We start from the raw sequence: 52,003 nt of genomic DNA on the forward strand, positions 1-52,003 counted from the left end.
TTTTTTTTGTTTCTCCACGGTGAGTGAGAGGCTTTATACCTTTATTTTTCGGTAATTATAGTAAGTAATGAAGTCCGCAATTACGACTCATAAGATCAGGTAAAAGCGGAAACCTGTTATAGGTATTACGCAGGAAATACTGAAGACGCAAAATATAATTTTCCACTACCTTATATATATCCGAAAAGTGAGTAAAGTATTAATCTATCCAACCCTTTTTTTGTTGAGATTGTTTCAACCAATATTCGACCCAAGTTCTTAATTCATCAAGATTACTTAAAACAAATACCATTTCAGGGAATTAAGTCCGCAAAAGTAAAGCTAACATTAGGCAAATATAAATCAAAAACAATCCTCAAATTGTCTTGAGTAAATAAAAAATGGAATAAGTTAATGATTTTATACTACCAATACTTAGCAATTATGGTATATTCTAGACTAGAAAAAAAAACTTTTTTATTTTCCTTTAGTATCTGGCGAAATGAATAAATATTCTCCAAAAAACTACAACCCCCATTTACAAAACCTAATGCAAAACGCAAATATTTCCAGCTATAGGGAATTAAGTCAAAAAGCTGGAATTTCTGAGTTACAGCTTATGCGGTTGCAACGTGGCCTAGCATCACAAATGCGAGTAGATATTTTACTCAAAATTAGTCAAGCATTAGGAATAACTTTAACAGAACTATTAACTAATTTTGCACCTGAACTTATCAAAAAATCACCAGAAACTTCCACCTCAGCAGTAGAAAAAGAATATAACAATCTCCAGAAAGAATTAGAGCAACAAAAAAAATTGTTAATGCAAGAGTTTCAGCATTCTAGTTTACAAATTTTAGAATCTTGGCTACAACAATGGCCAACTGTTGTACATAAAGCTAAACAAAATCCTCGTCTAGGAGCAGTAAAAATATTGCCTTTGTTAAGTCCAGTAGAAAAATTGATGGAACACTGGAATGTGGAATCTATCGCTAATGTTGGAGCAGAAGTTCCTTTTGACCCCCAGTTCCATCAACTGATGGAGGGATCTGTGGAGAAAGGAGAAATGGTAAAAGTTCGTTATACTGGCTATAAGCAAGGGAATAAACTGCTATTCCGTGCTAAAGTTAGTCCTACAATTTAAATCAAAGAGCAGAGAAGCTCAAAATTAGGAATTGATTTGGACATACTTGGAGTTAATCTCAGTAATAAGCTATACTAGCCTAGGTTTCTTAATACTTAGAATTATAGCTTCTAGAAAATATGACCACTGTTGTTAAATATATTCAACCCTCTGGTATTTTAGACGGTACTAAAGCTACTTCATTTCGCCAAGAAATTAGTGAACAAGTAGATGCTGGAGCTGATATTGTTGTGATAGATTTTAAAGAAGTAACTTTTATGGATAGCTCCGGTTTAGGTGCTTTAGTATTAGCGCTTAAAACTGTTCGTGCTGCTGGATCTCAGTTAGTTGTATGTTCTATTAATGAACAAATTAGAATTCTGTTTGAACTAACAAGTATGGATCGAGTTTTTGAGATATTTACTAACCGAGAAGAGTTTCAAAAAGATCATTCTGAATCTAATAAAAATCTTCAAGCTCAAAGCAAATCGTAAAATTTATCAATCAGTATCTTAGATTTTCAAAAGTATGTAAGTAGTAGATTAAATCTTCCTCTATAAATCCGTCACTAATTCAAACAAAACCTGAAATATTTATGGGTAAAAAGGGGTGCATCTATGAAAAAGTGTACATCCCCAAAAAATTAATCAGGAAGAAATTTTTGATTTGAGATAAAATGCACTATCTAATTTGATGTATGGAAGAAAAAATCAAATCAAAACTTTGTAACTAACCTTCTACTTATCTGAAGTCTAAGATACTTTAGGTTAAATAATTTCTATGTTTGATTTGTAACTACTATCAAGATTAAAGCTATATAAGTTAAGTAATAACTTTGAGGCAATTCTAGCAAAGACTTAAATCTAGTCTAGATTAAGGTATTTAGCATTTAACTTGGATATAGTAGAAATTAAATTTTGGAATTAGTTAGGATAAATATAGCAACTAAAAATTACTATTATCTCAAGTTGCATTAATTAGCCATCAAACAAATTTTCTTTTCTCTCAAGATGAAATATTCTAAATTTGCCTTAAATATTTGGAGTAAAAGAAAAATTACCCATAGCTCTTAAATATAGAAGAGAAATAACAATTGTAGGAAAATAACTCTCATATTACTTAACTCAAACGTGTTCTGAAAATTGTTTTTACAGAATTGGGTTTAATATATTTAAACTTTCCTTTTTTAATTGTATATTTTATTTAATCTTAATCCTTAAATAACTTGAGGGTAAGCATTTCCTGCGGAATGCTGCGCAAACAGCTATTAGCGGTCAGCTAGCCTCCTGGATCATAACTGGGTTAATAGCAAATAATGGATAATTCTTTGCTATAAAGTTTAAGTTTTCCTCAGATCCAGGTCTTAGGCATTTTATAAATTTTTTTGCCTATCTACTTAAGTTAATAATTTATAGCTGACGGCTGAATACCGACACTTGAGGAGACATAAACAGCCTAACCAAAAACAACCTTTAGTAAAGAAAAATCATCACTAAAGACATTACTACCATTCAACTCTCTCACATAGTCTAAGACCTTATCTAGATGACAAAAACCATGTTGATTGTATTCTAAAATTAGATTAATAAAGTTATCTATACCCCAAATTCCACCTCCACGTTGAGGTATTTCATAAACACCATCACTAAATATGTAAAGGGAGTTAGACTTTTGAACTACACAAGAATCATCTATATAAGTAGCCTCTGGAAACATACCAATAGGCATTCCAGGAGTTTTCAATTTATTGGCCTGAGCGAGCTGACCATCACCTGAAATTAAAATAGCCGGGGGATGACCCGCACTTGCATAGACCAGTTGACCTTGAGAACGATTATAAACACCATACCAAATGGTAAAATATTTGTCATTTTGATAGGTCATCTGGTAAGTATTATTTAAAGCCCTAAGTACATCACTAGGTTGATGGTAATTTATATTAGGTATGGCCTTTGACCTTAACAAATTCAAAACTGAAACTGAAGGAAGTGCTGCCCGTAAACCATGGCCTGCGACATCCAACAAATATACAGCCAAGTAATTTTCATCTAACCAATAATAATCAAAGCAGTCTCCGCCTAACTTGCGAGAAGGAATAAATTGGGATTCAATTTTTACTGGTTCTATTAAAGATTCTGGTAAGAGAGAACACACATAGTCAGCAGCTTCAGCTAATTCTGCTTCTAGTAATTGCTTTTGAGTCTGTAAATCTTGAGAAAGCTGATGCAGTCGAAGTCCAGCTCGAACCCGAGCCTTCATTTCATTCATTTCTATGGGTTTAGAAATAAAGTCATCAGCACCAGCATCAAGACCTTTGACCCGATCTTGAACCGTTCCTAAAGAAGTTAACAAAATGAAGAAAGTAGTAGACAGATCGGGACTAGCTTTAACCCTACGGCATACTTCTATTCCCGTGAGTCGTGGCATGATCCAGTCACAGATAATCAAAGCAGGTTGCACGAGTTTTGCTTGTTCAAAACCTTCTTCACCATTACTTGCTACTGTCACCTCATAACCCTGTTTCCGCAGAACTCTTTTGAGTAATTCCTGAATGGCAGTATCATCATCAATAACCAAAACTTTATATATCATGGACTTAGTTAAACAATTCACCGTTTCGGCTAAATGCCGAGATAAAAGTGAGTAGACCATTAGGAGTTTTTGACTACTCCCCAGACTAAAGTCACAGGGATTAATTATTCTAGGGTTTTGGTGACCAAACTCCTACTAAATAAATGAATAGGGATAAATCAATGTTGGGACAGATATTCTAAGCTGACCACATAAATATTCTTTGAGGACAAGTCAAAATACCCATATGCAGTATGCTTAAGTATCAACCTAACTTTACTGATTATGTTGCCCCATTACAATCTGCATTTAGAGACCCATTATTACCTGTTATCATACAAACCAAGCTTTTAGGTAGTTTTAATTATTTATCATGAATTTTATACATATACTCCATAATATAACTTAAAATATACCTGAAATACTATACTAATTATTTAAGAAGCGAAGTGTGACTAACGTGAAAGGTTCTGATAAATTACCAAAATTTCGCAAAGCTTATTTGCAAGTTCATTCAGACCTGGCGGAAAATGACAAAGTTTTGTCATGGTTTGAGCAATTGCATCAAGCACCAATTCCAAAAACAATTTGGTTGCAGTGTGAGTTAGCTTTGGCTGAAGGTTTTACTAATGCAACTCGCCATGCCCATAAATACTTACCTACAGAAACACCTATAGACATTGAAGTTACAATGTATACTGACTGCCTAGAAATTAGAATTTGGGATTATGGTCAGCCCTTTGACTTTACAGAATGGTTAAAAGTACAACCAGAGCCAGATATGTTTGCTCCTGGTGGGCGAGGTATCAAACTGATGTATGCTATAGCAGACGATATTAGTTATACCCGTACATCTGATAATCGTAACTGTTTGTTAATTAAGAAAAATTATTGGTTGTATCCTCAAGTTCAAAATGACAATTCAGATTTTACCAAAATCTGAATTGTGATAGTGTTAAAGATATATATTTATATTTTTAGATATGAAGGTTTGGTTAGAAAATTTGCCTTATTGTGATTGACATATACTTTACAATATACCTGAAATATTATGTAATTACTTAAGAAGCTAAGTGTGACTAAAGTAAAAGATTCTGATAAATTACCAAAGTTTCATCAAGCTGATTTACAAGTTTGTTCAGACCTGGGAGAAAATGACAAAGTTTTATCATGGTTTGAGCAGTTGCACCAAGCACCAATTCCCAAAAAAGTTTGGTTAGAGTGTGAGCTTGCTTTAGCTGAAGCTTTTACTAATGCAACTCGTCATGCCCATAAATATTTACCTACAGAAACACTTATAGATATTGAAGTTAAAATCTATACTGACTACCTGGAAATTAGAATTTGGGATTATGGTCAGCCTTTTGACTTGCTCAAATGGCTAAAAGAGCAACCCACTCAAACAGATATCTTTGTTGGTGGTGGACGGGGTATAAAATTAATGTATGCTATAGCAGACAATATTAGTTATACCCGTACATCGGATAATCGTAACTGTTTGTTAATTGCTAAAAATTATTTGCCATATTCTCCAGAACAAAATAATACTTTTGATGCTAATATCTAAATCTGGAATTTATCAGGATGAGGCTATGATATTGGTGCTAGGGGGTTCAGCCAAAGTAGGATTTCACGTTTAAGTTTATTTAAGTCCCGATAAACCTCTTGTTTCAGCCATTGACCAACGGCGTCTACAGGGGTATATACTTTTCCTACAGACCAAGTTAAGTCCTGACCCAAAGGTGTTAAGTGGTTTCCGTTTAATCTCTGAACTGTAACCATACTGGGAAAACGCAGTCGTAATAGATCGCTCAAACGAAGGGTTTGATCTATATCATCATCATTAAATTTAATTAATAAATTGCGCCGAATTCGATAACGTTTTTGAATTAGGCTGTTTGTCATTTTTGGGGAGGGAGTAAACTCTACTTTCACTACAGAAGATATTTGTTCGACCAGGGGAATGGCATCACGAGCTGCAAAATTATTGAAAGATATCAGAATATTGCCAGCTCTTTCTATGGAAAATAAACTACCCATAAGTAAATGTAACTTACATCCCATACTATGTCCTATTCCATATATAGGTAAAGATTTTTTCCTGAGTCTTCTACTAGCATATAAATGATTAAGACAATTCTCAAAAGTGCTGAGAACATTTTTAGCCATTGCTAAATGGTCTAAAGTATTGACAAAAGGAGTAGCTATTACTGCATAGCCTTGATTTGCTAGAATCTCCAATAACCAACGATAAGTTACATGAGGTGCAGTTGCTACGAACGCTCCACCTAAAAAATGTATGACTGCTTTGGGGTGAGAAGGTATTAATACCCAATTACCAGAATTTTCTTGCCATTCCATAATTTAAAACTATAAAAGTTTTTTCTTGACAATTACAAGGTTTTGTGGTACTCAAGGAGTATTGTAAATTAAAATACAGTTTAAGAATTATTTTGTGTTTTAAAAAAGCCTAAATTTAGTCAATTAGTCACAAAAATCTAAAACAGTATTAGTTTTTAATAAAATTGTAATAGTCATAAATAAAATTTTAAGACATTTTTGTATATTTTGATAGATTTAATTGGTTGATAGACCACTTAATTTATATGAAGTCAGAAGTCGGAAGTCAGAAGTCGGAAGTCAAACTATTACTTTAATTATTTTGGTAGTCCGTCAAGACAGTGTGGGAAGTGTGGGAAGTGTGGGAAGTGTGGGAAGACTTCCGAAAGTAGGACTAATAATTGTACCTGTATCTTTTTTTGCTTGTCTGCCAGCCGTCCTAACTTTTTAGTCTTAAAGGCGGCTTTGTTGCATGAAAGTATATAGCTGCCAAACTTCCTTGTGGATATGTACTTCACTTCTGCGCTGAAACTCCTTTCAATAATGGATAATTGATAATGGATAATTGATAATTACCTCTCCCTAAAAACGGATAGGATTGAATAAAAGGAAGAATTTTTTTGTTTCTCCACGGGGAGTGAGAGGCTTTATACCTTTATTTTTCGGTAACTATTGGACAACAAATGAATAAAACATCAATATAAAACATGAAAAGGCTGAAACTTTTACCTATAAAGGTTTTGAGATTTAATCAGCCTACCCTAACTATTGGACAATAGATGAATAAAACATCAATAATTCCAAAAGAGAGCAATATAGCTGCCGCAGTTGTTCCGCATTTGATATGGGAACCAAAGCGGAATGGATGTTCTATCGGCTAACTAATTAAAAGTCGCGGTTGCGCGACCTAACTATTTTGGTAAATTTAGGAATAATACCAATTCCCATGCATTAACGCTATACTTGGATAACACTTCAGTTATTAAGTAATTACCTTAGTTTAATTACTTTTTTATTAGTTTTAGTTGATTTAGCATCAATTATTCCTTTGTTTTACTTCTCCCCTACTCCCTTACTCCCCTACTCCCCTACTTCAATCAAATGTATAAAAGTTTTTGAGAAATGGTATAATATTATGTCCGCTGGTATCGTTTGTTTAAAAGTTGGGGAAATATTTACCTTATGTAAGCTTTTTCTTCTTTCTTCTTCCTTCTTTCTTCTTCCTTCTTCCTTAGCTTCTCTATACAATACCGATGCTACCGGACATGATATAAAGAATAATTATTATTAATCCCAGTAGTTGCTAAATGCCTCAGATTCGATTTCCTAAGACTAAAAGCCAAATACTAATATTTAGTTGTATGGCTGTTTCTATATCACTGTTTGGCTGTACTTCCAACTCTTCAAAATCTTTACCTCTAGCAGAATTAAAACGGAGTCAAGAAGGTATAGTAGTTTCTGCTCATCCCCTAGCTAGTGAAGCAGGAAAGTTAATGCTAGAAAAAGGGGGTAATGCGGTAGATGCAGCGGTTGCTACGGCTTTTGCCATTTCAGTAGTAGAGCCATTTTCGGCAGGTATTGGAGGTGGAGGTTTTTTACTATTGGGAACTCCTCCAGAAAATTCTGAGACTCAACAGTATAAAATTCGAGCGCTAGACTTTCGGGAAAGAGCGCCTAAAGCAGCAACTCGAAATATGTACCTTAATGAAAAGGGAGAAGTAGATAAAAGAGCAAGTTTAGATGGACATTTAGCAGTGGGAGTTCCGGGAACTGTGGCAGGATTGTATAATGTTCATAAATACTATGGTAAGTTGTCCTGGTCAGAATTGCTCAAACCAGCTATTCGTTATGCTCGTGATGGGTTTGAGGTGAGCGATATCTTCGTTAGTAAACTGGAAGAGGAGTTAGAAGTAATTAATAGAAACCCGGCAGCTAGGGATATATTTACTAAAGATGGTCAAGCATATCAACCGGGAGATTTACTGATTCAAACTGATAAAGCTGAAACCTTGGAAACTATTGCTAAAAATCCTCAAAGCTTTTATACGGGTAAAATTGCTGAGGCGCTCGCTACTGATATGGCTCAAGAGGGAGGTCTAATTACTTTAGAAGATTTAAAAGATTATACACCAATATGGCGTGAACCTATTTGTGGCAAGTTTCGGCAAGCGAAAGTTTGTGCTATGCCGCCACCATCTTCTGGAGGAGTACATCTACTGCAAATATTAAATATTGTGGGAGAGACTAACTTACAAAAGTGGGGTAGAGAAAATCCTGATACTATTCATTTATTGACTGAAGCAATGCGGGTTGCTTATGCCGATCGCTCTAAATATTTGGGAGACCCAGATTTTGTGGAAGTGCCAGTTAAGGAATTGACTAGCTTGAGTTATGCGCAAAAACGACGTGAGGAAATTAATCTTGAAAAAGTCAGACGTTCGAGTGAAGTAAAACCAGCATCACCAGAAGTTTTAAGGAGTCATATTTGGGAATCTCCCGATACTACTCATTTGACTGTCGTGGATGCAGAACGAAATGTTATTAGTATGACATATACAATTAATGGTAGTTTTGGTGCTGGAGTGGTAACTGCTGGAACAGGAATATTGTTAAATAATGAGATGGATGATTTTGCTGTTGCTCCTGGGGTGCCAAATTTGTATGGTTTGGTGGGGGGTGAGGCGAATGCTATAGCTCCGAGAAAAACTCCTTTGTCTAGTATGACTCCTACTATTGTTACGGAGAATGGCAGGTTAATTATGGCGACTGGTGCTCCTGGAGGAAGTACAATTATTACGACGGTTTTGCAGGTTGTCTTGAATGTGTTGGAGTATCAAATGAATGCTGCGGAAGCTGTATCTGCTCCACGTTTTCATCATCAATGGTTGCCAGATAAATTGATGTTGGAAACAGGGGGGTTTAGTGAGGTAACTGTGAATGAGTTGAAACAGCGCGGACATGATGTGGTAATGCGACGTGGTTGGGGTAACGCAAATGTAATTGTGGTGGATGAGGATGGAATCTTGGAAGGAGCGGCAGATCCTCGTGGGGAAGGAAAAGCGATGGGGAGTGGAAAGTAGGAGACGGTTTTGATACAATCTGAAATAACTTTTATAGCTACTCAATAGAGTTGTTGGGAATTAAGCTAAAAAAATGGCTTAAACCCTTATCAGTCAAAGTTTATATTTTTTTAGGCTCTAAATTTCTTAAAGCTTACTATATAAAGCTTTTGAGTATTGTTCAATTTTTATTTTCCAACAACTCTAATATTAAACTTGTATCGATAAGCATCTCTCCGTGCTGGAGAGACGACAGACAACATTTACCTTTGGAAAACGTAAAACTTATTGGATGTATCAACCCCTAGAGACTTAAACCCAACTTCAGTAAATGAATTTATCATTTCTATTTCATCGAAAACGACTAACTTTACAAATTGACGTGCAAGTATTTTTTCCTCATTGGAAAATGTATACCACTTTGTCATATAGTCACCTGAATGGTTGATTTCTTGAGAGTAAGTAATATCTTCTGATATTGCTTTTGAATAATTCTTGTGTTCTCCCTGAATTGAAATAATTAGTAATCCATCGTCTTCTAAGAGATTGTAGAGTTTACGCAGTAGGCTAAGATGATCTAACTTATCATCGCAGTAACTATATAATCGATACTGCCCGCTATCTTGGTGTGAAATACAGATAGTACCACCACTAGAAATGATAGATTGGAAAGATTCATTTTCTGGATAGTCTCTAATGTCTAAATTTAATAACTTGACATTGTAATCTGATAACCTACGCCGAGCTTTGACAAGCATTTCTTCAGAAAAGTCTACCCCTACGATATCGTAATCCTGAACTTTCAGCATTTGTTCAGTAAGTAAACCAGTTCCGACACCCACATCCAGGATTTTTGTTCGGGTTTCTAAGATAAGTGCCAGTGAGTTAACAAAGGCTTGATAATCGTAATAGCCTGCTTCCATCAATAAATCATAAAATTGAGCAAGTTCTATGTACTCATTCTGCTTTCTAATAGTAGCTGAAGACGCTTGATCTATAATTGACATATTTTTGTTAGTCCTAGTTTGTCAGGTTTATTCTTCCGAGTAATTAGGGTGAGCATTGCTCACCCAATTGAGTCACTCAATCCGCCCCATCGAGACTAAATTCATTAACTACTTAGGCATTCGATCCGGCTGTTGGATGACCTGGGTTTTTCCTACCTCATGGGTAAGTCCTGTGAATAGCGATCGCTATTTGGTTGAATAACGTTTCTCAACCTGCTGAATGATTGTGTCCCAAAAATCTTCTTGAGCTACATCTTCAACAGCTTGGGCAGACAAAGCATCACCATCAGGACCTAACTTAGTCAAAGCGGGTGGTTCCCACCACTGTGACAACGCTGGGTATCCCGGTAAGTACAGACGCATGAACATCAAGAAATTGCCTTCAGGCGCGGGTAGCCAGTTGGGGCACTCGTCTCCACTGGGGTCTTCATCCTTACTGGGACACTTGCTTGGACGATCGTGCTGGATGGAAATGGTGAGACTGCCATCTTCAGCAGTATTCATGCCACTTCGGTCTCCCACTGAGAATCGATCGATTTCGTTACTCACTAGGTTGTATTGGGAGTTGTACATGGTGATCGACCAAAACTCATTGACTTCAGGTAGCTCACCCTCCTCAAACCGAAGCTGGTAAAGGTTTTCCCCTGACAGGCGATTGCCATCCCCATCCAACGATATATTCATATAGATTGCCTCGATCGGGTCATGGGCAACTAAACCAGTCTGAGCTTGGATTGCACGAACCAACCATTCGTGACTTGCTGAAGGGCGACCAATTTCCGGAGGCGGATAGTTCCACCCATTAACCTGTTTCTGGGCATACCCTGTAGCGAAGGCATCATCGATAATCCGAAGTCCATCAGTGCTGGCACGTTCAAGACCGCGCTTGATGCTATCGCTTTGCAGATCAACATCTAAATTTGGTCCAATACCGATCTCTGCAAACAATCTAAGTAAGCTGTTATCGTCAGGATCGGGTGGATTCTCGCCCATGGCGTGGTTAATATTCTTCCAATATGCAAGGGGATCGTCAGAGGGTGGATAATTGCCAGAGGCTTCATACAGGTAAGGTTTCCAAAGTTCAGGGCCTGATGGTATTACATCAAAATCGGGGAACTGGGATAGCGGTGTTAGCTTATAACCCTTCTGAATTTCGTATATCTCCTCTAGGTCTCCCGAGTCCCGCTCCGTGTCGGTCACCAAAGTTCGCCCTGCGATATATCCCCAAGGGGTACTGGAAGAGCCTTCAATCCTCTTCACACCTTCAGGCAGTTCACCTTCCCAATTGGGGCCAATCAGCGCATAGTTACCGGCTTCTAGCCCAGTAGCCCGCTTACCCACATAGGCAAAGTTGTCTCCCCTGTAATCAGTCAACTCCATTGAGTAGTAGCGATCCATCTCAGGTACTTTAAGGATAAGCGGCTCATCTCCAAGGTATATAACTGCGTGAGAATATATGGTGTCGTTGTTGGGGCCACCACCTGCGGTATGAGTATCGTCCCGGAGTTTCTTGTAGTGAAAAAACTTGTTAACTTCACCCTCTTCTCCTCTCTCCCCGTTTGTGTCTTTCAAGCGAGTCCAGTAAGCAACTGGCATATAAGCCCAAGGATACGCATAGATAAATGCTTGTACACCGAGGGTGTAGGCATATTCTTCTTCCCAATCAAAACCTGATTCGGCTGCCAGTACGGGGGGTGTCACAGCACTTAGCAAAAAGGCAATGGCGATCGCAAACGCCACAACTCCTTTCAAAGTCCGGTTCAAAAGACCGTTAAAAAACATTGATAAAACCTCATAAAAAGGGTTAACACGCATCTCAGGCTACATTCCAAAACACAATCTGGCCTTGGGATGTTATGTAGAGTCCCGATCGCTAGATTGGAACCCTATCACCTGGACTGAATTGGACTTCTTTGAATTTGTTAATCGAAAATCGAATTAGGATATCTCATACCCACTCTGTAGCACAACAGAGTAATCCAAAGACCTCAAAGTTACTTTAGTGGTAATCTATCTCTGTGGATAATCAAAAATTGAAACTTTCTCAGATATAGAAATTAAATAACTAAGCTTGAGTTTGCATTAACTTTACTTATATCTGGTTGGATTATTTTTTTGATGGAGTGGTGTAAAAGTAAGTTGATTGATGAATACAAACAATAGTAAAATTGCCCAAGCTCAAGATGCTCCTGGAATAGGCAATCCTAAGATTGTCTGCAAATCTTTTACAGATGTGGATTGTTTCAAAGAGTTTTTTGCTCATCACAAGGCCGAAGTCATACAACTCACTTCTGGTTATTTTCAAGCTGAGATTTTGTCAATTCAGTTTGGTGACATATATTTCGTATATAATCAGGCGAACCTAGGGCTTAAATTATGCGCCGGTCCTATAAACAACTATATAAATTTTTCGATAATTTGGTCTGAGAATGAAAAGGAATATTCCTCTTTCCGTTACCGTATTGAGCCTGAAAGGACTATTTTTAGTTTTAATGGTAGGGGAGGAGACTTCATAAGTTCTCACGGTGGAGCATTGACACAAATTTTAATACCTATTAAAACTTTTCATACTTATGCAGACCAACTACAACGCCACGATCTAGACGATAATTTCCGGAGTAAAAATCATGTGAATTTGCCTTTAACTGGGATGAAAGAAATTAAAGATTATCTGAAACAACTTTTTTGGTTAGCAGTACACAAACCGACTTGGTTTCAAAACCCTCACATTGAGAAACTGGTTGCTGATGATTTCGTTCCTTTGTTGATTAGTCAGATTCCCATTAAGTTAAATTCCAAGTCTTTCCTCAAACCTTCCCGAAGAGCAAAGTTGATTGCCCAAGCAGAGCAAAAAATGTTAGCACACTTGGAAAAACCTCTGACTTTAAAACAACTAGCTGAAAATTTAGGGTGTAGCAGTCGTGCGTTATCTTTTGGTTTTCAGGACTTATTTGGCGTGAGTCCGATGCGTTATCTCAAGGTGCAACGACTTAATGCAGTGCGACAACGCCTGAAAGCAAGGGAACCCGAAAATTGTACGATCGCCATCCTCGCTAGTGAATTTGGGTTTTACAGTCCATGTCATTTTACTAGCGATTACAAAGCTATGTTTGGGGAGTTGCCTTCAGAAACTTTGCGAAAGACTGCAAAAGCTCACGGGGAGAAAAGCTAGCTAGGGTTTGCTGAAAAAAGCAGGGTGTGGGAAGTGTGGGAAATGTGGGAAATGTGGGAAGAAAGATAAATTAAAATAGTTAGAAAATCATTGAATTTGTGTAAAATAAAATTCTCCTAATCTGTCAAATAAATATGTCATGTTAGAAGATTTTACATATTTAAAAAACAGGATATTTTGGCTTTTCTAAACTATGCTGCTGAACGGGAAAAATAAACTTTACAGCGTTTTTCAGATGGATAAACTACATCGTCATAACCAAAACCCCTTACGGGGCGATTCACTTGCTCGCCCCTACTGTGGTGTACTCAAATGAAAACCGCTGTAATAGTACCTAAATGAAACTTTTATTCCACCATAGTTGATGTTGGGTTTCGTTACCTCAACCCAACCTACTAATACTGTTGTAGTTTTCATTATTAATTATCCATTATTGAGTCGAGCTGCTGCTAAAATCAAACATTGTTCAGCACGAGCGAGCGATCGCTTTGAAGGAGTCACCCTCAAGAAAAAGAGAAATTAAAATAGTTAGAAAATCCTTGAATTTGTGTAAAATAAAATTCTCCTAATCTGTCAAATAAATATGTCATCTTAGAACAAAATATTATTACTATTGAACCAGGAAAACGTAGTGGAAAACCTTGTGTTAGAGCTATAATAATAACTGTTTATGATGTACTTCCCGATCTAGCTACAGGAAAGACTTATGAAGAATTATTAGCAGATTTTCCCTATTGAAACAACAGGATATTTTGGCTTATCTAAACTATGCTGCTGAACGATAAAAACAAATTTTAATAGTACCCAAATAAAACTATTATTCGACCATAGTTGATGTGGAATTTCGTTACCTCAACCCAATCTACGAATCCTGTTGTAGTTTTCATTATCCATTATCCATTATCCATTATCCATTATCCATTATTGAGTCGAGCTGCTTCTAATATTAAACGTTGTTCGGCACGAGCGATCGCTTGATAAGTCTGCTCAACAGCGTTCACATTAACAGAAATGGAAGTAATACCCCACCGAATTAAATCATCTATTATTTCTGGGTATAAAGCAGGAGCATCACCACAAATAGAACAAGGAATACCAGCAGTTTTAGCCTGAGAAATTAATTGGTTAATTGCTCTCATTACTGCTGGATGACGAGCATCAAAAGCATTTTTTATTTCTGCTTTTTCTCGGTCTATACCTAACAATAATTGTGTTAAATCATTAGTACCAATAGCAATACCTTGTACGCCTGCTTTCACATATTCAGGTAATAAGAATAAAACTGATGGTACTTCTGCCATAATCCAAATTTGAAAATTATTTGGTTGATCCTGCCATTTGCTTTCAATTCGACTCCAACAAAATTTAAATTCTTCTACAGAACGTACAAAAGGCAAGATTAAATGAACGTTACTATAACCTAATTTATGTACTTCAGATAAGATATTTATTTCTAAATCTAGTAAACTTGGTTCTAACATATAACTAAATGTGCCATGTTGTCCTAATATGGGATTATAATAATTAGTTTGAGAGGAAAAATTTAAGTCTTGAGCTAGATTTTGAGAATGAATATTTTGACTAGAATGATTGCTTTGATTGCTAGGATAATTTAGAGATAATTGTTCTGGTTTTTCAGTAAATTGTTTTTCTTGATAACTAGAATTAAATAATCCCAAATCAAGAGAACGATAAAAGACTGGTTTAGGAGCAAAAGCAGCAGCAAATTGAGTTAGATTCTGTAACATTAAATCTATTAATTCTGATTGACGACCTTGTTGTATCCACCATAAAGGATGACGATTTTCTAACAGTTCAATTGCCATTAATTCCGAGCGTAATAATCCTACTCCATCTATGGGTAAATCTTTAACTTTTTGAATAGAATTAATTTGACTGATATTTACAAATAATTTAGTGCCAATGGGAAAGAAGTTTTGAGAATGAAGAGAATTTTCTGTTACTTCTATATCCAGTGTTTGATGATTATTTTTCTGTTCTTTAACTAGATGTACTTCTCCATTGTTTCCATTAACTAATAAATAGTTACCTGTTTTAATTATCTGAGTACAATTGGTAGCTCCGACAATAGCAGGAATCCCAATTTCTCTAGCTAAAATTGCAGCATGGCTTGTGATACCACCTTGTTCAGAAATAATTCCAGCAGAATTTTTTAGTAATGGCAAATAACTAGGAATAACTGCCGATACAACTAAAATTGATCCTTCAGGAAATTCTTTTAATTGTGGAGTAAAACCCTGAATAACTATAGCTTTAGCTGTTACTTTTCCTGCTGATGCTGCTATACCTGTAATGATAGGAACATTGCTATTTTCAATAGATTGTTTTTTTTCTTCTGTTGTCGAACTAGATGAATTTTCTAAATCTTGATAGTCTTTTTGAAGTTTCTTAAAATCGGTGATTAATAGTTGAGGTTCAGCATCATCCCCACTTTTAAATAAACTCCATTTCAAACAAAAATAATTCGGGAAATTATTGGTTATTTCCTGAGTTAATTCCAGTAATAATTGTAGGTGGTTATCTGCTAAAGTAAATTCTTTTTGTACATCTTCTGGCAAGAAAAAAGCTTGCAGTGCTGGTAAAGTGTCAGGAATAGGCATTTGAGTATGATAAACTTCTTGCCATGTATTGGTATAGCTTACTTTTGTAGCTGAATCAAGGTTATAAGCTATAATTTTATTCCCTAATTTTTTATCTTGTATGGTGTAATTTTCAGGAGAAATTTGATAAGAGTCGGGAATAATTTGCCCCAGCTCAATAGATATTCCTAAACCATGAGTTGCTTGAATTTCCCAACTATCTGCAAAAGCTTGAATAGTTCCTGAAGCGATCGCTGACTGTAAAGGTTGTACTAAAACTACTGGTTGAAGTTGTTGAATATCAACTTGGTGACTATGCCAATATAATAAACTTTTAGCTTTAAATATTTCTGCCCATACTTGTTTAATTCCTTGGGTAAATTGTTCTGATTTAGCTTGACAAATTGTTGGTTCTAATATCCCAAAATTTTCCAGGTTAGGAGAAGCTAAATAAGGCTGAAAAATTAATGCTTCAGTATTAAGATTATTAATTGCAGATTCCAAATATGAGACTAACTCGGATGGTAAATCAGTATAGACGATATAGTAGTTGATTGATTGAGAAATCTGTTGTAATTGTTGATAGTCATTAATATTAAAATGTAAAGAAGAATGAGGGAAATCAGATAATAAAGGGTCTGACCAATCAATATATTGTAAAAATTGCCAAAAGCTATTTGCTGGAATGACAAAACCGGGGTTAATTGGATAACCTTTCTCCATGAGATTAGCTAAATAAAAAGCTTTTTCTCCCACTGTCTCCCGGTCTGATGATTCAAGTTGATTTAGCCAGTAAAACTTATACACGAAACTCTTACTTTGCTCACGTCATTTTAGTTATCAGTTAGCCTCCTGCGGAGGAACTTCCTTAACAGTACCTCTATTTGTACTCAGAGGCTTGAAATACTGAAGTTTACTTTTTCATCCCCTTTTAAGGGGATGCTTGAGACCTTATTTTTTGGCTTAACTCTGATTTTATCAGTAAATAGTCTCCTCATGCTATACTAATTTGATAAAATATTGCTAAAGTTATCGAATAGAGGAAAAAAATAGGGAAATATCAGTATATTAAAAAGCTGAATTTTTCAAATTTATATGTGTAATAAAGTTTGGGGTTATCCCATTTTCATAACATATTGCTACAGTGTTTTTCTCTGCTGGTAGGAATTTAGAGATGAAGACTGTAATGACCTTTTTTCAATTTGGTCGTAAAGGCAAAAATTACGAATTCATAAATAACTACTTTTTTAAATTTAGTTTTAAACAAAAAGCATTTTTTGATCAGATAAAAATAAGGTAATATTTAAGAATGAGAAACTGACAACTGTTAACTGATAACTGAAATGAAAATCATTAAATTTATCTGGAAAAAAATCCTTAAACCATTTCTAAATATATTTCTTAAGCCCAACTGTCCTCTTTGTCAGCGATCGGCAGACAGAGAGTTTTGTCAATATTGCGAAAAACAAGTTTGGCGCTGTCAGTTTCCTGGTGGGGGAGAAATATTTCCTGGAGAAGTACCTGTATTTATTTGGGGTCAATATAAAGATAGTCTCAAACGAGCGATCGCTGCCATGAAATATAAAGATAACCCACAAATAGCAAAACCTCTGGGGTATTGGTTGGCAGATGGGTGGTTAGCTTCACAAGTAGCAACCCTTGACAAAGTAGTGGTTGTACCCATTCCCATGCACAAAAAAAAGCAGAGGGAACGAGGTTTTAATCAGGCGGAACTATTGGCCAATAGTTTTTGTGAAGCAACAGGTTTGCAGATACGACGAAATGGTTTAGCAAGGGTGAAGCAAACCCAGGCGTTATATGGTTTGTCTCGTGGGGAGAGGTTGGAGACAGTTAAGGATGCTTTTGTTGTGGGGAAAGACTTGCGTAACCGTCGCCCCCGTGCTTCAGTTTTGTTGGTGGATGATATTTATACAACTGGTGCAACGGTGAATTCTGCCATAGAGGTTTTGCAGAAAGGAGGTATTAGGGTAGTGGGAGTATTGGCGATCGCGACTACGAAAAAACCTCGTGGGAAGAAACCACGGTTAAAAAGTCAGAAGCTGTTCAATAATTAATAATTAACAATTAATAATTAATAGACCTCTCCGATCATCAAAAATTCAATCAATTATCGCGTATAAATCATCAATTATTTCGCCCTACTCCCTACTCCCTCTTTTCCGGAGATTATTAATAATTTCCTCTTCTTTTTAAGAAGAGGATTTTTTTATCCTTGAAAGGATAAACTTTAAACCTTAATTTTTACGCAAAAAATCAAGTTTTCAACAGATAAATGAGACAAAAAAATGGGGTATGTTTATAATATTTTATGGCTGTATATATTATTTTTATTTTTTCAATCAAGATGATTTAAAGTAAGGATATGAATGTTTTTATTAGAAGAATATTTTGAAAATGTTATGGTTAAATTATTTTTTTATAAAGCCCTGAATATTTTCAAAATTTAAAGAATGTTAGAATAACATTTATTGGATTGGTATTGCTCAAACTACTAATAGAAAATTTATGAATTCAACAAACTTGGTTTTTTTCTTGATTTGGGGTTTGTCTGGAGTATTTTTCTTTTTTGCCTTCTTGATTATTTGGCAAAAACGTCGTTATGAAATCCAACCTTACTTTAACTATGGATTATTAACTGGAGGTATTCTTTTCAGTATGCAACTGTTGTCTATTTTATTAGATATCGATCTAAAAAGCTTATCATTAGCCAAAGTTTTTGGAATTATGATTCGGCTATTAATTGATTCTTTTAAAATGATGATTTTTACAACAGTTGGAATCGACTATGCTGCCAAACTTGCCTATCCACTCTCTTTACAAAATCATGTTTCTACAAGGAAAGTTAAAGACCATTTACTGAAACTTTCCCAATTTATAATTCCTACTTTGGCTGTTACAGCATTGTCCATATTATACTCTATTATTTTATTTAAGTTTACTAACCCTGAACTTGCCTCCTCAATGAGGAGATTATTTGATGGCAACATGACTATAGAGAATTATTCTGCTGCTAATTTTGTATTTTTCCTCGTTGCTGCCTTTAGTGAAGAAATTATTTATCGCTTAGGAATACAAAACTATTTAGCAATACATCTAAACTGGCGACATTCTCGCTACTGGTTAGCAATTTTAGTGACTTCAATACTTTGGACTATTGGACATACAGGTACTCTTAATCCCAACTGGGTAAAGTTTGCTCAAATTTTTCCAATTGGTTTATTATTAGGTTGGCTTTTTCGTAAATACGGTATTATAAGTTGCATTCTAGCTCACGGTTTATTTAACGTAATTATACCATTGTTATTAGTTATAGAAAATTATACTATTGATACCATTGTTTTTAATTATTAAGGAATAGAATTGTCGGTTTGGTTGAGGTAACAAAACCTAATATTTATATGGTATTTTTTATAAAACTTATAGCGGTTTTCAGAAAGGTAGACTACAAAACTTCTTACTTCTTCCTTCTTCCTTTAAACTCAAATCTCTGTACTCTAAAAAACATGAAAACTGCTATAATTTTGAATAAATGACTAAAGCTGAATTAAAAGCTTACGTTTGAGAACACCGAGACGATATCGAACCAATTCGGTTTCTTTTTCGTATTCCACCGGGAGTGCAAGTTAAACGATCTCCTCCTGTTTGTACAGAAGAAGGTGTACCAATTCGAGAAAATATCCGCATTATGGAAGAGGCAATTCAGGAGAGGGTGGCGCGAGAGAATAGTTAGAGCGATCGCTTTTGTAGGTTGGGTTGTTTCGCTAACGCGACATATAACGCGCTAGCGTTGCGTAGCAAGGAACGTAGCTTGCTTCTCCGCAGGAGTAACCCAACACTATCTTGGTTGGTCAACAATATCTTGGTTTGTTGGGTTAAGCGACAGCGCAACCCAACCTACTTACTTAACCCAACCTACTCACACCCTCTATTTCCTCATCCGCTACCTCATACAACTGCCGCAACTTCTGCAACTTCTCCTCATCCGCTTGCCATAAACCGCGTCCGTTTGCCTCCAACATCCGCCCAATAATATTCCGAAACGCTTCCGGGTTTGCCTCCCGTAACTTCTGCGCCATCTCTGCATCCAAAGCATAAGTTTCGGCAGCACCGTCATAAACCCAATTATCAGCAAAATTAGCGGTACCGCCCCAACCTATCAACGCGGTCATCCGTTGGGAAATCTCGTAAGCTCCTCCACTACCTTGATTTGCCATTGCTTCTGCCCATTTTGGATTCAATAATTTTGTGCGATATTCCATCCGCAACAAATCTTCCAATTTTCGGGGAGTGGTATCCTTGGAGAAACTTTCGACAAAACTCGCACTTACTTTTTTACCCCGTTTTTTCTCTGCTGCCAACTTCAACCCACCAGTATTCGCATAATATTCCTGAATATCTGTCAAACCATATTCCACCGAATCAATTTCTTGGACAATGCGATCGCAACCTTTCAACAATTCTTGCAAAACTTCTGGTCTTGCCTCACCTTTATCCTGACGACCGTAACTAAAGACATTTCGCCCTTGCCAAGTATCGCCTAACTCATCCCCTGACTCCCAGTTTCCATCCACAACTCGGTCATTTACCAACGAACCAAAATCACCAGCAGGATTAGAAAATAACCGCGCTGAAATATTTTCTACTCCCTGCGCTTGCAATACTAAAGCGTGTTTGCGGATAAAATTCTGTTCTACGGGTTCGTCTGCTGTTGCTGCTCGTTGGAATAGATCGTCTAATAATTCAATAATATTGACAAAACTATCCCGGAAAATTCCTGATAAATTTCCTAAAATATCTATGCGGGGATGACCGACTTCAGCTAAAGTCTTTAATTCATAACGAACGATACGACCCGTACCTTCTTTGACTGGTTCAGCTCCTACTAATTCTAATAAAATTCCGATTGATTCGCCACGAGTTTTAATAGCATCTAATCCCCATAACATTACTGCCACAGTTTCAGGATAATTATCATTTTCTTCGAGATGTTGAGTAATAATTTTTCGAGCAATTTCTCGCCCTCTTTCATAAGCAGCAGGAGAAGGCATTCGATAGGGATCTAAAGCATGAATATTTCGTCCGGTCGGCAAAACTCCCGCACCATCTCGTAATAAATCTCCTCCTGGAGCAGCCGGAATATATTCTCCATTTAATCCCCGTAAAAGATTAGTCAATTCATCAGTATTTTGCATCAACAAATCCCGAACATTTACCACACTTTCTTTAACCTGATCATCCGCATATCCTTGCCCAAAATCCGAGTCTATCTCTCCGATTTCTTCCCCAAAATAAGCCTCCAAATAAGACTTTAATTCCTCCTCGTTAGGCACTTCTCCCAAAGTATGCAAACCAGAAGAAAATAATCTTTGTTCTACAACCTGCAAATATTCGTAAATTTCGAAAAAATAAGGATTAACCACATCTGCACTAAACATTCGCGCATTTTCCGCAGTAAATTCAATTCCTAATTTTTTGCCATACTCAAACGGACAATCTGAATTTAAACCAGTATCAAAAATCTTCTTAAAAATTGGTTCCCGTAACCCCGAATTTTTCTGAGGATCTTCTCTATATTCAGAAATTAACTCTCGTAAACTCACCAATTCTTTATACAAACCTGCCCGACTGTATGGAGGAATATTATGGGAAATTAAAACGCCATAACCCCGACGTTTTGCCAACATAGATTCTGAAGGATTATTAGCAGCATATATATATAGATGTGGCATATTTCCTAACAGAATATCTGACCAAGAATAGCCAGTATTTCCCAAGGGTGAACCGGGCAACCATTCCACAGTTCCGTGCATTCCAAAGTGAACAATTGCATCAGCTTTAAATTCATTTTGGAGCCATTTATAAAAAGCAGCATATTGGGGATGGGGTGTTAAATCTCTTTCAAACATTAAGCGCATGGGGTCACCAGAAATTCCCAGTGGAGGTTGTACTCCTATCCAAACATTTCCTAATTGAATTCCGCCAATATGGAATTTTTCACCATCGGTTTTTATGCCTGTGCGGGTGAGATTTCCCCATTGTTTTTCCATGCGAGTTGTTGATAGATATCCTAACCATTTTTCGAGACTTTTAATATCAACTTTAGATAAGTCTGGTTTTTGTATTGCCTCATCTGCTTCTTTAATTTGACGAATAAGTTGTTCCCCATCTTCTGGAATTTCCCCAACGTTGTAACCTTCCTCTTTCAGAGCGTGGAGAAATTTTAGGAGCGATCGCGGCACATTTAATAAAGCTGCTGTACCTGTGGCGCCATAACCGGGAGGAAAACCATAGAGAATAACAGCAATTTTTCTTTCTGCGGGGGGTGTCTGACGCAGTTTTATCCAATTTTTGACTCTACCTGTTAGACGTTTTACCCGCTCCGGAATTAAATAAATATCTTCTCCCACTAAACCACCCAAGGGAACAGGATCGATCGCTCCATCTAATTCTGGCAGTGCATATAAAACAACACTTTGCAAACCGCCCACACCTTGGCGCGTCCAAGAATGAATATCTTGAATAAGTAAAGGTGCTGCTACAAAATAGGGAACATTTTTGGCAGTGAGAATACGTTGAGAAACTTCCACCTGTCGTCCTGCTTCCATGGAACCCGCAGGACCCCCAACTAACGGAAAACCAATAGTAGAAACGACTGCATCAACTTCCACTGCTTCGGGAGATAGGGGAAGTATTGGTTTAACAGAATCTAACTTTTGACTTTTGACTTTTGACTTGAAATCTAGTGAGGGCGAATGCCATTCGCCCCTACCTCTGTGGTTTTCAAGGTTAATTTGCGTAAGTCCTGTTTCAGGAGAATCATACTTTTGACTTTCATAACTGCTCGTCATCCAATCTCTGACAGCAACATGACCTTCGACTCCGTTAATAAATACAGGTAGAGGAGTTAAACCTGCTGCTTCAAATTTGCGGATAAGTTGAGGAATGTAGGGTTGTTTAGTAATGACGTGCTTGCGGTAAAGCAAAATGCCAACAACTGGAGTCGGGGAAGTTGGTTTCTGTTGGCGATACCATTCCAGATATTTTTTGGGAGACTCAAAATAACCTTGGTAGTCTGGATGCAGTAAACCCATATTGGGAGTTTCCACTGGTGGAGGTATTTCCCCGACTTTTAAGTCTAAATATTTTTCTGCCAACACCCAAGACATAGCAGCAACGTTTTCTGTACCGCCTGCATTCCAATAACCGTAAATTATCAACCAGTTGCGGAGGTCTTGCACTTTTTTCACTGGTACAAACTTGAGTAATTTCGGACCTGTTTTCAGGAAACTGATATAACCTGCGAGTTTGTCTTCCTCTCTCCCACTGGAAAATTTACTGAGAATAAATTTGACTGGTTTTGGCATTCCTTTCGGTTGGTCGCCGATCACAAATTTTCCCAATTTTGTTAATGCCATCAATTCTAATGCTGACTCAAAAACGAGACGGATGGGAATATGTTCTACTCTTTCGCGCAACCATAAAACTTGGTCGTAGTCAAAAAGGAGACTACCGAAAAACACATCAGCATTTTCCAGAGCAGTCGCAACAGTTTCCGGTTCTTGGGAAAGAGCGCGATCGCTAAATACTTGGATATCTAAATCTGGACATCGGGAAGTTGCCATTTGAGCAGCTTGGCGATATAGTCCAGTATTAAAAGATTCAAAACCTGCGATTAAGACAATACGTTTCATGGCCTAATTTTTATAAAAGTTACTATACTATTAGGGTAGCGAAAAAAGACTAATTATTGTCACAGCAATCCTAAATAGGTTGTAAGATTTCATCGTAGGGGTTTAGAGACTAAACCCAAGGAAAATGAGATTTGGAGACCAAACCCCTACACTTTTTCTCTCAAGTCATTTAGGATTAGTATATAATTGCTATATTATTTCTATTAGTAATGGTTTTTTTTCGGCCTTTAACAATATTATCAAGCGTAAATATAAGATAATGATTACTATTAATTTAAAACCCGAAATTGAAGCTAAGATAGGTCATATTTGAAAATTATAATCTTTAAGTTATATCTTATACTATATTACTACAATACTAAATAGAGTTTAGAACTGTAGAAAGACAATTGTCAAAATCAAATTTTTCAGAAGTAAATTTCTAAATCCTAAAATTAGCTTTGCTGCGTTAACTACTAAAAAATTGATTATGAATAAAATTAGAGAAAGTATCGAGCGCCAACAAAAACAACAACAGCACCGACAGCAAATAACCCTTTTAGGGATGGGAGCTACCTTGGTTATAGTTTCTGGGGCAGGTATGTTAACAGAGATTCAAAGACTTAGGACTCTTCTTGGTGAGAACAATGCTGAGATCAAACCTAACATTGCTAACTTAGAAACTCTCTTTGAGCAAAGGTTAGAGACACAGTTAGATGCCATCAAATGTGGGGAAAAATTAGAGGAGTTGCCAAATATTGGCCAACTCAAACCTGATATTCTCTTGAAAACAACAGGAATATTGGCAAAAATGACCGACTGGCAGAAGTCTAACATGATGGTAAGGCGTCCCCAGAATAGCTACTTACGGCACACTCTCCGCATGAGAAAGTATCCCCAGGATAAGGTCAATGCTGTAGCTTTTAGCCCCGATGGAAAATTGATTGCTTCTTCAATTGGCACCCAAGTGAAACTGTGGAAACCAGATGGCACTCTGGTGAACACCTTAGAAGGGCATCAGGATGTAGTCTGGGATGTGGCCTTTAGCCCCAATGGAGAGTTGATTGTTACTGCAAGTGAAGACAAGACAGTAAAACTGTGGAAACCAAATGGCACTCTGGTGAAAACCTTAGAAGCGCATCAAGGTTCGGTCAGGAATGTAGCCTTTAGCCCTGATGGAGAATTGATTGCTACTGCTAGTGCTGACAAGACAGTGAAACTGTGGAAACCAGACGGCACTCTGATGAACACCCTAGAAGGACATGAAGGTTCGATCGGTGCTATAGCCTTCAGCCCGGATGGAGAATTGATTGCTTCTTCAATTGGCACCCAAGTGAAACTGTGGAAACCAGACGGTACCCTGGTGGCAACCCTAGAAGAGCATGATTCTCAAGTCATAGCTGTAGCCTTTAGCCCTGATGGAAACTTGATTGCTTCTGTTGTTGATTATGGTGGCACAACAAAACTGTGGAAAACAGACGGCACTCTAGTCAACAACCTAGAGGAGATGGGTTGGCTAGCTATAGCCTTTAGCCCCGATGGAGAATTGATTGCTTCTTCAATTGGCACCCAAGTGAAACTGTGGAAACCAGACGGTACTCTGGTGAACACCTTAGAAGGGCATCATTCGTTTTGGGCGGATGGAGTCTTTGGTTCATATTTCAATGCTGTAGCTTTTAGCCCCGATGGAGAGTTAATTGCTTCTTCAATTGGCACTAAAGTCAAACTGTGGAAACCAGACGGCACTCTGGTGAACACCCTAGAAGAGTATGATCGTGGGATTAACAGTGCAGCATTTAGCCCCGATGGAGAGTTAATTGCTACTGCTAGTAATGATAAGACAGTGAAATTGTGGAAACCAGATGGTACACTGCTGACAACTCTAGAAGGGCATCAGGATTGGGTCATCAGTGCGGAATTTAATCCCGATGGAGAGTTAATTGCTACTGCTAGTGCTGACAAGACAGTGAAATTGTGGAAACCAGATGGTACACTGCTGACAACTCTAGAAGGACTGGAACATGGGGTCATCCGTGCAGAATTTAGTCCTAATGGAGAGTTAATTGCTACTGTTAGTTATGACGGCACAGTCAAACTGTGGAAACCAGATGGTACACTGCTGACAAATCTAGAAGGGCATCAAGGTTCGATCAATGCTGTAGCTTTTAGCCCCGATGGAGAATTGATTGCTACTGCTAGTTATGACGGCACAGTCAAACTGTGGAAACCAGACGGCGCTCTGGTGAACACCCTAGAAGTGCATGATGATGGGGTCACGAATGTAGCCTTTAGCCCCGATGGAGAGTTGATTGCTACTGTAAGTGAAGACCAGATAGTCAAACTGTGGAAACCAGACGGTACACTGCTGACAACTCTAGAAGGGCATCAGGATTGGGTCATCAGTGTAGAATTTAGTCCCGATGGAGAATTGATTGCTATTGCTAGTTATGACGGCACAGTCAAACTGTGGAAAGCAGACGGTACACTGCTGACAACTCTAGAAGGGCATCAAGCTTCGGTCTGGGATGTAGTCTTTAGCCCCGATGGAGAATTGATTGCTACTGCAAGTGAAGACAAGACAGTCAAGCTGTGGAAACCAGACGGTACACTGGTGACAACTCTAGAAGGGCATCAGGATTGGGTCATCAGTGCAGAATTTAATCCCGATGGAGAGTTAATTGCTACTGCTAGTTATGACGGCACAGTTAAACTCTGGAAACTAGACGGCACACTGCTGAAAACCCTAGAGGGACATCAGGATTGGATCGATAGTGTAGAATCTAGCCAAAATTAGAGAAAGTATCGATAAGTGATGAGTTTTTAACCAATGGTTAAAGGGTGATGTTGCAATCTTGGCCTCTTTGTCCTAACGAATCGCAGCAACCCAACCTACACTAACTACTCTAGACAACTAAAGCCTTTTGCCTTACCTTTATCATAAAGCTTCTATCTCAACCGGATTTAGTATGAAACAATTTTTAAGTAAGTTAACAACTCTTATTTCCATTACTGCTTTACTAGGATTTGCAATGTATATAGAGCGAGTCTTAAGTCAAAATACGATTTTTGCACCAGGGGGTATTTTGATAAATTCAAGTAATTGTTCTCAAACCGAAGAAATTTCTTATCGCTCTAGAAAATTAGCTTCTCCAGATGGTAATAAATCTGTTTATTTTAATACTATTTTTCGTCGTTTAGGTTCAGACGAATATTCCCTCCGTTTTGGTTGTGCTAGAATATTCCAGACTCCTTCTATAAATCTGGTAATTGAATCCGCAGGACAAGAGAAAACTATAGATCTAGATATAGATACCAAATTTGCTGCCTTCTTAGATAGGGAAATCACATCCCATGCTTTAGTTAACTTAATACCTATATCTTTTTCTCCAGATGGTCGTTTTCTTGCTGTTAGAGCTAATTATGACTTTGGTGAAACTGAGGGTGCAATAAGTTTACTAATTATTGATTTAAGTACCGAGCGGTTACTAAAAAATCATGGTGATAGTGATTTATATTGTCGCAGTTCAGAAGAAATACCAGGTCAAGATGTAAGCGATCAAAGATTAATAGGTTTTACATCACCTACTGAGTTTATTGTAAACTGTAACAATCCTTATGGCTGTCGCGGAAACCTAGGAATGTGTGAATGGTCAGAAATTATGAATCTAACAACTCAAACTACTCAACGCATCTCAATAGATTCTGTAGATGCCAAAATGTATGGTAAAGTTATCTCGCCTGAAGAAATTAAACATCAGATAGTTCCCCGTCGATAAGTCTTAAATATTCAGCAACAACTTAAAAAAAAGATAATTCTTTTGCCCAAGTTTTGACTGACAGTTATTGGTAATTTAGTAACTACTCTACATGGATATAAAGTCATCAGTATAGCTTTTAGTCCGGATGGAAAGTTAATTGCTTCTGCTGGTGCTGACAGCACAGTCAAACTCTGGAAATTTAATCTTGATGACTTACTTAAGCATAGTTGCGACTCGGTGCATGACTATTTGAAAAATAACCCCAATGTAGAAGAAGAAGACTGCCGTATTTGTGACTTGGAATAAAAATTTTCTAAGCTTCTAATATTTCTTTTCTCAACCATTTAATAATAGTATCGATTAAATGTGGATGGTGGGGTGAATATGAGAACTTACGCACCTAAATAAGAAACCGGGTTTACAGCGCTTTTCATTGTCAGTAGACCAGAAAGTAGGGAAGTTGCATGCAACTTCCCTACGGGGTTATCATTCATTTATTCAATCTCAGTCGGTGGTATTTCTGTATTATTTCTTTGCCTCAATTTTCGATGCAAAGTTTTGACTCCTGATAATAGCAACCCAATCACTACAAATACTACGACAGCCCCTAAAAGTGGTACAGAAATCGCTAACATTGACAAGACTGTGGAACTTAATAACTCCATTGTCGAAACTCCAGGATTGGCAAACCCTCCTGTCAGAGCAGTAGAAGCTAACCTGGTAACGTCTGTTAAACCTTGCACTGTTCCCGCAGATCCTCCACCTACAATCACGGCGATCGTCCACTGTAACATTGGACTCATGTCGCTGACAAATGAACTTGTAATTATAGTACCCGCAACGACTGCTGTTGGTGTAGCAATAATATCTAATAACTCATCCACCCAAGGAATATAATAAGCAGCAACTTCCACAAATGCACCTACTCCAAAAGCAACCGTTGCTCCCGGAGTACCCATCCAAATAAAATCATCAGACAGTTGTAAATGTCCTGACTGTGCTGCAATACTCATCACCAGTGGTGGCACAAATATGCGAAACCCACAAGCTGCACTTAACCCCACACCTAGACAAATACCTAATAGAGTTTCCATATTTTTCTCCTAGTTTCTCTTCATAAAAACTGTTAATTTTATTGTCAAAATCTATCAGTTTGCTGATGATTAATTAATAATTATTAATTACTTCAATCCTTTCTCTGTTAATTACAGATGTATGAATATATATTATCAAAATTAGATTTGGCTATTAATTTTTCAGGCTATTTATCAACTAAATATATAGCAGTTCCTATACTGACTAAGTTACAAAGTCAGGACTTACGCAAAGAAACCGGGTTTTTAGGAGAAATCTTTGTTTTTAACAATAAATATTGATGAAAAAACCCGGTTTCTGGGTTCCCCTGCGTCAGTCCTGAAAATTATAGGTCTTAGGGAACACTTTAACAGGTATGAAGAATAGAAATATGGATGTACCTCGTTAGCCTGAGAAACAATAAAATTTTGACATAATTTTGTTAATATGGTAAGCATATATAATATTAATCAATCGCCTGCAAACATAATACTATCAAGATTTTGAACGTAATTATTGACATAATAAGATAAATATGGTATAAAAAAAGTACAAATTCATAAAGCTCTTTGATGGTAGTGATAGCTAAAATTTTCCAAGTGGGATCGCTACTTATCTTGCCTTAGTGTAAAGCTGTTGATTAGTTGAAGCTTTTAGTAACTAGGAGAAAAATAGGTATTTTGCTAATCAAAACGGAGTTCTATTACTCTCAAAAACCATGCAATTATTCAATTATTTAGGAAACACAAAAAAATGTTCCTCATAAATTTGCCTATATTAAAAAAATAATGCTTTAAAAAGCGTTCAGCTTTCGGCATTCACTATTCTTTTTTTTTAAAGGGATTTAAACCGAAGCTTTTCCTTTCCGGAATACTTTGCTTTCCAGACATTTCAATTTATACACAATGATCTAAGCTGATAGCTGAAGCCCTGATAGCTAATAGCTAGTTAAGATAAAATAATTGTGGAGATAGATAATAATGATAGGGCATTCATTAGAACTAGACGATCTAAGAAAAATTAGTAGCCCCAAAAAAATAGTAGCTTTGTTTGAAAAACTTGGCTATAATTTTCAACTGGAACATTTAGATATACAACAACTAGAACTACCAAGTTATTGGAGTGAAATTGTCTATGATGCTTATAAAATTCATAACTATGAAGAAAATGATTTAGAAGTATTTCTGTTAGAGTTAGGTTCAGAAGCATTTAAAACAAATCCTAAACTTCAAGAAAAAATAATAACTATTTATCAAACTCTGTCTAGAAGCAAAAAAAAAAATTACTCATTTGTACAAAAAACTATAATCAGTTAGTAATAGTTGCTCCTCAGAGTAGAGAATATAGAAATTTTCAAATTAAATGGTGGATAATTGACTGTAAAAATCCTAATTATTATGATACTTACTGGCTAGAAAATGTAGCTCTAAATTATTGGGAATCTACAGAAGAATTTACAAATAAATATAATACTGAAAGTAGCTATGACCCCGATCGAGAACCACCAACCGTAACATTTACTGAAGACTCAATTCAACTTTATCACAAACAAATTAATCAAGTACCACGCTTAGGTGCTGAGGAAGAAATTCATTTAGCACATCAAATTGATGAATTATTAGCTTTAGAGCGAATTTATGAAAAATTAGAAGAAAAGCTCAAGCGATCGCCTAATGAAACAGAATGGGGAGCAGCAGTAAAAATGAGTAGATTAGAACTGCGCGATCGTCTGCGAAAAGGTAGACTAGCTCAAAATAAAATGGTGACAGCTAACCTACGACTGGTGACATCAATTGCCAAACGATATCAAAACCGTGGGTTAGACTTCCAAGACTTAATTCAAGAGGGGAGTATAGGATTAATTCGTGCCACAGAAAAATTTGACCATACAAAAGGATATAAGTTTTCTACTTACGGTATTTGGTGGATTCGACAAGCTATTACCAGAGCGATATGTGACTATTCTCGGATGATCCGGTTGCCAGTTTATCTCTACGAAACTGTTACCCAAATCAAAAAAATAGTTAAGCAGATGTCAATGGAATGTTCTCCCCTAACTGCAGAAGAAGTCGCTACACGGATGGAGATGACAACTGAGAAATTGCGATTTATTGTAGAATGCGCTCAAGAAACTTTATCTTTAGATCACCCTATAGGTAAAGGAGAAAATATCATCTATCAGGAAGCGATCGAATTCGATGGAAAAACACCAACAAAATATGTATTTGAAAATTGCCTGCAAGAAGATGTAGAAACTGTTCTAAAAACTTTAACTGAACGAGAAAGAAATGTGTTGCAAATGCGATTTGGTTTGGATGATGGCCAAGAAAAGACCCTGAAAGAAATTGGTGATACGTTTAATTTAACGCGGGAAAGAATTAGGCAAATAGAGTCTAAAGCATTGAAAAAATTGGAAGATCCAAAGCGTCACCGTATTCTCAGAGAATATATTCGTTAAAATTAGAAAATGATGTGGTGTCGGCACAGCAACAACCACATTATCATTATTTTTTTTCAGGATACTTTGTTTCAGGATTAGTTGGAGATGGTTTTGTAGTATTCTGTTTGGTTTTGGTAGTTGCTTCCATTAAACCAGAAGTCTGCCACGCAAAACTGACGATCATAATTTTAGCAAATGCTTCCAACTGCTCTAACTTTTCCTTACTCATTGGTTGATTTATATAATTAGCTTGCATGGTTTTTACTCCGATATTTTATAAACTATTAATAAACCTTTCAACAGATATATTTCTAAATCCGGTCAGGGGAATTACTGAATTTTAGATGCTCAGTGATATAGTGGTTTTGTGAATAAGAAAGAGGTAAAAGGTCAACAGTAAAAATAAGATAGTTAATGAGTAAATACACAAATAATTTTGTCTACCTACTTAAATGACTTTTCCTGATTTATTTCTTCTTTTACCCCACTTATCTCATGTCATTTCACCATCAATATTCACCCAAGTTATAGGTAAAGCATGGAATTAAAAAAAGGGGGATTAAAATTAATCAAAATTTTTTCCTCTTCCTTTACCCCGGTAATTGCGGAGATATCTCCGCAAACTTGACCTAACTGGTTAACTATCATATTCAGCTTCAGCATGAATCTGATAAATTCCGTATTAAAGTTAAGTCTACTATTCTTATTTTTAAGTTTTTTTGCGGAGATAGCCGTGATTTATATACTAAATTAAATGTGATTTATACTAGGAAATATCTGTGATTCAAAACACGATCTCAGGACTTGGGCAGAATATTTAGTAGGGGCAATTCACGAATAGCCCCTACAGATGGTGTTTCAATAATGGATAATGGATAATTGATAATGGATAATTGATAATTACCTCTTCTTTATAAGAAGAGGTAATTATTTATATGAAGGTAAGCATTTCCGTGTTGGAATGCTCCACAAACAGCTCTTAGCAGTCAGCTATACAGCAAATAATGAATAATTCCTTCTAAAGTTAAAAGACTTTACTTTGGCAGTTACTTTTAATTATTTGAAATCTCTCAATTGTTTTTTCCTCCTTATAATCGTAATAAAGCTGATAGCTCTTTGCGCAGCATTCCGCAGGAAATGCTTACTTCTTAAGAACCAAAATATTTACCATATAAACTTGGATATCTTTCTTTGACCCAAGTTGCTAATCCTTTTCTTGGGTCTCCTTCAAGTTGACGTTCAAGAGCAGCAATAATACCCTCATCCATTACTTCATCTATTAAGTCAAAAATAAAGATATTACAATCTTCTCCTCGTCTTGATTGAAATTTATTAGCATTCAAATCAATTCCTAAGTAAAAATCTATTGCTCCCTCTGTCTCAATATCACTCCCTACACCAATCATTAAAACTTTAATTTCATCCTGACTATTAATATTAGAACAAGTTTTACCAATAACATTAATAAACTCTTGATTATCATCAATTTGACCATCAGTATAGATAATTATAAAAGCACCTTTATCATCAGTTCGATTAGAAAACCACTGAGATATTGCTTCATTTAGAGTCGGAGCAATATAAGTTGCTCCACCTGGTTTATTTTCTTTAAAAGCAGATTGGACTTGGGCAGCATCTCTAAGATAAATAGTTTTAGTAGGTTGTTGATTTCTATTGAAAAAATATAGAGTTACTTCATCACAAATATTTCCATAATCATCATCTTGTTCGGATAAAATTTCAAATACATGACCTTGTACAGTTTCTTGAAGATATTGCCAACGATTTTTGTTGCCTGTCGTCGCATCAGATATTGTCATGGAACCACTACGATCTATTAGAATAAAAACATCCCGATTATAAATTTGTGGAATTGGCATATTTGCTCTCCTTTGTAAGGTTAATTTAGCAGTTTTTTGGTGCCTTATATTTTGGCAGATATTATCTACTATTTCTAAGATTTTACCAAAGTTTACCCCAATAAAAGATATCAGCAAATTCATTTGTTTCATACTGGGTTCATTAAAAATTAACAAAATTTACAAACACAGTATAGTTTTATAGCCCCCCAGCCACCCTTTGTAAGAGAGGAGTTTTGAAAGTCCCCCTTAGAAAGAGGGATTTAGGGAGGTTTTCATTAATTGATAATGGATAATGAATAATGGATAATTACCTCCGGTTAAAACCATCGGATTGAAGATAAGGAAATATCCTAGCACTTTTTTTCTCCTTAAAAGGAGAGGCAATAAAGCTGAATTGATTAATTATCAATTATCCATTATCCATTGGTAAGTGTACTTCATAACTGTCGGAATCAACTATATACCATTATTTTGCATAATTAGCAAAATTTATTTATCACTGATAAATTTAGTGAAATTATCAAAAATTTAAAGTTTTAGCTAACAAGGAAACTGCACTAATAATCCAAATAATTATCATTAGATTATTAAAGTATTTTGAGAGTTTACTAGAAAAATTTTTGTCTGGAAAATTTTGATCTAGAATCTGCCAATTTGGAGATAAAACCAGACTAGATAAACCACGCCAAATATTAGCATCAATTAAAGCTTGTTCTTTTTTTATTCCTGTAACAACTACTATTAAACCCTGTTGATTTGGCAAGGAATATTCTTTCAATTCTGATGCTAATTCTTTTTGACGTTGTGGTGAAAGTTGAGCAATTTTTTTAGTTGTATTTGGCAACTTATATTGAAGTAAATTTTGGGCGACATTAATATTAGTTAATTTCTCTATATGTTCAAAATCAACTTGAAACCCAAGCTCTCCTCCTAACATTACAGCTTGACTAATTTCTGTTGTTAAATATTGTCTTTCTTCTGTATCTAAAGCAGTAGCAGCTAACATCCGTAAAATTATTTCATTATCTAAAGAATCTGGCATTAACCAAGCTACAGAGATGCGAATTTGACGATGGGCAAAATCTACTCGTTCTACAGGTTCAATACTTGTTAATAAAAACAGTAAACTATTATTTTTTCGACTCAAAACAATTGAAGCAGACTCACTATCAATTAATTGAGTTGCTTCTTGAATAATAGTTGGTAAATCTTGTTTATCTACTCTGCTTTGATTCTCTTCAGTAACTTTTAACCAACGGTAATCATCATCCTGAGAAAATCCTCTACTCTCAATATATATTTCCATATAAATCTAAATCTCCTTATTAATTGATAATGGATAATTGATAAAATTTAAATGAAAACCATCTCTAATTAGGGTTTGCCGATCAAATATAAAAGTATTGATCTTCTAAAGCTTCAGCCTTTTTAGACAGGACTTAAGTAAAAAATGAGATTATACACTATCTGTAGGGGCGAATGCCATTCGCCCCTACTAAATATTTTGGTTTTGTGTAATACCAATTTTAAAAAAGAATGTTACGAAACTCTGCTTTTTTCAGCTAACCTATCAATTATTAATTATCCATTTCTATAACAACTCTTTCCCCTGCAATACTGCAAATCCTCCACTAATTTTACAACCCTTAGAAAACTGAATTAGTGCATTTTTGATATGAGCATCTAAACCCATCCAATTCATCACAACTTGTAAAAATTTATGGGTGCGTTTCTCATTGTAGATCTTCAACAAAAACCTTAATAAATAACGTAAAGGTTGGTCATTATCTTGGGGATTATACTGGGCATCGCGACTAATTTTTCTAAATCCAAAGGTAGGTAAATAATCCTTTCTTGGTTCTTCAATCATTGTACAAACTACACAGCCTAAAGTTTGCACTGGAGTAATAGCTATGGCAACTTGAGAATTTAAAGTAGGAGAAGATAAAAAATTCAGTAAGTCGGCATATTCTTTTTTAATTCTTTCTAATAATTGTTTGGCTGCTCTGTCTCCTTTTCTCATTTCCATCTCACATTTAACTGGAGCAAATATAACTAACCGAGGTTCCTGAATATCTTTATAAGCTTCTTTAAACATGGCTGTTATTTGCTTTGGTTTATTCACATATTCATTAAATTTTCCCTTCGACATCATTAATGCTGGAGTATCAATAGCAATTACAACCGCAGCAGCATCATTCATTAATTCTCTCACAAATTTCTTTTCGTTAGGACTCGCTTTATCAGAAATAAAACCTCCTGGATAATCATAAAAATTAAGTCTTAAAAATGGTTTTTTATCCTGTTCAGCTAAGTCAAATATAAAAGAACGAACTTCTGAAGAACCGGGAATACCTGCTCCTGGTTGTACTTTAAAACTTTCTGCCAAACTTTTTAATTCCTTCAGGCGTTTTTTGAGAATAGCATTACTTTCTGCTTCTGGAATAAGTTGGATATTTGCCTGAAAACTTATTCTTTTAAATTGTTCGTACATTGAAGTTAATAGGCTAGTTTTTCCAACAGCACTAGGACCTAGAAGTGTAATTTTTAGTTCGTTCATGGTAATAATAATTCCTTGATTTAATTGTAGGTATATTAGGTACGAACACTAATGATAAAAATTTTGTGGTGTAGGCATCTTGCTTGTCACAGGTGTAGCTCACTTAAATAAAATTAGCTGTAATAGTGGTCTGCTTATTTGTACTTAGAGCGGTTTTTTACCGAAAAATAAAGGTAGAAAGGCTTCTATTTCAAGAAAAAAAATCATTTTCGCCTATCCTCTTCTTTATAATAAGAGGTAATTATTAATTATTGAAGTTTTTTATTGAAGTAATTATCCATTATCAATTAATCAAAAAGGTCAACTACAGAAAAAAAGAAACAGGAGATTCTAGATTAATGTCATACATTGTGCTTGTTCCTTATTCCTGTTACTTATCTCTCCATCTCCCCTACTCTCCATTCCCGAAAACCAATAAATATATGTAAAAGAAAGGCAAGATTTTATTTAGGAATCACAATTGTCAAACTTGTACCTTCCCCAACTGTTTAATTACAGCTAATATTACCGAATAATTAATAGTTAATAATTAGAGCTATTCTACAAACAAAAACTTTTTTATCGCGATTATCCAGACATAATATAATTCAACCTTTTTTTTGTTGGATAGGAATTTCTATAAAAAAGGTTGTTTCTCCAGGTTGAGATTGACAAGATAAACTTCCTTCGTGTTGTTCAGTAATAATTTGATAGGCTATTGATAAACCCAAACCCGTTCCTTTTCCCACCGCTTTTGTTGTGAAAAAGGGATCGAAAATGCGATCGCGAATTTCTTCTTTTATTCCCATGCCATTATCCGATATTGCTATCGTTAGAGTTTCTCCATTAGTTTGAGTGCGCAGGCAAATCCGAGGCTGAATTTCCGGCGATGATTCTAACGCATCAATAGCATTATTAATAATATTCATAAACACCTGATTCAGTTGCCCTGCATAGCACTCGACTCTGGGTAAATTCCGGTAATCTTTCACAACTTGAATTTCTACCCCTCCTTCTCGCCCCTCTAAGCGAGATTGCAAAATAGTCAGGGTACTTTCTATTCCCTCATGTAAATCTACTACTTTCAATTCCGCTTCATCTAATCGAGAAAAGTTTCGCAAAGCCTGCACAATTTTTTGCACCCGCTCCACCCCAGATTTCATCGACTCTAAAATTTTGTGGAAATCTGCTTGAGAATACTCCAAATCTATGTCTGCGATGATTTCCTCAATTTCTGGATTTGTTTCGGGGAAGTGATGTTGGTAAAGATCAATAACCCGAATGAAATCCTCAGCATAATCTCTTGCATGATTAATATTTCCATAGATGAAATTGATAGGATTGTTGATTTCGTGAGCAATACCAGCAACCATTTGTCCTAAACTAAACATTTTTTCACTTTGAATCAGAGCAACTTGAGTCCGTTGTAGCTCTTGGAGTTCTCGTTCAAGTTGAATTGCTTGTTGTGCTCGTTGGTAGAGGCGGGCATTTTCCAGAGTAATAGCAGCTTGAGCGCAGAGCAATTCCAGCACTTCTACCCTGTTTGGGGTAAAAGCACCTATTGTCTGATTGTTTTCAAGATAAACAATACCAATGAATCGTCCGCGTTTCAACAGAGGCAGACATAAAATAGAACGAGGTTGATTTTCTTTGATATACCTATCTCGTACATAGTCAGTCTCCCTTGCACCATTATCTAATATCAGAGACGTTTGCGTGTGTTTGACAGTATTGACTATCGCCAATGGTACTTCTAGACTATCTTCAACGGGAATGCTTTCTATGGGTTGAGTTTTTCCGTCAGCGAGCTTGGCTTCTATGATTAAGGTGTTCTCACGGAATAACATTAATGCCACGGTCTCGGCACCAGCATTTTCTTGGATAACTTGCATGAAGTTAGCAATAGCGCCCTCAAGGTCGATTTCTTGGGAAAGGCTGCGGGATGCTTTCATAAGAGAGGCTAAATCTAACATTTCTCTAGTGGCGGCACTGGTATTGGCAACCGTTCCTTTAGCCAGATTTACTATCGTATCGTTGGCTTTTCCACTCAATTGTTGCCGTTGGAGAATGGGAGAGAGCAGTTGGGAATAACGTTTTTCCAGGTCGTCGGTTTTAGCTTTTGCTCCCCACTGAGTGTAACAATAATAGGCTTGTTGCATATAAAGGACTGCAAATTTTTCTTTACCCCAGTTGAGATAAAATTTAGCTGCCAGTTCGTTGGCGAGGGCTTCTTCTTGAATGTATTCGTTTTCTTTCGCTCCTGCAATTGCGCTATCATACAGTTCCATTGCCTGCAAGGAATCACCATTAATACCAGCAATTTCTGCTGAAACAAGCTGATATTTATGCAAAAAGTTTTCCGGACAATGTTGAGACCATGTGTAAAGAACTTGTTGTAGATCCTCAAGTTCTTGCCAGTCAATTGCTTGTTTCTTTTCATCTAAGGTAGCAAAAATTGCAGCTAGACTGAGTGGATAGTAGGTATGGTAAATAATGATCGGGAAAAATCCGAAATTTGCAGGCAATGTAGGTTTCAAGAATCGAGCAACTCTAACTACTCCCCAATAATCTTCTTTTAGATAAAGTCGTTGCAAAACCAAAAAACCATACCAATTAATCCCATGGTCAAAATTTTTCTGTTGCCAACTTGAAATCAAAGAACTATCAAGAAAACCTTGGCAAGTGAACATTTCATTTGCCATAGAATTATCCATGAGTTCTTGTATAAATTTCTGTTTGATTTCAAAAGAATGCAGCATATTTTGATCGTTAACATCTTGGACATAGCTCATATATTTCTGAATTTCTTCATGAATCAAATCAAGGTCACTACCTTTGATGATATGAGTCCAAATCATAAAATCAACAGCCCATACTCCAAAAATTAAATCTCCTAATTCCGTGCAAATCTCAAAAGACTGTCGATATAAGGGTAAATTCTCTTTGAGTGGACGTATATAAGGATTAATTGCATGGCAAAAATGATTAGTATTTTTGGCAATGAAATGCTTGTTATTAAATTTTTGATCGACATCAAGTGAAACTCGACCAAACTCATAAGCTTCTTTGTATTGCCCTTGATATGCTAATGTCATACCATAGCAACAAAAAGAGAAACTAGAACTCTCGGTACGACCGTATTTGAGAGAAAGATTCATCATGCGTAACATCGTTAACCTGTTGAGGTTTGAATGTCCGGCAATATAAGTAACCGACCAGAGGATGTTCAGGAGTTTCATACAGCTTTGCTGAACCGGATCGCTCATATCGGGTAATTCTAGAAGTATCGTAGGTGAAACTGTTTTAAAGGAATCTCTAACTTTTTGGTGTTCTCGTTCGACAAGAGAACTAAGTGTTTCTGAATCTGTAGACAGTTCCATTCCCAAAATAGCTAATCCTTTGAGACCTGCTTCAATACCTGATAAATAATCGATGCCTTGGGTCCCGCGCTGGGTCATTAAAATGCTATAAATACGAGCTGCATCAAGTGTATTCTTGACCTTAAGCAGAACCTTGTTGAGGATTTTTTCAGATTCTTCAAACTGTCCTAAAAAATAATGACATTCTGCTTTTTCTCGACTGAGATCTAGTTTGAATTGATAGGACTCAATCCAACTATTTGCAGGAAGCCGAGACAGACCAAAATCGAAATAATCAATGGCTGCTTGATAAGCAATAGAGAGCTTCGCTTTCATCCCAGCAGATAAGGCAAGCTTTGCGAGTTTTCTGCTAGAAAGAGCAAGAGGATCGGCATTAATTCCCAACATCAAATGACTCAAGATATTAAAAATATTATCATCCGAACCTATAACTGATTGATGGGCAAGTAATAATTTGCCAATTGTGAGATGAACGGACTGTTTTTGAGTGTCGTCAATTAGTAGATAAGCGGCTTGCTGTACTCGATCGTGTAGGAAACGATAACTCACGGAAATATCCTTGGCTTCCTCCTTGTTTTGTTCCCCTCCCTGGAAAAATTTGTAGGCTTGGCTTTGAGGTAAAGTCAATCCTTCTCGCAAGGCACTCCATAGAGCTGCTGCCACTTCCTCAGAAGGGGTTTCACAGATAATAGCTAAGGTCTCTAGGTCGAATTGATTCCCTATACAGGCAGCCAACTTCAGAACATTTTGTGTTTCTTCGGGCAATTTATGCAATCTTCCTGCCATAAATTCTACCACATCATCAGTTAGGGCTGCATCTCGTACTTTCACTAAATCGCATTCCCAATATCTCAAATTTTGATTAAAAGTAATTAACTCATCCTCATGCAATCCTTTTAAGAACTGAGTTGTAAAGAAGGGATTGCCTTTCGTTTTTTGATAAACTAAATCTGTTAAGGGAGCAGCTAACTGCACCGAACAACTCAGAGTTTCCGCCACTAATTGATTGATGTGATTCACAGACAAGGGAGCGAGAGTAATAGTCGAAATTGTTGTCTGTTGTTCTCTTGGTGCGCGTTCCCTCTCTTGGTCAGCATTCCCTTGCGCCTGTCGGCGACGCGGGGTCTGACCGCTTGCGTCTTTCGCCGACGCGGGTTCGCACCGCTTCTCTAATTCTCCTAAACATAACATCAATGGATGAGCGGGGAATACTTCATTATCTCTATATGCCCCCAACAGGAGCAAATATCTCGTCCGACTGTCTCCCATCAATACTTTCAATAAGTTTAACGAGGCCGAGTCCGCCCATTGCAAGTCATCGAGAAAGAGGGTTAAGGGGTGTTCAATGGTTGTGAAGATGGCGATAAATTTCTCAAACAGGAGGTTAAAGCGATTCTGGGCAGCACTGCCAGATAGTTCCGGCACTGGTGGCTGTTGTCCGATAATCCTTTCCAGTTCGGGTATGACTTCAATTATAACTTGCCCGTTTTCTCCTACTGCTTCTAGGATTTTCCCTTTCCACTTTTGCAATTGGGCATCACTTTCTCCGAGTAGTTGCCCCATTAAGTCTCGGAATGCTTGGACAAAGGCAGAGAAGGGAATATTGCGATTGAATTGGTCGAATTTGCCTTTGATAAAATATCCTTTTTGTCTAGTTATGGGTTTGTGAACTTCATTTACCACCGCAGTTTTGCCTATACCAGAAAATCCAGCTACGAGCATTATTTCGGCTCCTCCTTCCTTACCAAGGGGGGATGCTACTCTTTCAAAAGCATCAAGAAGGGTTTGTACTTCTTTTTCCCTACCGTAGAGTTTTTCCGGGATGAGAAAGCGATCGCTTCTATCCCACTCTCCTAACTCAAACTCTTCAATTTGGCCTGTTTCCACCCATTGTTTTCTGCATTTCTCTAAGTCATGTTTTAATCCCAAAGCACTTTGATACCGCTGTTCTGCATTTTTCGCCATCAACTTTAGGATAATATCTGAAAGGGATTTCGGACATAAACAACCCTCTGATGTCAAAAACTGATTCAGAGGCTCTGGAGATATGGCCAGATGAGCATGAATCAATTCTAAGGCATCATCACTGCTAAAGGGTAAAATTCCCACCACTAATTCATAAAATGTGACTCCAAGAGAATAAAAATCGCTGCGATAGTCTATCCCACGATTCATCCTTCCAGTTTGTTCGGGAGAAATATAAGCCAGAGTTCCTTCTAAGACATTGGGAGTCTGCAAACTTTGAGTTTCTTTCGGCAGTAGCGACGAGATACTAAAATCTATTAATTTTACTTCTTTTGTTGCCGGATGAATTAATATATTTGCTGGTTTAATATCTTTATGAATAATTTGATTTTGATGGAGATGGTGCAGAATTTCTACTATTTGCAAAGCAATTTCCCAAAATTCGGCAACGGATATAGACAATTGACCTTGATATTCGGCAAGGGATATGCCCCCTGTATCTTCCATGATTAGAGCATAGCCATTTTTGTAACGCAAGAGCGAGTATGGTTTAACAATACCGGGAATGTCTAGATGTTTGGCAATGGCGTATTGATTTCTAAACTGGACTAATTCGTTAAAGTTTGGATATTCTTGAGCTATTAGTTTGACAATTACAGCTTGCCCGCTATTGACATTTTGACCACGATAGACTAGGGTACGCTCGCTTTCATGGATAAGTTCAAGGGCTTGATAATTGCCAATTGTAATTATTTTTTTCTCCATCATTTGCTCAATTGGTTTGTCTTTGAGTCTTTTCAGCCTAGTTTACTTCATTTTTTCCCAAAGTCCAACTATCCCTACAGATAATGTATTCTTTGCAGTCATCACAAAGTTTAAGCATTATGAAAAAACTAGCAAAGGTAGTCCAAACTATTGCTTTTGAGATTCCCTTGCCTATTACCTAACTACTAATTAATACAGGACTTACCCAGCAGCCAAATATCTAGTAAGGGCGTTTTGCTATCGCACAACTCCGTTTTGCTGGCGCAAAGCTTTGCGTTAGCAAATGGCATTTCCTAAGGTCATGCTCCGCAAACGCCCCTACAGATGGTGTGTAATTTCATTTTTTGCGTAAGTCCTGTTAATAAATTGGAGTAACTCTAATTGATTAGCTTGAGCAATTATTTCTACTAATTTTTCCCATTCTTTCAGTGCATCTGAACCCTCTCCCATTGGTTTAAAATATGTAGGCCAAACTTGCGATCGTACCTCATATAAAAATACAGGCCATTCATTTTTTACTTCTTCTCCTCGTAATACTTGATCGATAAATTCTTCTACGGCAGCAAACACAGCTAATTTTGGTTCTGATGATAAATCTGCTAAAGCTTCTTGACATTGATAAACAGTTTCTTGATGTAATTGTTCTAAATTTTCTAGCACTTCTTCGGCAGTAGGTTTAGCAGATAATCGGAGGGAAGTATCATCGGGAGTTAAGTCATCTAAATGTTGCCTAATCCGATAATGAAAATTCACTTCATAAGACATTTCAAATTTCCATAAATTTTGGAAAGCACGGCGTAAATTAATTTGTGCATCAGACACTTTTTTCTCACCAATAATTTTCAGATACTCAGGTCCTCTAGAAGTTGTTAAACCGGGCAAGTTTCCTGGTGCTGTTAATATTTGGCTGACCTGAGATTTAGCATCATCAATCAATTGTTTTAAACCATTATCTAAAGAATTAAAATGTCGAGTTAGATGAGTCCTAATTTTATGCAAATACTCGGCATAAACAATTTCCCAAGAACCCTTTTCTCTATGCCTAACTTTAATTTCTTGTAGATTAGGAATTCCTGCATTTTCTTTACAAGCTTGAATTGCTGCCTCTACTTGTGGTTGAAAAAAGTCTTCGTCTACTAAATAACGTTGTTGTTTAAAATTCTCCAGCAATTCCATCAAACCAACTGATAAATTACTCATCAACTGATTATATAAAGGTAGAAAAATTCCCATTTCATTTTGATGAGCAGTAGGAGTAACTAAAGCCTGACGCGCCTTTTCTATTTCTATCTGTACAGTTTTTTGTAATTCAATAATTCGCTCTTGACAAGAAGCAGCATATTGTCGGTCTAAACTCTGAATTTTACTTGCCAAATAATTTAAAACAGTATCTAATATTTTTACATTAGCTGCCTCCACATCGGCACAATTAGCAATTATACAATCTACTAAATTCAGATGTTTTTTGCTCAGGTCTCCAGCCAAATCTTGACAATTATTAAAATTATCACCATTAGCAGAATTAGCATTAGTTTGATTGAGAATCATAAACGACCATAAATCCAAAGGCAAATCTACAATTGCTGCCCTAGCTGTGTCATAAAGTCGTACATCAACATCTGCCCAATAATCACCTTTAGCGCTAGGCATTCTCACAAATAAAACAGCATCAATATCTTGACTTAATGTCTGAATTAATCTAGCTTCATCCCCAACACCAGTATCACCTAATCCTGGCATATCAACTAATGCAATTTGCCCAACTTCAGTATTAGGAAAAGGGCAAGTAATTTTCACTTCTTTAACTGCCAAATAATTAAAAAATATGCGCTGACCATCAGCAGTATCTTGAGCAACATATTCCCGAATTTCATTACTAGAAATACGCTTCGGTGGAGAATTTAATAACCCCACATATTTATCAATATTATTGTGATATCGAGTCAAATGTTCATACATTGCACCTGGTTCCGCATATCCAGGTAAATTTTCTGACAATGGTGGCAAAGGTTTAGAAGCAAACTCCACCAAACTATTAGGTTTCGCTCCCAAATGTAGCTTTTCATAATAGGGCGCGATAATTTCTTCTAAAAACGAGCGCTCGGAATGAAAATAAACCTCGCCATAAGTTGCAACGTTAGGGTTATGATGAATAGTGCTACGAACACCTGTACAATGTTGGCGATCGCCATCGGGAATTTCCGTAGTTGTCAACCCAGTCAAGCTTTGTAAAAGGCGACTTTTTCCTTGTCGAGCGCGGCCTACCACCCCAATATTTAAGGTATCGCGGGAAAAACGCACCTTCAATTTTGCCAATGCTTCTAATTCTGTCGCTATTTTCAAGTACAGCGATAGAAAATCAATTTCCGCAAGTCTACCTCGGATTTTTTGATCTTCTATTTGGGTAATTAATTGATTACGTTGAGATTCGAGAGTTTGTAATGCAGGGATGAGTTCCCTCAGATTTGTTTCTGTACGTTCAATTTTCTCAACCAAGGGGCGACGCTTATCAATAATATCGCTAATAGTTTCAGTTCTATTTCCCATAACACAACTAACTCCTATATGAAAATTTGAGCAGGATAGAAACTTGAATAGTTTCAATATCCTTATCTCTGAAGTTAGCTACAAATTATCTTCCCTAACTTCCGGTTAAGTTGCGGATAAATTTGGGGAGGTGGGAAGTGTGGGAAGTGTGGGAAGTGTGGGAAGATTTGGCAATGGCACTCAGATGGAACATTTTTTTATACCGAATCAAGCTAATTTAATATTATCAGGACTTACGCAAAAATTGAAATTACACACCATCTGTAGGGGCGTTTGCGGAGCATGACCTTAGGAAATGGCATTTACTAACGTAAAGATCCGCTTTATATGTCGCGCAGCGTTTTTCATGTCGGCTCTTAGCCGTTAGCGGAGCTTTGCGCTAGCAAAACGGAGTTGTGCGATAGCAAAACGCCCTTACTAGATAAAGATTTAGCAATAGCACTCAGATGGAACATTTTTTTATACCGAATCACAGCGGTTTTCATTTCAGTAGACCAGAGTAGGGACGTTCCATGGAACGTCCCTACAAGGTTTTGATTATGAAGATGTGGTTCATCAATCTGAAAAGCGCTGTAAATCTCCTGCAACTATGACGCAGGATGGTTTAGGAGGGGTAAAAGTCCCCTTCTAAACGTTTACTGCTGACTGCTGACTGCTGATTGCTAATTGCTTTTTGAATGCTTCAACTAAGACAAAACTCCTGGTTCTGTCTGCATAGGTAAAACATCTAAAATGTCAGTTTCAGAACAATATTTCAGGTCTTCATAACATTCTAGGCGTTGGAGACGTTTGCCATGACTAGCATGGTTCATTAATTCATACAATTTTTCCTGCCACTGAAGATAGAGAGACATAGCTCCGAATACTTCATCATTACCTACAGTTTCATCCAGGGGAGAATTAGTTTCCGTAAGTAGACTGTGAGCGATCGCCCCGGCACAAACTGTATCTTCTAGAGAATAACTACCCTCCCAACCGGAACCCAATATCCAAATTGTTTCTGGTTGATTTTCCTTGAGATATTCAACTACTGAGCGACGGTTAACAAGAGCTGCAGCTAGAACAACTTTAGCATTTTGAATCCGCTTAAGACAACGGGTACCATTAGTAGTAGTCATAAATAAGCGTTTGCCTTTAACTGCTTCTGATGTAAAATTTAAGGGTGAGTTGCCTTCGTCACAACCTTCCACTTTTTTACCACCTCGTTCCCCAACACGAATGCGTTTCTCAGCAGGCCATTTTTCGCTGACTGCCATTAATTCTTGAACATCACTAAATACTTGTACTGCTTCTGCACCTGTATGGATAGCAGTGGCCATTGTTGTTGTCGCTCTGAGGACATCAACTGCGATCGCGCAGTCTGGCATATTTTCCGTGGGAGTTTCTTCAGGAGTATGATAGACGAATATTTTCACGATTTACCTACGAGTAATAGTGCTGACTCAACTATTGTATTGCTTTATGTTGACATTTATTTTATTTTCCCACTAATAATTCTGCGGGTGTCATCTTGAATTTGAGTATCAGTCTTTCCTTCCCATCGTATTTTTAAGAAATTAAAGCAGTTTTCATTAATAGAGTACAGAGATTTGGGTTTAAAGGAAGAAGTTTTGTAGTCTACCTTTGTGAAAACCGCTATAAGCCCCACTTCTACATTCAAGAGCTGAAAAAGCAGTTGAATTCTCAGGGTATTACCTAATAATTTTGGCGTAAGTCTTGTATCGGAATATTTTTTAGTTAATTAACTCTTTCTTGTATCACTACAAGTTACAAAATGATTACTTTTGCCCACAGTATCTTTTTGAAATTGGGATTATGTCTCAGTGGCCTCACAAGTTGGGGTCATTTTTTTTCAAATATATTTTTAAGGTTTTATTTTCAGATTAAGATTAAATTATTTGTATGAGGTAACTAATTACATGGACTTAGGATTGACAGACAAAGTTGTTGTGATTACTGGAGGTGCTGGAGCGATCGGTTCGGCAGCAGCCGAATGCTTTCTTCGCGAAGGCTGTGTAGTCATCCTTGGGGACTGCGATCAAAATTGTGGAGAGCAAGTAGTTAAAAGTCTAGCTGGAGAGTACGAAGGGAGGATATATTTTCAATACCTTGATCTCCGAGATGAGGATAATATTAGAGAATTTGTCCGCTCGATCGTTGAAGTACATACTGGAATTGATTCGATCGTGAACAATGCAGCAGTATTCTACTTTGAGCAACTTGTGGAATGGTCTACCTTAGAGCCTCTAGACGAACATTATCGGGTGGGATTAAGAGGGCCAGCAACCTTAGTTCAAGAAAGCTGGCGAATTTGTGAACGAAGTCGTTCAGGCAGCATAGTTAACGTTTCCTCAGTTGCTGGACATATTGGTGAGCCTAAAGCAGTAGCATACACGACTATCAAGGCGGCACAGAAAGGATTTACATTATCTTGCGCGATTGAAATGTCTGAGTTCGGGGGTTGGGCTGTGTCAGTTTCTCCAGGGCACACCTGGACACCAGTTCACCAGAAGCGAGCATCAGCACAGGGCTTGTCTAGAAAAGAATACGAGCGTTCACAATCAAGTATACAGAGTACCATGTTTGGCAGATTTCTTGACCCAGAGGAGGTAGCCGAATGGATCGTTCTGGCAGCTTCTCCTGTAGGAAAGCATCTGACAGGGCAGGATATTAGAGTGACATCTGGAATTGAATCTGGTGGATTTAATCGGCGGTATGAAACAGCACCTGTGGAAGTTCAATAATGGATAATGGATAATGGATAATTGATAATTACCTCTCCCTAAAAACGGATAGGATTGAATAAAAGGAAAATAAATTCATTGTTTCTCTTGATATAGTTGGCTTTAAACCTTAATTATTCGGTAAAAAATGAATTCAGATAACAACCCCCCTAAAAACAATAAAAAGTGGCGTTTTTATCTCCTGAATTGTCAAATTAGGTAGATATTAATACGCCACTTTGTGAATCAACTTATTGAGCAAAAAATAGGCATTGCATAAATGGAGGATGATTTTAATAGTTTTGTGGAATGGGCAGGATGCCCGTTCCTTATATTTTCGGACGGGCATCCTGCCCATCCCACTTATATTCATCCCTTAATTCAGCAACGCCAAAGAATAAGGTCTCAAATTTCCCCTTGGATAGGGGATGAAAAAAATCAACTTCAGTATTTAAAGTCTCTAGCTTCAGTCGGATATACTGTTAACTGATAACTGATAACTGATAACTGAACTAAGCTTCGCTCTCAATGTAGATGAACAATAAACCCATAACTACAATTGGCATTAACAAACCAACTACAGGAACTAAAATCAACGGTAAGTAAGATGCTGCATAATCACCAATCATTTCAAATTCTCCTTAAATTACATAATTTAAAAGTAGGCGATCGCCTAATTTAACCAAAAATTTTGACCCAAAAATCAGGTCTAGCCCTTGAATAGGGGATGAAAAAAACAACTTCAGTATTTCAAGTCTCTAGTTTTAGCGGTCACTATTAACTGATGTACTAACACTTCGCGTTTGCGGAGCATTCCGGAACGGAAAGTGTCACTACTAACTCTTAACTGATATGAGGTATTTAGCTATTAAATAAACCTCGTAAAATAGAGTCTACAATTTGAAAGTTTTCTATGAGGAAGAAAGCCACAACGGCACCACCCATACCACCAATAAAGAAACCACCAGTAAACTGACTCCAACCTTCAGAAGTCTTTAATGGATCTGCACCTTCAGGACTTTCTCCTTGGAAGGAAACTATGCCATAAGAAGATAGGCAAATAGTAGCAATTAGGACTAGAGCGATCGTAGAAATTAATCCGCCGATGTTAGCTACTGCTGCATCCCGTAATGGACCAAGTTTTGCCATTGGACCAAAGATAAAATAACCATGGGCCATACCTACTTCTAAACCGCGTAGAATTGGAGATAGACCTTGACGGTAGATAGGCAAATTACCAATGAATGTTCTGGTAAAGTCAGAATCACTAATTGGAGTGGACAAATGACCTACGAAAGGATCTCCGTTATATGGTTGAACGAATCCTGAATCTGTTGCTTGTGGCATACTTAAATTCTTTCCTCTGAAATTGGAGTTCAAAAATCTTTAGAAGATATTAAGGTCATATTTTACGAGTGTAGGTGCATTTTATTATCAAAATAGGTCTTCAACTTTAGAAAAGTTAATCTAATCTGGGCTTCTCCTCATGGTTAGTATTAGACATCTTCAGAAATTAAATATTTCGTTTCTCAAAGTCTTGTAGGGACGTTCCATGGAATGTCCCTTCTTTTTCACATATCTATTGGGTCTGCTGATGAAGGCTGTATAGCTTAAGTCAGAAGTTAAAAGTCAAAATTCAAAAGTTAGATTTTATCGGCTCAGAACTTTGGATAGTTGTGCGCTAGCTAAATGACCGCTTTTTCTCTGGAAATAGAAGACTTTATACCTTGATTTTTCGGTAACGCAGAATTAGGTTTTGCCAGGTTAGCGATCGCTAGGGGAGTAGACTCAGCTTTAGGCAGTTTTTGGTTCGTGAGTTATGAGGGTACTTTAGGGTTTATGACAGAGTTTTATGCTCAAACAATAGTCAAACAGCTTTAAAAACTTAATCCTCTATGCTGGATTTTAATAGCTGTTAACTGGATAAAACCACTGCTAGTTAACGGAGAGGGTGGGATTCGAACCCACGGAGACTTTCACCTCACTCGATTTCAAGTCGAGCGCATTCGACCACTCTGCCACCTCTCCTAAATCAAGTCAAAAGTCAAAATTCAAAAGTTATTTTGGAGTTTTGACCAAACAAGCTAAGACACTTGTAATGTTTTGACAATTATTTATTATAGCACCTATGCAGACTCAAAAACAAGTTTTTCTTGGCAATATAAAAATTCTTCAGAAATTATCTGCAAATTTTGGTCCACCCAAACTAAAGCAACTTGAGAAACAAAACCTCCTTTCATTGAAACAATGGGGAAATGGCGTTTTTTCTGGTCTTCGGTTTCAATAATGCGTGGCACTCTTGCTGCATTAAAATATAAAGTCCCTTCACTATCCACATCAATACATTTACGCAACTGCTCTTTAGTATGTCGCAAGTTATGGTGCATGTGGCCAAAAGTAACTAGAGAAATTTTCTTACCCAACTTACGAGATTGTATTATTGCATTGGTAAAGTCTGGATCGCCAAAATCTCCGCCTATAGGTTTCCAGTCTCGCCCCACTGGGTCTTCAGGAGCATCTCCTAAACCCCTTGGTCCATTATGGCCAAGAAAAATCACATTTTTATATTTCGCATTCTCTACAGCTTGCACCATTAAATCAGTAGATTCCTCAAAATTATTGACCCCAAATCGTTCTAGATAAAAATCGCCATATTTCCATTCTGGACCGCCCCAACTAAAAGGGCGAGTCCCTACTACTGTCAAGGCCAACTCTGGGAAGTCCAGATTACGATAACCTACATGAGCTTCCCCAAGTAAGTCTATTTGTTGCTGGACTCTATCTTCTTGAGTTCTGTCATAAGGACATTTCTTTCTGCCCCATTCTGTAGCTGTATACCAGGCATCGTGATTACCAAAAACTGCTGCTTTAGGTATATCAAGAGTGGCGATCGCTTGAACTACCTCTACTGCTTCATTACCAAAGTCTCCCACAAATAGTACCAAATCAACTCCCAGATGCTTGAGGGCTATTTCGTCTTCTAATTCCCACTGACCGTGAACATCTCCGATAACGGCAATTTTAATTAATTTATCTTGATTATTGGTCATGGTTACTGTCATATTTACTTTTGTTTCCCAAAGTTGTTTGATAGTTGTTTATTATTAATTACAATTATTCAGTATACTAAATATTATGATTTAATCAAATTATTTGCATTTTTTAAGACTTTATCTCGAAGAAAACTATCTAATTAATATTTTCTTTTAAGAACCTAAATTAGTATAGCAATCCTAAATAGGTCGCGGGTAATCAAAAAGTAGATAAAAAACTTGAAAGTTCTGCCTGTTCCCTGTTCCCTGTTCCCTGTTCACTGTTCCCTAAAAATCAGTAAATTTTTGCCAGGAATAAAATAGAATTGCTATATATTAGACTAAAGCATAGTATACACTATATCATAATGAATAATGAACAGCTAATTATTTTTAGTCGCTATCCAGAACCAGGAAAAACAAAAACACGATTAATACCTGCTTTGGGGGAAGAAGGTGCAGCAAATCTGCAAAGGAAAATGACTGAAACAACTTTAATAAAAGCTAAGAAATTATTGAATAGGATGTCATTATCTATTGAAATTAGATTTGCTGGTGGAAATTTGCAATTAATGAAAAACTGGTTAGGGTCTGATTTAAAATATCAAGAACAAGGTACAGGAGATTTAGGTGAACGTATAACTAGAGCATTTGAATCTGCTTTTAATCGGGGGATGAAATATGTAGTAATTATTGGTATAGATTGCCCTAGTTTAACTCCTGAAATTATGTTACAAGCTTTTGGTAAACTAACTCAATCTGATGTGATAATTGGTCCGGCAACAGATGGAGGTTATTATCTAATTGGTATTAAAAAAATCATCCCAGAATTATTTCAAGGAATTAATTGGGGAACTTCTGTGGTTTTGTCACAAACTGTAGCGATCGCTCGCAAGATTAATTTAGCTATTGACTATTTACCAAAACTTTCTGATATTGACCGTCCAGAAGATTTGGAAAAATTACAATTTTGAAGTAGCAGTCAGCAGTCAGCGTTCAGCTAGCCACCTGCGGAGGAGCTAGCGCTTTTCATGTCGCGTAGCGAAACAGCTTTCCTGGCGTGTATAATGGGGGTGTGCGACCCCCATTAACACATACCACTAATTTTAAAAAAATATAGTGGGGGACTTATACCCTCGGATTTTTAGCTGAAAGCTGTTTGCGTAGCATTCCGTAAGGAAAAGCTGATAGCTGATAGCTAGTTAAATTAATTAATACATATCTAATTTTCATCTGCTTTTAAATTTTCTCCTATTCAATGGTAAACATTATAAGTCCTCCATCCATTATCAAAAAAATTGATGAGCAGTATTTCAATTATTATTCCCGTGTTAAATGAAGTTAGTACAATTGCACAAACTATTTCCACAGCTCAAATAGGAAAAGATGTAGAAATAATAGTAGTTGACGGTGGCAGTAATGATGGTACAATTCAAGTTGTTAAATCTTTAGATATTAAACTTATTTATTCTCTTCCTGGTCGTAGCATCCAAATGAATTTTGGAGCTAAAGCAGCGACAGGAAATATTCTTTTATTTTTACATGGAGATACATTTTTACCATTAAAATTTGACCAATTATTAAGAGAAATTCTAGCCAAACCGAACATTATTGCAGGTGCATTTGAATTAAGTATTAGAGGAACAAAAAGAAATTTACGAATAGTTGAGAAAATGGTAAATTGGCGATCGCGTTATTTGCAAATTCCTTATGGAGACCAAGGAATTTTTGTCCCAGCTAAAATATTTGAAGAAATTGGTGGTTTTCCAGAAATACCAATTATGGAAGATGTTGAATTGATCCGAAAGTTAAGGAAAAGAGGAAAAATTGGAATTGTATCAAAACCAGTATTAACTTCTGGCCGTCGGTGGCAAAAATTAGGAATATTTAAAACTACTCTAATTAATCAAATAGTAATTATTGGTTACTTACTTGGAGTTTCTCCAAAAATATTAGGAGAATGGTATCGTAGCCATTTTAAGTAGGGCTTGCTGATTAAATCTGTAAGCATGACAGATAAAGGTTTGAGGCTTTTTATGGTCGAAATAAACTGCCTGTTTTTCAGTTGAAAACCCTCAAAAAGTTAGGAGAAAAGGCAGATAGGTACAGAAAAATCAAGGAAAAATTATTCCTTCTACTTTCTCTGTATCCTCACACCTCCTACACTCCCCACACTATGCTTTTTTGAGCAAACCCTAATTATCAATTATCCATTATTACAGCGCTTTTCAGATGGATAAACCACATCGTCACAACCAAAACCCTGTAGGGACGTTCCATGGAACGTCCCTACTGTGGTCTACTCAAATGAAAACTGCTGTAATTATTATTTACCAAGGACTACCAACCATAGTAAACCCTGCCCAATAATAAGGA

General features: G+C 36.8%; 36 protein-coding genes, 1 tRNA gene and 2 pseudogenes. 21 read left to right on the forward strand and 18 right to left on the reverse strand.

Translation table 11 applies throughout. From position 1 onward, the window contains the following. The first annotated feature begins 481 nt into the window (after positions 1-481). A complete protein-coding gene (locus ACP6PK_RS17350; protein WP_426561200.1) occupies positions 482-1,123 on the forward strand; it encodes a helix-turn-helix domain-containing protein in 642 nt (213 codons plus the stop codon). A gap of 119 nt (positions 1,124-1,242) precedes the next feature. Then, positions 1,243-1,596 carry an STAS domain-containing protein gene (locus ACP6PK_RS17355; protein WP_426561202.1) on the forward strand — a complete coding sequence of 118 codons (354 nt, stop codon included), beginning with the start codon at positions 1,243-1,245 and terminating at the stop codon, positions 1,594-1,596. Positions 1,597-2,557: 961 nt separating this feature from the next. On the opposite strand, the gene ACP6PK_RS17360 is transcribed toward ACP6PK_RS17355, so the two are convergent. After that, positions 2,558-3,691, reverse strand: a complete 1,134-nt coding sequence (locus ACP6PK_RS17360; protein WP_426561250.1) for a PP2C family protein-serine/threonine phosphatase — start codon at positions 3,689-3,691, stop codon at positions 2,558-2,560. A 433-nt stretch (positions 3,692-4,124) separates the two neighbouring features. Here ACP6PK_RS17360 and ACP6PK_RS17365 point away from each other — a divergent pair, with 433 nt between their 5' ends. Together ACP6PK_RS17365 and ACP6PK_RS17370 are read left to right on the forward strand one after the other, a co-directional pair. Next, on the forward strand, positions 4,125-4,616 hold the full coding sequence (locus ACP6PK_RS17365; protein WP_426561204.1) for an ATP-binding protein: 492 nt from the start codon (positions 4,125-4,127) through the stop codon (positions 4,614-4,616). Positions 4,617-4,748: 132 nt separating this feature from the next. Beyond that, positions 4,749-5,240: an ATP-binding protein gene (locus ACP6PK_RS17370; protein ID WP_094671838.1), complete on the forward strand. Its 492-nt coding sequence runs from the start codon at positions 4,749-4,751 to the stop codon at positions 5,238-5,240. Positions 5,241-5,263: 23 nt separating this feature from the next. On the opposite strand, the gene ACP6PK_RS17375 is transcribed toward ACP6PK_RS17370, so the two are convergent. Continuing rightward, positions 5,264-6,034 (reverse strand): DUF1350 family protein, encoded by a 771-nt coding sequence (locus tag ACP6PK_RS17375; protein WP_094672117.1) that lies wholly within the window; start codon positions 6,032-6,034, stop codon positions 5,264-5,266. A gap of 220 nt (positions 6,035-6,254) precedes the next feature. Between ACP6PK_RS17375 and ACP6PK_RS17380 the strand changes: the two genes are divergently transcribed. Both ACP6PK_RS17380 and ggt read left to right on the forward strand, forming a co-directional pair. Continuing rightward, positions 6,255-6,464, forward strand: a complete 210-nt coding sequence (locus tag ACP6PK_RS17380; protein ID WP_426561207.1) for a hypothetical protein — start codon at positions 6,255-6,257, stop codon at positions 6,462-6,464. A gap of 856 nt (positions 6,465-7,320) precedes the next feature. Further along, on the forward strand, positions 7,321-9,093 hold the full coding sequence (gene ggt / locus ACP6PK_RS17385; RefSeq protein WP_426561209.1) for a gamma-glutamyltransferase: 1,773 nt from the start codon (positions 7,321-7,323) through the stop codon (positions 9,091-9,093). A 242-nt stretch (positions 9,094-9,335) separates the two neighbouring features. On the opposite strand, the gene ACP6PK_RS17390 is transcribed toward ggt, so the two are convergent. Beyond that, positions 9,336-10,079, reverse strand: a complete 744-nt coding sequence (locus ACP6PK_RS17390) for a class I SAM-dependent methyltransferase (protein ID WP_426561211.1) — start codon at positions 10,077-10,079, stop codon at positions 9,336-9,338. 186 nt (positions 10,080-10,265) lie between these two features. Next, a complete protein-coding gene (locus tag ACP6PK_RS17395; protein WP_426561213.1) occupies positions 10,266-11,894 on the reverse strand; it encodes a DUF1254 domain-containing protein in 1,629 nt (542 codons plus the stop codon). A 331-nt stretch (positions 11,895-12,225) separates the two neighbouring features. Here ACP6PK_RS17395 and ACP6PK_RS17400 point away from each other — a divergent pair, with 331 nt between their 5' ends. From ACP6PK_RS17400 to ACP6PK_RS17410, 3 genes are all read left to right on the forward strand, one after another. Further along, positions 12,226-13,251, forward strand: a complete 1,026-nt coding sequence (locus ACP6PK_RS17400; RefSeq protein WP_426561215.1) for a helix-turn-helix domain-containing protein — start codon at positions 12,226-12,228, stop codon at positions 13,249-13,251. 364 nt (positions 13,252-13,615) lie between these two features. Beyond that, positions 13,616-13,774 (forward strand): hypothetical protein, encoded by a 159-nt coding sequence (locus ACP6PK_RS17405; RefSeq protein WP_168186669.1) that lies wholly within the window; start codon positions 13,616-13,618, stop codon positions 13,772-13,774. 137 nt (positions 13,775-13,911) lie between these two features. After that, positions 13,912-13,989: a DUF433 domain-containing protein gene (locus ACP6PK_RS17410; protein ID WP_426561252.1), complete on the forward strand. Its 78-nt coding sequence runs from the start codon at positions 13,912-13,914 to the stop codon at positions 13,987-13,989. A 176-nt stretch (positions 13,990-14,165) separates the two neighbouring features. Here the strand turns inward: ACP6PK_RS17410 and ACP6PK_RS17415 are convergent, their stop codons facing one another. Beyond that, positions 14,166-16,658 carry a putative PEP-binding protein gene (locus ACP6PK_RS17415; protein ID WP_426561217.1) on the reverse strand — a complete coding sequence of 831 codons (2,493 nt, stop codon included), beginning with the start codon at positions 16,656-16,658 and terminating at the stop codon, positions 14,166-14,168. A gap of 536 nt (positions 16,659-17,194) precedes the next feature. Between ACP6PK_RS17415 and ACP6PK_RS17420 the strand changes: the two genes are divergently transcribed. Next, a complete protein-coding gene (locus ACP6PK_RS17420) occupies positions 17,195-17,926 on the forward strand; it encodes a ComF family protein (protein WP_426561219.1) in 732 nt (243 codons plus the stop codon). 451 nt (positions 17,927-18,377) lie between these two features. Then, entirely contained in the window at positions 18,378-19,223 is an 846-nt protein-coding gene (locus ACP6PK_RS17425; protein ID WP_426561221.1) for a CPBP family intramembrane glutamic endopeptidase, read from the forward strand. A gap of 551 nt (positions 19,224-19,774) precedes the next feature. Here the strand turns inward: ACP6PK_RS17425 and bchH are convergent. After that, positions 19,775-23,563, reverse strand: coding sequence for a magnesium chelatase subunit H (gene bchH, locus ACP6PK_RS17430; RefSeq protein WP_426561223.1), 3,789 nt, complete (start codon positions 23,561-23,563; stop codon positions 19,775-19,777). A 469-nt stretch (positions 23,564-24,032) separates the two neighbouring features. Between bchH and ACP6PK_RS17435 the strand changes: the two genes are divergently transcribed. The 3 genes from ACP6PK_RS17435 (at position 24,033) to ACP6PK_RS17445 (ending at position 27,606) form a co-directional block, all read left to right on the forward strand. Beyond that, a complete protein-coding gene (locus ACP6PK_RS17435) occupies positions 24,033-26,336 on the forward strand; it encodes a WD40 repeat domain-containing protein (RefSeq protein ID WP_426561225.1) in 2,304 nt (767 codons plus the stop codon). A gap of 172 nt (positions 26,337-26,508) precedes the next feature. Continuing rightward, the gene (locus ACP6PK_RS17440; protein WP_426561227.1) at positions 26,509-27,318 is read left to right on the forward strand and encodes a hypothetical protein; all 810 of its coding nucleotides are present in this window, start codon (positions 26,509-26,511) and stop codon (positions 27,316-27,318) included. A gap of 66 nt (positions 27,319-27,384) precedes the next feature. Continuing rightward, positions 27,385-27,606 (forward strand): WD40 repeat domain-containing protein, encoded by a 222-nt coding sequence (locus ACP6PK_RS17445; protein WP_256386532.1) that lies wholly within the window; start codon positions 27,385-27,387, stop codon positions 27,604-27,606. Between the two features lie 188 nt (positions 27,607-27,794). On the opposite strand, the gene ACP6PK_RS17450 is transcribed toward ACP6PK_RS17445, so the two are convergent. Next, positions 27,795-28,394, reverse strand: a complete 600-nt coding sequence (locus tag ACP6PK_RS17450) for a DUF4126 domain-containing protein (RefSeq protein WP_426561229.1) — start codon at positions 28,392-28,394, stop codon at positions 27,795-27,797. 960 nt (positions 28,395-29,354) lie between these two features. Here ACP6PK_RS17450 and ACP6PK_RS17455 point away from each other — a divergent pair. The 3 genes and pseudogenes from ACP6PK_RS17455 to ACP6PK_RS17465 all read left to right on the forward strand — a co-directional run bounded on the left by ACP6PK_RS17455 (position 29,355) and on the right by ACP6PK_RS17465 (position 30,832). After that, the gene (locus ACP6PK_RS17455) at positions 29,355-29,690 is read left to right on the forward strand and encodes a hypothetical protein (protein ID WP_426561231.1); all 336 of its coding nucleotides are present in this window, start codon (positions 29,355-29,357) and stop codon (positions 29,688-29,690) included. A 215-nt stretch (positions 29,691-29,905) separates the two neighbouring features. Further along, positions 29,906-29,977 (forward strand): annotated as a pseudogene (locus ACP6PK_RS17460) (sigma-70 factor domain-containing protein); the annotation flags it as partial. Positions 29,978-30,076: 99 nt separating this feature from the next. Further along, on the forward strand, positions 30,077-30,832 hold the full coding sequence (locus tag ACP6PK_RS17465) for a sigma-70 family RNA polymerase sigma factor (RefSeq protein ID WP_426561233.1): 756 nt from the start codon (positions 30,077-30,079) through the stop codon (positions 30,830-30,832). A gap of 46 nt (positions 30,833-30,878) precedes the next feature. Here ACP6PK_RS17465 and ACP6PK_RS17470 read toward each other — a convergent pair whose 3' ends face one another. From ACP6PK_RS17470 to ACP6PK_RS17500, 7 genes are all read right to left on the reverse strand, one after another. Then, positions 30,879-31,070, reverse strand: a complete 192-nt coding sequence (locus ACP6PK_RS17470; RefSeq protein WP_426561235.1) for a hypothetical protein — start codon at positions 31,068-31,070, stop codon at positions 30,879-30,881. 892 nt (positions 31,071-31,962) lie between these two features. Next, entirely contained in the window at positions 31,963-32,694 is a 732-nt protein-coding gene (locus ACP6PK_RS17475; RefSeq protein ID WP_426561237.1) for a VWA domain-containing protein, read from the reverse strand. Positions 32,695-33,196: 502 nt separating this feature from the next. Beyond that, positions 33,197-33,982, reverse strand: coding sequence for a hypothetical protein (locus ACP6PK_RS17480; RefSeq protein ID WP_426561239.1), 786 nt, complete (start codon positions 33,980-33,982; stop codon positions 33,197-33,199). Positions 33,983-34,267: 285 nt separating this feature from the next. Beyond that, positions 34,268-35,236: a TRAFAC clade GTPase domain-containing protein gene (locus ACP6PK_RS17485; RefSeq protein WP_426561241.1), complete on the reverse strand. Its 969-nt coding sequence runs from the start codon at positions 35,234-35,236 to the stop codon at positions 34,268-34,270. A 587-nt stretch (positions 35,237-35,823) separates the two neighbouring features. Continuing rightward, positions 35,824-41,325 (reverse strand): trifunctional serine/threonine-protein kinase/ATP-binding protein/sensor histidine kinase, encoded by a 5,502-nt coding sequence (locus tag ACP6PK_RS17490; protein ID WP_426561255.1) that lies wholly within the window; start codon positions 41,323-41,325, stop codon positions 35,824-35,826. A gap of 318 nt (positions 41,326-41,643) precedes the next feature. Next, on the reverse strand, positions 41,644-43,872 hold the full coding sequence (locus ACP6PK_RS17495; RefSeq protein ID WP_426561243.1) for a hypothetical protein: 2,229 nt from the start codon (positions 43,870-43,872) through the stop codon (positions 41,644-41,646). A gap of 686 nt (positions 43,873-44,558) precedes the next feature. Continuing rightward, a complete protein-coding gene (locus ACP6PK_RS17500) occupies positions 44,559-45,287 on the reverse strand; it encodes a 2-phosphosulfolactate phosphatase family protein (protein WP_094677032.1) in 729 nt (242 codons plus the stop codon). A 504-nt stretch (positions 45,288-45,791) separates the two neighbouring features. On the opposite strand from ACP6PK_RS17500, the gene ACP6PK_RS17505 reads away from it, so the two are divergent. Next, complete coding sequence (locus ACP6PK_RS17505) at positions 45,792-46,616, forward strand: SDR family NAD(P)-dependent oxidoreductase (RefSeq protein ID WP_094677034.1); 825 nt, start codon at positions 45,792-45,794, stop codon at positions 46,614-46,616. Between the two features lie 491 nt (positions 46,617-47,107). Here ACP6PK_RS17505 and ACP6PK_RS17510 read toward each other — a convergent pair whose 3' ends face one another. Both ACP6PK_RS17510 and ACP6PK_RS17515 read right to left on the reverse strand, forming a co-directional pair. Continuing rightward, positions 47,108-47,224 (reverse strand): photosystem I reaction center subunit VIII, encoded by a 117-nt coding sequence (locus tag ACP6PK_RS17510; protein WP_094677038.1) that lies wholly within the window; start codon positions 47,222-47,224, stop codon positions 47,108-47,110. A gap of 232 nt (positions 47,225-47,456) precedes the next feature. Then, a complete protein-coding gene (locus ACP6PK_RS17515) occupies positions 47,457-47,942 on the reverse strand; it encodes a photosystem I reaction center protein subunit XI (RefSeq protein WP_094677040.1) in 486 nt (161 codons plus the stop codon). Between the two features lie 402 nt (positions 47,943-48,344). Here ACP6PK_RS17515 and ACP6PK_RS17520 point away from each other — a divergent pair. Continuing rightward, a pseudogene (locus ACP6PK_RS17520) lies at positions 48,345-48,476 on the forward strand (CHAT domain-containing protein); the annotation flags it as partial. Between the two features lie 62 nt (positions 48,477-48,538). On the opposite strand, the gene ACP6PK_RS17525 reads toward ACP6PK_RS17520, so the two are convergent. Beyond that, positions 48,539-48,623, reverse strand: a tRNA-Ser gene (locus tag ACP6PK_RS17525). A 98-nt stretch (positions 48,624-48,721) separates the two neighbouring features. After that, positions 48,722-49,645: a TIGR04168 family protein gene (locus tag ACP6PK_RS17530; RefSeq protein ID WP_426561257.1), complete on the reverse strand. Its 924-nt coding sequence runs from the start codon at positions 49,643-49,645 to the stop codon at positions 48,722-48,724. Between the two features lie 350 nt (positions 49,646-49,995). Here ACP6PK_RS17530 and ACP6PK_RS17535 point away from each other — a divergent pair, with 350 nt between their 5' ends. Together ACP6PK_RS17535 and ACP6PK_RS17540 are read left to right on the forward strand one after the other, a co-directional pair. Next, positions 49,996-50,601: a TIGR04282 family arsenosugar biosynthesis glycosyltransferase gene (locus ACP6PK_RS17535; RefSeq protein ID WP_426561246.1), complete on the forward strand. Its 606-nt coding sequence runs from the start codon at positions 49,996-49,998 to the stop codon at positions 50,599-50,601. 327 nt (positions 50,602-50,928) lie between these two features. Further along, on the forward strand, positions 50,929-51,612 hold the full coding sequence (locus ACP6PK_RS17540; protein ID WP_426561248.1) for a TIGR04283 family arsenosugar biosynthesis glycosyltransferase: 684 nt from the start codon (positions 50,929-50,931) through the stop codon (positions 51,610-51,612). Positions 51,613-52,003: the final 391 nt, after the last annotated feature.

The sequence above is a fragment of the Dapis hubbardiae BLCC-M172 genome, assembly GCF_050016015.1.
GTDB lineage: Bacteria > Cyanobacteriota > Cyanobacteriia > Cyanobacteriales > Microcoleaceae > Trichodesmium.

Excerpts from the sequence above, each read along its gene's own strand:
- ACP6PK_RS17355 (WP_426561202.1), top strand. The coding sequence starts at position 1,243 with ATGACCACTGTTGTTAAATATATTCAACCCTCTGGTATTTTAGACGGT.
- ACP6PK_RS17405 (WP_168186669.1), top strand. The coding sequence starts at position 13,616 with ATGTTGGGTTTCGTTACCTCAACCCAACCTACTAATACTGTTGTAGTT.
- ACP6PK_RS17540 (WP_426561248.1), top strand. The coding sequence starts at position 50,929 with ATGAGCAGTATTTCAATTATTATTCCCGTGTTAAATGAAGTTAGTACA.
- ACP6PK_RS17515 (WP_094677040.1), bottom strand. The coding sequence starts at position 47,942 with ATGCCACAAGCAACAGATTCAGGATTCGTTCAACCATATAACGGAGAT.
- ACP6PK_RS17440 (WP_426561227.1), top strand. The coding sequence starts at position 26,509 with ATGAAACAATTTTTAAGTAAGTTAACAACTCTTATTTCCATTACTGCT.
- ACP6PK_RS17455 (WP_426561231.1), top strand. The coding sequence starts at position 29,355 with ATGATAGGGCATTCATTAGAACTAGACGATCTAAGAAAAATTAGTAGC.
- ACP6PK_RS17535 (WP_426561246.1), top strand. The coding sequence starts at position 49,996 with ATGAATAATGAACAGCTAATTATTTTTAGTCGCTATCCAGAACCAGGA.
- ggt (WP_426561209.1), top strand. The coding sequence starts at position 7,321 with ATGCCTCAGATTCGATTTCCTAAGACTAAAAGCCAAATACTAATATTT.
- ACP6PK_RS17505 (WP_094677034.1), top strand. The coding sequence starts at position 45,792 with ATGGACTTAGGATTGACAGACAAAGTTGTTGTGATTACTGGAGGTGCT.
- ACP6PK_RS17485 (WP_426561241.1), bottom strand. The coding sequence starts at position 35,236 with ATGAACGAACTAAAAATTACACTTCTAGGTCCTAGTGCTGTTGGAAAA.
- ACP6PK_RS17390 (WP_426561211.1), bottom strand. The coding sequence starts at position 10,079 with ATGTCAATTATAGATCAAGCGTCTTCAGCTACTATTAGAAAGCAGAAT.
- ACP6PK_RS17400 (WP_426561215.1), top strand. The coding sequence starts at position 12,226 with ATGAATACAAACAATAGTAAAATTGCCCAAGCTCAAGATGCTCCTGGA.
- ACP6PK_RS17470 (WP_426561235.1), bottom strand. The coding sequence starts at position 31,070 with ATGCAAGCTAATTATATAAATCAACCAATGAGTAAGGAAAAGTTAGAG.
- ACP6PK_RS17350 (WP_426561200.1), top strand. The coding sequence starts at position 482 with ATGAATAAATATTCTCCAAAAAACTACAACCCCCATTTACAAAACCTA.
- ACP6PK_RS17495 (WP_426561243.1), bottom strand. The coding sequence starts at position 43,872 with ATGGGAAATAGAACTGAAACTATTAGCGATATTATTGATAAGCGTCGC.
- ACP6PK_RS17420 (WP_426561219.1), top strand. The coding sequence starts at position 17,195 with ATGAAAATCATTAAATTTATCTGGAAAAAAATCCTTAAACCATTTCTA.
- ACP6PK_RS17480 (WP_426561239.1), bottom strand. The coding sequence starts at position 33,982 with ATGGAAATATATATTGAGAGTAGAGGATTTTCTCAGGATGATGATTAC.
- ACP6PK_RS17395 (WP_426561213.1), bottom strand. The coding sequence starts at position 11,894 with ATGCGTGTTAACCCTTTTTATGAGGTTTTATCAATGTTTTTTAACGGT.
- ACP6PK_RS17465 (WP_426561233.1), top strand. The coding sequence starts at position 30,077 with ATGAGTAGATTAGAACTGCGCGATCGTCTGCGAAAAGGTAGACTAGCT.
- ACP6PK_RS17530 (WP_426561257.1), bottom strand. The coding sequence starts at position 49,645 with ATGACCAATAATCAAGATAAATTAATTAAAATTGCCGTTATCGGAGAT.
- ACP6PK_RS17490 (WP_426561255.1), bottom strand. The coding sequence starts at position 41,325 with ATGGAGAAAAAAATAATTACAATTGGCAATTATCAAGCCCTTGAACTT.
- ACP6PK_RS17425 (WP_426561221.1), top strand. The coding sequence starts at position 18,378 with ATGAATTCAACAAACTTGGTTTTTTTCTTGATTTGGGGTTTGTCTGGA.
- ACP6PK_RS17435 (WP_426561225.1), top strand. The coding sequence starts at position 24,033 with ATGAATAAAATTAGAGAAAGTATCGAGCGCCAACAAAAACAACAACAG.
- ACP6PK_RS17450 (WP_426561229.1), bottom strand. The coding sequence starts at position 28,394 with ATGGAAACTCTATTAGGTATTTGTCTAGGTGTGGGGTTAAGTGCAGCT.
- bchH (WP_426561223.1), bottom strand. The coding sequence starts at position 23,563 with ATGAAACGTATTGTCTTAATCGCAGGTTTTGAATCTTTTAATACTGGA.
- ACP6PK_RS17475 (WP_426561237.1), bottom strand. The coding sequence starts at position 32,694 with ATGCCAATTCCACAAATTTATAATCGGGATGTTTTTATTCTAATAGAT.
- ACP6PK_RS17375 (WP_094672117.1), bottom strand. The coding sequence starts at position 6,034 with ATGGAATGGCAAGAAAATTCTGGTAATTGGGTATTAATACCTTCTCAC.
- ACP6PK_RS17510 (WP_094677038.1), bottom strand. The coding sequence starts at position 47,224 with ATGATTGGTGATTATGCAGCATCTTACTTACCGTTGATTTTAGTTCCT.